Source organism: Hydrogenophaga sp. (genome assembly GCF_050182545.1).
In the GTDB taxonomy this organism is placed as follows: Bacteria; Pseudomonadota; Gammaproteobacteria; order Burkholderiales; family Burkholderiaceae_C; genus Hydrogenophaga.
In genome coordinates, this window is the sequence record NZ_JBFXCD010000004.1 from 223,661 (window position 1) to 280,414 (window position 56,754).

General features: G+C 69.1%; 49 protein-coding genes (1 of these 49 running past the window's edge). 16 read left to right on the forward strand and 33 right to left on the reverse strand.

The genetic code is table 11. The annotated features are described in order from the left end of the window. The first annotated feature begins 15 nt into the window (after positions 1–15). Positions 16–534 (forward strand): OmpA family protein, encoded by a 519-nt coding sequence (locus AB7P10_RS06520; protein ID WP_428293021.1) that lies wholly within the window; start codon positions 16–18, stop codon positions 532–534. Between the two features lie 181 nt (positions 535–715). After that, entirely contained in the window at positions 716–1,810 is a 1,095-nt protein-coding gene (locus AB7P10_RS06525) for a glutathione S-transferase (protein WP_428293022.1), read from the forward strand. A gap of 54 nt (positions 1,811–1,864) precedes the next feature. Here AB7P10_RS06525 and gloA read toward each other — a convergent pair whose 3' ends face one another. Beyond that, positions 1,865–2,266, reverse strand: a complete 402-nt coding sequence (gene gloA, locus AB7P10_RS06530) for a lactoylglutathione lyase (protein ID WP_428293023.1) — start codon at positions 2,264–2,266, stop codon at positions 1,865–1,867. Positions 2,267–2,271: 5 nt separating this feature from the next. Next, complete coding sequence (locus AB7P10_RS06535; RefSeq protein ID WP_428293024.1) at positions 2,272–2,814, reverse strand: PaaI family thioesterase; 543 nt, start codon at positions 2,812–2,814, stop codon at positions 2,272–2,274. Positions 2,815–2,866: 52 nt separating this feature from the next. Here AB7P10_RS06535 and AB7P10_RS06540 point away from each other — a divergent pair, with 52 nt between their 5' ends. Then, entirely contained in the window at positions 2,867–3,331 is a 465-nt protein-coding gene (locus AB7P10_RS06540; RefSeq protein ID WP_428293025.1) for a MarR family winged helix-turn-helix transcriptional regulator, read from the forward strand. Next, entirely contained in the window at positions 3,321–4,565 is a 1,245-nt protein-coding gene (locus AB7P10_RS06545; protein ID WP_428293026.1) for an MFS transporter, read from the forward strand. Before AB7P10_RS06540 ends, AB7P10_RS06545 begins: the two co-directional genes overlap by 11 nt. Here AB7P10_RS06545 and AB7P10_RS06550 read toward each other — a convergent pair. The 8 genes from AB7P10_RS06550 to AB7P10_RS06585 all read right to left on the reverse strand — a co-directional run bounded on the left by AB7P10_RS06550 (position 4,510) and on the right by AB7P10_RS06585 (position 14,632). After that, complete coding sequence (locus AB7P10_RS06550; protein WP_428293027.1) at positions 4,510–5,964, reverse strand: efflux transporter outer membrane subunit; 1,455 nt, start codon at positions 5,962–5,964, stop codon at positions 4,510–4,512. The genes AB7P10_RS06545 and AB7P10_RS06550 overlap by 56 nt on opposite strands. Next, complete coding sequence (locus tag AB7P10_RS06555; protein WP_428293028.1) at positions 5,961–9,080, reverse strand: efflux RND transporter permease subunit; 3,120 nt, start codon at positions 9,078–9,080, stop codon at positions 5,961–5,963. Before AB7P10_RS06555 ends, AB7P10_RS06550 begins: the two co-directional genes overlap by 4 nt. After that, positions 9,077–10,150 carry an efflux RND transporter periplasmic adaptor subunit gene (locus AB7P10_RS06560; protein WP_428293029.1) on the reverse strand — a complete coding sequence of 358 codons (1,074 nt, stop codon included), beginning with the start codon at positions 10,148–10,150 and terminating at the stop codon, positions 9,077–9,079. The genes AB7P10_RS06555 and AB7P10_RS06560 overlap by 4 nt, the downstream gene beginning before the upstream one ends. Positions 10,151–10,287: 137 nt before the next feature. Beyond that, a complete protein-coding gene (locus AB7P10_RS06565) occupies positions 10,288–11,082 on the reverse strand; it encodes an SDR family NAD(P)-dependent oxidoreductase (protein WP_428293030.1) in 795 nt (264 codons plus the stop codon). A gap of 22 nt (positions 11,083–11,104) precedes the next feature. Continuing rightward, entirely contained in the window at positions 11,105–12,112 is a 1,008-nt protein-coding gene (locus AB7P10_RS06570; RefSeq protein WP_428293031.1) for an ankyrin repeat domain-containing protein, read from the reverse strand. Continuing rightward, positions 12,109–12,684 (reverse strand): RNA polymerase sigma factor, encoded by a 576-nt coding sequence (locus tag AB7P10_RS06575; RefSeq protein ID WP_428293032.1) that lies wholly within the window; start codon positions 12,682–12,684, stop codon positions 12,109–12,111. Before AB7P10_RS06575 ends, AB7P10_RS06570 begins: the two co-directional genes overlap by 4 nt. A 45-nt stretch (positions 12,685–12,729) precedes the next feature. Next, a complete protein-coding gene (locus AB7P10_RS06580; RefSeq protein WP_428293033.1) occupies positions 12,730–13,608 on the reverse strand; it encodes a hypothetical protein in 879 nt (292 codons plus the stop codon). A 91-nt stretch (positions 13,609–13,699) separates the two neighbouring features. Beyond that, positions 13,700–14,632 carry a LysR family transcriptional regulator gene (locus AB7P10_RS06585; RefSeq protein ID WP_428293034.1) on the reverse strand — a complete coding sequence of 311 codons (933 nt, stop codon included), beginning with the start codon at positions 14,630–14,632 and terminating at the stop codon, positions 13,700–13,702. Positions 14,633–14,846: 214 nt separating this feature from the next. Here AB7P10_RS06585 and AB7P10_RS06590 point away from each other — a divergent pair, with 214 nt between their 5' ends. Together AB7P10_RS06590 and AB7P10_RS06595 are read left to right on the forward strand one after the other, a co-directional pair. Then, entirely contained in the window at positions 14,847–15,422 is a 576-nt protein-coding gene (locus tag AB7P10_RS06590; protein WP_428293035.1) for a DUF4148 domain-containing protein, read from the forward strand. 137 nt (positions 15,423–15,559) lie between these two features. Further along, positions 15,560–15,943 carry a hypothetical protein gene (locus tag AB7P10_RS06595; RefSeq protein WP_428293036.1) on the forward strand — a complete coding sequence of 128 codons (384 nt, stop codon included), beginning with the start codon at positions 15,560–15,562 and terminating at the stop codon, positions 15,941–15,943. 1,653 nt (positions 15,944–17,596) lie between these two features. Here AB7P10_RS06595 and AB7P10_RS06600 read toward each other — a convergent pair. The 3 genes from AB7P10_RS06600 to AB7P10_RS06610 form a co-directional block, all read right to left on the reverse strand. Further along, a complete protein-coding gene (locus AB7P10_RS06600; protein ID WP_428293037.1) occupies positions 17,597–17,968 on the reverse strand; it encodes a hypothetical protein in 372 nt (123 codons plus the stop codon). 143 nt (positions 17,969–18,111) lie between these two features. Further along, entirely contained in the window at positions 18,112–18,591 is a 480-nt protein-coding gene (locus AB7P10_RS06605; RefSeq protein ID WP_428293038.1) for a DUF1854 domain-containing protein, read from the reverse strand. Further along, a complete protein-coding gene (locus AB7P10_RS06610) occupies positions 18,588–20,873 on the reverse strand; it encodes an ABC transporter ATP-binding protein (protein ID WP_428293039.1) in 2,286 nt (761 codons plus the stop codon). Before AB7P10_RS06610 ends, AB7P10_RS06605 begins: the two co-directional genes overlap by 4 nt. Before the next feature lie 168 nt (positions 20,874–21,041). Here AB7P10_RS06610 and cphA (AB7P10_RS06615) point away from each other — a divergent pair, with 168 nt between their 5' ends. Further along, positions 21,042–23,258 (forward strand): cyanophycin synthetase, encoded by a 2,217-nt coding sequence (gene cphA, locus AB7P10_RS06615; RefSeq protein WP_428293040.1) that lies wholly within the window; start codon positions 21,042–21,044, stop codon positions 23,256–23,258. Positions 23,259–23,302: 44 nt separating this feature from the next. Continuing rightward, on the forward strand, positions 23,303–25,906 hold the full coding sequence (gene cphA / locus AB7P10_RS06620) for a cyanophycin synthetase (RefSeq protein ID WP_428293041.1): 2,604 nt from the start codon (positions 23,303–23,305) through the stop codon (positions 25,904–25,906). On the opposite strand, the gene AB7P10_RS06625 is transcribed toward cphA (AB7P10_RS06620), so the two are convergent. After that, positions 25,895–26,896 (reverse strand): endonuclease/exonuclease/phosphatase family protein, encoded by a 1,002-nt coding sequence (locus tag AB7P10_RS06625; protein ID WP_428293096.1) that lies wholly within the window; start codon positions 26,894–26,896, stop codon positions 25,895–25,897. The two genes, cphA (AB7P10_RS06620) and AB7P10_RS06625, sit on opposite strands and share 12 nt — an antisense overlap. 105 nt (positions 26,897–27,001) lie before the next feature. Further along, positions 27,002–28,753 carry a DEAD/DEAH box helicase gene (locus AB7P10_RS06630; protein WP_428293097.1) on the reverse strand — a complete coding sequence of 584 codons (1,752 nt, stop codon included), beginning with the start codon at positions 28,751–28,753 and terminating at the stop codon, positions 27,002–27,004. Positions 28,754–29,005: 252 nt separating this feature from the next. Here AB7P10_RS06630 and ettA point away from each other — a divergent pair, with 252 nt between their 5' ends. The 3 genes from ettA to AB7P10_RS06645 all read left to right on the forward strand — a co-directional run bounded on the left by ettA (position 29,006) and on the right by AB7P10_RS06645 (position 33,421). Beyond that, entirely contained in the window at positions 29,006–30,667 is a 1,662-nt protein-coding gene (ettA, locus tag AB7P10_RS06635) for an energy-dependent translational throttle protein EttA (protein ID WP_428293042.1), read from the forward strand. Then, complete coding sequence (locus AB7P10_RS06640; RefSeq protein ID WP_428293043.1) at positions 30,667–31,206, forward strand: DUF1415 domain-containing protein; 540 nt, start codon at positions 30,667–30,669, stop codon at positions 31,204–31,206. The genes ettA and AB7P10_RS06640 overlap by 1 nt, the downstream gene beginning before the upstream one ends. A gap of 115 nt (positions 31,207–31,321) precedes the next feature. Beyond that, on the forward strand, positions 31,322–33,421 hold the full coding sequence (locus AB7P10_RS06645; RefSeq protein WP_428293044.1) for a DUF1631 family protein: 2,100 nt from the start codon (positions 31,322–31,324) through the stop codon (positions 33,419–33,421). A gap of 39 nt (positions 33,422–33,460) precedes the next feature. Here the strand turns inward: AB7P10_RS06645 and AB7P10_RS06650 are convergent, their stop codons facing one another. The 8 genes from AB7P10_RS06650 to AB7P10_RS06685 all read right to left on the reverse strand — a co-directional run bounded on the left by AB7P10_RS06650 (position 33,461) and on the right by AB7P10_RS06685 (position 41,887). Continuing rightward, positions 33,461–34,786: a TAXI family TRAP transporter solute-binding subunit gene (locus tag AB7P10_RS06650; RefSeq protein WP_428293045.1), complete on the reverse strand. Its 1,326-nt coding sequence runs from the start codon at positions 34,784–34,786 to the stop codon at positions 33,461–33,463. Positions 34,787–34,841: 55 nt separating this feature from the next. After that, positions 34,842–36,440, reverse strand: coding sequence for a methyl-accepting chemotaxis protein (locus tag AB7P10_RS06655; protein WP_428293046.1), 1,599 nt, complete (start codon positions 36,438–36,440; stop codon positions 34,842–34,844). 124 nt (positions 36,441–36,564) lie between these two features. Then, positions 36,565–37,296 carry a copper-binding protein gene (locus AB7P10_RS06660; protein WP_428293047.1) on the reverse strand — a complete coding sequence of 244 codons (732 nt, stop codon included), beginning with the start codon at positions 37,294–37,296 and terminating at the stop codon, positions 36,565–36,567. A 19-nt stretch (positions 37,297–37,315) separates the two neighbouring features. Further along, the gene (locus AB7P10_RS06665) at positions 37,316–37,819 is read right to left on the reverse strand and encodes a cupredoxin domain-containing protein (RefSeq protein ID WP_428293048.1); all 504 of its coding nucleotides are present in this window, start codon (positions 37,817–37,819) and stop codon (positions 37,316–37,318) included. Between the two features lie 21 nt (positions 37,820–37,840). Further along, a complete protein-coding gene (locus AB7P10_RS06670) occupies positions 37,841–39,238 on the reverse strand; it encodes a multicopper oxidase family protein (protein ID WP_428293049.1) in 1,398 nt (465 codons plus the stop codon). A 1-nt stretch (position 39,239) separates the two neighbouring features. Then, positions 39,240–40,631: a hypothetical protein gene (locus AB7P10_RS06675; protein WP_428293050.1), complete on the reverse strand. Its 1,392-nt coding sequence runs from the start codon at positions 40,629–40,631 to the stop codon at positions 39,240–39,242. 80 nt (positions 40,632–40,711) lie between these two features. Continuing rightward, positions 40,712–41,104, reverse strand: a complete 393-nt coding sequence (locus AB7P10_RS06680; protein WP_428293051.1) for a hypothetical protein — start codon at positions 41,102–41,104, stop codon at positions 40,712–40,714. Between the two features lie 42 nt (positions 41,105–41,146). Further along, positions 41,147–41,887 carry a DUF1223 domain-containing protein gene (locus AB7P10_RS06685; RefSeq protein ID WP_428293052.1) on the reverse strand — a complete coding sequence of 247 codons (741 nt, stop codon included), beginning with the start codon at positions 41,885–41,887 and terminating at the stop codon, positions 41,147–41,149. A 163-nt stretch (positions 41,888–42,050) separates the two neighbouring features. Here AB7P10_RS06685 and AB7P10_RS06690 point away from each other — a divergent pair, with 163 nt between their 5' ends. Continuing rightward, positions 42,051–43,481: an alanine/glycine:cation symporter family protein gene (locus AB7P10_RS06690; RefSeq protein ID WP_428293053.1), complete on the forward strand. Its 1,431-nt coding sequence runs from the start codon at positions 42,051–42,053 to the stop codon at positions 43,479–43,481. 19 nt (positions 43,482–43,500) lie between these two features. Here AB7P10_RS06690 and AB7P10_RS06695 read toward each other — a convergent pair whose 3' ends face one another. From AB7P10_RS06695 to AB7P10_RS06715, 5 genes are all read right to left on the reverse strand, one after another. Beyond that, a complete protein-coding gene (locus AB7P10_RS06695; RefSeq protein WP_428293054.1) occupies positions 43,501–44,592 on the reverse strand; it encodes a glycerophosphodiester phosphodiesterase in 1,092 nt (363 codons plus the stop codon). 42 nt (positions 44,593–44,634) lie between these two features. Beyond that, positions 44,635–45,378, reverse strand: a complete 744-nt coding sequence (locus AB7P10_RS06700; protein WP_428293055.1) for an amino acid ABC transporter ATP-binding protein — start codon at positions 45,376–45,378, stop codon at positions 44,635–44,637. 9 nt (positions 45,379–45,387) lie between these two features. Then, the gene (locus AB7P10_RS06705; RefSeq protein WP_428293056.1) at positions 45,388–46,491 is read right to left on the reverse strand and encodes an amino acid ABC transporter permease; all 1,104 of its coding nucleotides are present in this window, start codon (positions 46,489–46,491) and stop codon (positions 45,388–45,390) included. 4 nt (positions 46,492–46,495) lie between these two features. Continuing rightward, entirely contained in the window at positions 46,496–47,674 is a 1,179-nt protein-coding gene (locus AB7P10_RS06710) for an amino acid ABC transporter permease (protein ID WP_428293057.1), read from the reverse strand. A gap of 95 nt (positions 47,675–47,769) precedes the next feature. Continuing rightward, complete coding sequence (locus tag AB7P10_RS06715; RefSeq protein WP_428293058.1) at positions 47,770–48,792, reverse strand: amino acid ABC transporter substrate-binding protein; 1,023 nt, start codon at positions 48,790–48,792, stop codon at positions 47,770–47,772. 322 nt (positions 48,793–49,114) lie between these two features. On the opposite strand from AB7P10_RS06715, the gene AB7P10_RS06720 reads away from it, so the two are divergent. The 3 genes from AB7P10_RS06720 to AB7P10_RS06730 are packed head-to-tail and all read left to right on the forward strand — an operon-like array spanning position 49,115 to position 52,113. After that, on the forward strand, positions 49,115–50,863 hold the full coding sequence (locus AB7P10_RS06720; protein ID WP_428293059.1) for a long-chain fatty acid--CoA ligase: 1,749 nt from the start codon (positions 49,115–49,117) through the stop codon (positions 50,861–50,863). 4 nt (positions 50,864–50,867) lie between these two features. After that, a complete protein-coding gene (locus tag AB7P10_RS06725) occupies positions 50,868–51,104 on the forward strand; it encodes a hypothetical protein (protein ID WP_428293060.1) in 237 nt (78 codons plus the stop codon). A 10-nt stretch (positions 51,105–51,114) separates the two neighbouring features. Beyond that, positions 51,115–52,113 (forward strand): MDR family oxidoreductase, encoded by a 999-nt coding sequence (locus AB7P10_RS06730; protein ID WP_428293061.1) that lies wholly within the window; start codon positions 51,115–51,117, stop codon positions 52,111–52,113. Positions 52,114–52,116: 3 nt separating this feature from the next. On the opposite strand, the gene AB7P10_RS06735 is transcribed toward AB7P10_RS06730, so the two are convergent. Together AB7P10_RS06735 and AB7P10_RS06740 are read right to left on the reverse strand one after the other, a co-directional pair. After that, a complete protein-coding gene (locus tag AB7P10_RS06735) occupies positions 52,117–52,887 on the reverse strand; it encodes a DUF2189 domain-containing protein (protein WP_428293062.1) in 771 nt (256 codons plus the stop codon). A 58-nt stretch (positions 52,888–52,945) separates the two neighbouring features. Beyond that, entirely contained in the window at positions 52,946–53,338 is a 393-nt protein-coding gene (locus tag AB7P10_RS06740; protein WP_428293063.1) for a bacteriohemerythrin, read from the reverse strand. Between the two features lie 145 nt (positions 53,339–53,483). On the opposite strand from AB7P10_RS06740, the gene AB7P10_RS06745 reads away from it, so the two are divergent. After that, positions 53,484–54,224 carry a 2OG-Fe dioxygenase family protein gene (locus AB7P10_RS06745; protein ID WP_428293064.1) on the forward strand — a complete coding sequence of 247 codons (741 nt, stop codon included), beginning with the start codon at positions 53,484–53,486 and terminating at the stop codon, positions 54,222–54,224. Positions 54,225–54,253: 29 nt separating this feature from the next. Here AB7P10_RS06745 and AB7P10_RS06750 read toward each other — a convergent pair whose 3' ends face one another. From AB7P10_RS06750 to bktB, 3 genes are all read right to left on the reverse strand, one after another. Beyond that, complete coding sequence (locus AB7P10_RS06750; RefSeq protein WP_428293065.1) at positions 54,254–54,838, reverse strand: dihydrofolate reductase family protein; 585 nt, start codon at positions 54,836–54,838, stop codon at positions 54,254–54,256. 106 nt (positions 54,839–54,944) lie between these two features. Beyond that, a complete protein-coding gene (locus tag AB7P10_RS06755) occupies positions 54,945–55,919 on the reverse strand; it encodes an RNA polymerase subunit sigma-70 (RefSeq protein ID WP_428293066.1) in 975 nt (324 codons plus the stop codon). A gap of 71 nt (positions 55,920–55,990) precedes the next feature. After that, positions 55,991–56,754, reverse strand: partial view of a beta-ketothiolase BktB gene (bktB, locus tag AB7P10_RS06760; protein WP_428293067.1) — the 3' portion only. The gene runs 427 nt beyond the window's last position; 764 of the gene's 1,191 nt are visible here — the last part of the coding sequence; its start codon lies beyond the right edge, outside the window — the gene reads right to left on this strand; it ends in the stop codon at positions 55,991–55,993.

Sequence of the window (56,754 nt, forward strand, 5' to 3'; positions counted from 1 at the left end):
CACGGAGTGTGACCCATGTCTTCTCAGGACGATGATCCCGAAATCCGCGTGATGGCTTTTGTGCTGATGGCGGCCGTGGTGCTGGCGGTGGGCCTGGCGGTGGGCATCGGCGTGCAGGCATCGCGCGGTGGTGCCGGCGCATCCGGCATGGCCATGCCCACCCCCACCACCGCCGCCCCGGCTGCCCTGCCGATGGGCGCGGACGACGCCAGCGTCGTGGTGGAAAACGGCGTGGTCAAGTTCTATTTCGCGTCCGGCAAGTCCGACCTGGCCTCGGGTGCGCTCGATGCGCTGGGTGAAGCCATCGACGCCGCCAAGGCGGGCAGGAAGCTGGTGATCTCCGGCTTTCACGACGCCACGGGCGACCCGGCCTTCAACGCCGAGCTGGCCAAGCAGCGCGCGATGGTGGTGCGCGACGCCCTGGCGGGTGCGGGCGTGGCCGAGAGCGCGATGGAACTGAAGAAGCCCGAGCAGACCACGGGCAGCGGCAACAACGCCGAGGCCCGCCGCGTGGAAGTGATGATCGCACCCTGACGCGGCGTGCACGCGCCTGACGAAAAAGCCGGCTTCGCGCCGGCTTTTTTGTTGGTAGCTCGCACCAGCGAGCCGAGCGGTGCACCCCCTCGGGTGAGCCTCTTTGACGCACAGGGGACGCGGGCAGACCGGCCCATGAGGCAGCATCGGCGGCGATGTCCCACCGGAATCCATCGCTCCCATGACCCGCTACACACTGTATGGCGCACCGATCAGCTTCTTCACGGGAAAGGTGCGCGCCTACCTGGACTGGAAGGGCATTCCCTACGAAGAGGTGTTGTCCACGGCCGAGATCTACCGCAACGTCGTGGTGCCGCGGGTCGGGTTTCCCGTGATACCCATCGTGGTGACCGACGCCGGCGAAACCCTGCAGGACAGCACGGACATCATCGACACCCTGGAGTTGCGCCACGGTGCGCCGTCGATCACGCCGCCCGGCGGGCTGCAGCGACTGTTTGCCGCGCTGATGGAGCTGTACGGCGACGAGTGGCTGGTCATTCCAGCGATGCACTACCGCTGGCACCACAACCGCGACTGGGCCATGCGAGCCTTCGGTGAACTCAGCCTGCCGGACGCGTCGCCGGACGAGCAGTGGGCCATCGGCGTGCGGCGGGCGGGCCCGTTCTCCCAGGCCGCGGTGTTGCTCGGCGCGGCCACACCCCAGATGCAGGCGGCTGTCGAGCGATCCTACGAGGCCTTGCTGGCCGAGCTCAATGCCCATTTTCAGGTCATGCCCTACACGCTGGGCACGAGGCCTTCCATGGCGGACATCGGTCTCTATGGGCCGCTCTACGCCCACCAGTACCGCGATCCAGCCAGCGGCGAACTGATGCGCCGCATCGCTCCGAATGTGGTGCGCTGGATCCAGAGGCTGGAGACCCAGGACGCGCCACGGGGCGGCGACTTTCTGGACGGCGATGAAGTCCCCGCCACGCTGGATCCCATCGTGCGCCGGCAGATGAGAGAACAGATGTCGGTGCTGGCCGACAGCGCCCAGCGGTTGTGTGAATGGTTGGCCGATCATCCGCAAACCGAGGTTCCGCGCATGATCGGCCAGCACGCTTTCGAGCTGGAGGGCGTACGCGGAGAAAGGGTCATTCGACCCTACAGCCTGTGGATGCTGCAGCGGGCGAGGGACGCGTACCGGGCGCTGGAAGGCACGGATCGGGAGCGGGCCGATGCCTGGCTCGATCGGGTAGGCGGCGGGAGCTTCCGCGACTTTCAGGATCCGCCACGGCTGGTTCGCCGGGGGCTGACCGTGGCGCCAGCCGGCTGAGGCGTTTTCGCCGGCCTGACCTGCAAGCCGGTGGCTTTGACGATCGCAGCGGCGTCAGACGCCATGCCTGCGCGAGTTCTCCTGGATCAATTCGATCTTGTAGCCGTCCGGGTCCGTCACGAAGGCAATGACCGTGGTGCCGCCCTTGACCGGGCCCGCCTCGCGCGTCACGTTGCCGCCGGCCGCCTTGATCTTTTCGCAGGCGGCGTAGGCGTCGGGCACGCCCAGGGCGATGTGGCCGTAGGCCGTGCCGAGTTCGTAGCTCTCGGTGCCCCAGTTGTAGGTGAGTTCGATCTCGGCCTGCGCCGGGTTGCCCTCGTAGCCCACAAAGGCCAGCGAGTACTTGTACTCGGGGTTTTCGGAGGTGCGCAGCAGTTGCATGCCCAGCACCTGGGTGTAGAAATCGATCGAGCGCTGGAGGTTGCCCACGCGCAGCATGGTGTGAAGAAGTCGCATGCGCGCTATTTTGACGGCACTTCAAAGACCAGGCAGGTGGTCGTGGCATGGGCATAGAGCTTGCCGTCGGGCCCGACGATGCGCGCCTCGGCCGTGGCCAGCTGGCGCCCGGCGTGCACGACGGTGCCGATGGCGCGCAGCGGCCCACTCTTGAACGAGGCCGCGCGCACGATGTTCACGCCCAGCTCGGCGGTGGTGTAGGCGCGGCCCACCGGCATGACGGTGTGCACCGCGCAGCCCAGCGCCGAGTCCAGCAGCGTGGCGTACCAGCCGCCGTGCACCGTGCCCAGCGGGTTGTAGTGCTTGAGCTGCGGCTGGCCCTGGAAGATGGCGCGGCCCTCGCCGATTTCCACCAGCGAGAAGTCCAGCGTGTCGGCGATGTGGGGGTAGGGCAGGCGGCCCTCGAGCATGGCCTGCATCTGCTGCATGCCGGACAGCCCGGCGAGGTCGGCCGGGTTGGCCAGGCCCACGCCGACGCCGGCCTTGAGGCGTTGCACGACGGCGTCGTACTGCTGGTTCCATTGCGCCAGGGTTTCTTCGGTGGTCATGTCGGTTCCTGTGGATATGTGCTGATGCAAATATTGTAGATACAATATTTGCATGAACGCCGACACCCACGTGACAGCGCCGACCCCGGTGGGCTGCACCAACTTCAAGCTGCGCCAGCTCACGCGCCGCGTGACCCAGCACTACGACCAGCACCTCGCGGGCGTAGGGCTGAAGATCACGCAGTATTCGCTGCTCTCGCACGTGGACCGGCTCGGGCCGCTGGCGCCCGGCGAGCTGGCGCGGCGCATGGACATGAGCGCATCCACCCTCACGCGCAACCTGCAACCCATGATCGCGGCGGGCTGGCTGTCGATGGGCGAGGGTGCCGACGCGCGCAGCCGCACGGTGCACATCACCGACACCGGGCGCGAGACGCGCCGCCAGGCGCAGCGCCGCTGGAAGTCCGCGCAGCTCGCGCTCAATCACAAGCTTGGCGCCGCCACGGTGGTGGCGCTGCACGACCTGCTGGACCAGGGGCTGGCGGCGTTTCACGAGGAGGATGCCCATGAAGACTGAAACAACGACCCCGGCACCCGCGCGCGTGCCCTATGTGTGGTGGCTGGTCTTGCTGGCCGCGGCCGGCACGTTTGCGCTCACCATGGGCACACGCCAGACCATGGGCTTCTTTCTGTCGCCGCTGAACACGGCCACCGGCCTGGGCGTGGGCAGCATCAGCCTGGCCTTTGCGTTCGGCCAGCTCTGGTGGGGCCTCACGCAGCCCTTCGCCGGTGCCGTGGCCGACCGCATTGGCGCCGGGCGGGTGCTGCTGGCGGGCGTGTTGCTGGTGGCGCTGGGCACCTACATCACGCCTCTCATGACGAGCACCTGGGGCCTGATCGTGGCCATTGGCGTGCTCTCAGCCGGGGGCGCCGGCATGGCCGGGCCGTCGGTGCTGATGGCCGCCACCGCGCGCCTGATCCCGGCCGAGCGCCGGGGCATGGCCACCGGCATCGTGAACGCGGGCGGCTCGTTCGGCCAGTTCCTCATGGCGCCCCTGGCCGCCGCGCTCACGCTGGGCCTGGGCTGGGCCGGTGCCATGCAGGCGCTGGCCCTGCTCGTGCTGCTGGCCCTGCCGGCGGCCTGGGTGCTGCGCGGGCCCGGCCCGGCGGCCACAGCCGGCGCGCCGCCGGCAGCCGTCGCGTTGCCGGCGGGCGAGGCGATCCGCGTTGCCCTGGGCAACCCGAGCTACCTGATGCTGTCGGCCGGCTTCTTCGTCTGCGGCTTTCACGTGGCGTTTCTGGCCACGCACCTGCCCGGCGTGGTCGCCGCGTGCGGCCTGCCCGCGCCGGTGGGTGCCTGGGCGCTGGGCGTGATCGGCCTGTTCAACATCGTCGGCAGCCTGGCCATGGGCTGGGCGGTGGGCCGCTGGCGCATGAAGTCGCTGCTCTCGCTCGTGTACGCGTCGCGCGCGCTGGCCGTGCTGGTGTTCCTGCTCGCGCCCAAGACCGAGGCGGTGATGCTCACCTTCGCCGCCGTGATGGGGCTGACCTTCCTCTCCACCGTGCCGCCCACGGTGGGGCTGGTGGCCAAGTTCTTTGGGACCGGCAACATGGCCATGCTGTTCGGCATCGTGATGCTGGCGCACCAGGTGGGCGGTTTTCTCGGTGCCTGGCTCGGTGGCCAGGTGTTCGAGGCCACGGGCAGTTACGACTGGGTCTGGTACATCGACATCGTGCTGGCGGTGGGCGCGGCGCTCATCCACCTGCCGATTCGCGAGGCGCCGGTGGCGCGGCGGCTGCAGCCGGCCTGAGGGGGGCCTCGCCTGGATCGATCAGGCCCAGGGCCTCGAAGGTGGCAATGGCCTGGCGCGTCGCGTCGGCCCGGGCGCGCAGCAGTGCGCGGCGCGTGTCCAGCGCGCTGCGCTGGGCCTCCAGCACGTCGAGGAAGCCGACCAGGCCGTTGGTGTAGAGCGTGCGGGCCTGATCCACGGCCGAGGCGGCGGCGGCGTTGGCGCGCTCCAGCGCCCGGATGCGTGTGGCCGTGCCTTGCGCCGCGACCAGGGTCGCCTCCGCCTGCTGCAGGGCCTGCAGCAGCGTCTGGCGGTAGATCTCGCCGGCCTCGGCCATGCGCGATCGCGCGGCGTCCACGCCGGCACGGCGCTCGCCACCGTCGAACAGCGCCACCTCCAGCACGGCGGACAGCGTGGCGCTCACGATGTCGAGCACGCCGCCGCCGAGCCCGCTGGAGGTAAGCATGATCGCCCCTGGCAGGCGCAGCCGCGGGTACAACTCGGCCTGCGCCACGCCCAGGTCGGCCGCGGCCACCGCCAGGCCGCGCTCGGCCGCGCGAAGGTCGGGGCGCCGGCGCAGCAGGTCGATCGGGCGCGCCGACGGGGCATCGCCCTGCAGCACCGGCAGCTGTGCCGATGGCGCGTCCATGGGCACTGGACGAACGCCCGCGAGCACCTGCAGCGCCGCGGCCGACTGGCGCACGCGCACACGGGCATCGGCCGCGTTGGCCTCCAGCGTGGCGGCTTCGCTCTGCGCTCGGTCCAGGTCCAGCCGGGGCGCGAGCCCCGCGCGCACCCGCACCTCCACCACGCGCAGCGCCTCGCGCTGCAGCGCCAGGCCGTCGGCGAGCAAGGCTTCGTCAAGCAGGGCCTCCTGCCAGGCCACGTGGGCCCGGGCCGTCAGGCCCGCGACGGACAGGCGCACCGCCTGGGCCCGATCCCCGGCCTGCAGCAAGGCGGCCGCGGCCGACCGTTCGGCCTGCCGCAGGCCGCCCCAGAGGTCCAGATCCCAGTCCAGCGTGAGGGCGGCGCTCGGGTCGAGCGCGCGCTCGCCGCTGGCGCGCCGGCTGCGGGCGTCCACTGCGGCCTGCGCACCGATGAGCGGCCCGCGCCGCGCGCTGGCACCCTGCAGCAGGGCCTGCGCCTGCACAACACGCTCGCGCGCGATCGCCGTGTCCGGGCTGTTGGCCAGGGCGCGCTCCACCCAGTGCGCCAGCGCAGGGTCGTTGAAGCGGCGCCACCAGCGCAGGTCGGCGTCGGTGGCCGCCGCCCCGCCGTCGGGCGCGGCGGCAAAGCGGTCGGCGGCGGTGATGCCGAGCGTGGGCGCCTCGGGCGGCTCCACCTGCGGCGCGATGGTCCCGCAACCGATCAGGCCCAGGGCCAGCGCCACCGCACCCAGGCCACGCAGCGGGGCGTTCATGAGAACTCCTCCGTCTGCTGCGCGGCGGCCTGCTTCATCTCGGTGGCCAGGCGCTCGCCCTGGCTGGCGCGCGGCCGGGCGAAGCGGGCCAGCCCGAGGTAGACCACGGGCGTGAGGAACAGGGTGAAGACCGCGGCCAGCGACAGCCCGCCGAAGATGACCCAGCCGATCGAGGCGCGCGACTCCGCGCCGGGCCCACTGCCGAGCACCAGCGGCAGGGCGCCCAGCACGGTTGAGGCCATGGTCATCAGGATCGGGCGCAGGCGGGTGGCCGCGGCCTCCTGCGCGGCTTCGGCCACGCTGCGCCCGGCGTCGCGCAACTGGTCGGCGAACTCCACCATCAGGATGCTGTTCTTGGCCATCACGCCCACCAGCAGCAACAGGCCGATCTGGCTGTAGATGTTGATCGACGTGCCGCTCAGGCCCATGGCAAAGACGGCCGCCGCCAGGCCGAACGGCACCGTGATGAGCACCACCGCCGCGCTGGTGACGCTCTCGAACTGCGCCACCAGCACCAGGAACACCACGACCAGCGCGATGGCGAAGGTGATGGCCACGTCGCGCCCGGTCTGCTCCAGCGTGGCGGCGTCGCCGCGGAACAGCAGGCCCATGCCCTCGGGCAGCTCGGCGCGCGCCAGCGCGCGCAGGTCGTCCACGGCGTTCTGCAGGGGCACGCCGGGGGCCGTGATCGCGCTGAGCTGCACCGCGCGGCGCTGGCCCAGGCGTTCGAGTTCGGACGGTATGGCCGTTTCCTCGAAGCGCACGAACTGCGACAGCGGCACCAGCCGCTCGCCCGCGGGCGTGGCGGCGCGCACGCTGTAGCCCAACAAGGCCTGCGGGTCGGTCGCGCCGCGCGCATTCGACTCCAGGATCACCGGCAGGTTGCGGTCGTTGACCGTGAGGTCCGTGACTTCGGTGCCATCGACGAGGGCGCGCAGCACCACGTCCAGCCCGTCGACGGCCACGCCCAGTTCGGCAGCCCGCTCGCGGTCGATGTGCATCGCGATCTGGGGCTGCGAGGCGCTGTAGTTCACCCGCACGTCGCGCAGGCCCGGCAGCGTGCGTTCGATGGCTGCGGCAAAGGCGTAGGCCGCGTCGGCGATGCGGTCGTAGTTGTCGCCCGTCACCGCCATCTGCACGCTGCCGTCGCCACCGCCCACGCCCAGGCTGTTGCCGCCGCGGATGCGCACGCGCGCGCCGGGCAGGTCGTCCAGCAGGCGCTGCACGCGGGCCGTGAGCTGCGCCTGGCTCGGTTCGCGCGCGTCCCAGTCCACCAGCGGCGCGATGATTTCGGCGCGGTGGGGATCGAAGCGGCCGGTGATGGTGAAGATGTTCTTCACCAGGCCCTCGTCCTGCAGCGGTGTCACGGCCGCCAGCGCGGTTTCGAGCTGGCGGTCGATGTAGGACAGGCCCACGCCGTCCGGCCCGTCCAGGCGGATGGAGAGCACCCCGCGGTCTTCCACCGGCGTGAGTTCCTGGTTCAGCTGCGTGTAGAGCCCCGCCGCCGCCGCGGCCAGCAGCACGCAGGTGCCGGCCACCCACCACGCCCGGCGCAGGGCAGCCGCCAGCCAGCGTTCGTAAATGGTGACCGCGCGCGTGCCCCAGCCCGAGAGCCGGCGCCACACCGGGCCGGGCGCGCGATCAACGGGCAGGCGCGAGGCGATCATCGGGCCCAGCGAGAGCGCGACGAACGAGGAGATGGCCACCGCGATGGCCATGACGAAGCCGAATTCGGCGAACAGGCGGCCCGCCGCCGAGGGCAGGAAGGAGATAGGCACGAACACCGCGATCAGCGTGGCGGTGGTGGCCACCACGGCAAAGAACACCTCGCGCGTGCCCAGCACCGCCGCCGCGCGCGGGCCCAGACCCTGACCGCGCCGGCGCTGGATGTTCTCCAGCACGACGATGGCGTCGTCCACCACCAGGCCGGTGGCCAGCAGCAGCGCCAGCAGCGTGAGCAGGTTGATCGAGAAGCCCAGCAGCCAGATGGCCGCGAGCGTGCCCACCAGCGCAATCGGGATCGCCACCACGGGCACCATGGTGGCACGCCACTGGCCCAGGAAAGCGCCCACCACCGCGACGACGATGGCCACGGCCAGCAGCAGGCTCAGCAGCACCTCGCGGATCGCGCCGCTGATGAAGGTGGCATCGTCCGACACCACCGCCACCTGCAGGTCGCCGCCATCGCGGTTGATGCGCTCCACCACGGCCCGCACGCCCTCGGAGATGTTCACGCTGTTCGACTGTGCCTGGCGCACGACGCCCAGGCTCACCACGGACGATCCGTCCAGGCGCACGTAGGAAGTGGCGTCGGCCGGGCTGTAGTACACGTCGGCCACCGTGCCCAGCGCGAGACCGGGGCGCACGCGCATCGCGCGCATCTGCTCCGGGGTGGCCACCGAGGCGTTGGCGCGCACCAGCACCTCCTGGTTGGCCGATTCCAGGCTGCCCGCCGGCACGTCGACGCGCGCGCTGCGCAGCAGCGTGGCGATGTCGCTCACCGACACGTTGTAGGCCGCGAGCCTGAGGGGGTCGATGCGCACGCGCATGACGCGCTCGCGGCTGCCGAAGACGGTGATGTCGGCCACGCCCTCGACCGAAATCAGCTCGGGCTCAATCCGCTCCTCCACCGCGCGCGAGAGTTCGTCCACGGCCAGCGTGCGGCTGGACACCGCCAGCTGCATCACCGGGACGGCATCGGCGTCGGCCTTGACGATGGTCAGGCCCTCCACGCCTTCGGGCAGCGTGCGCTCGACGCGGGCGACGGCATCGCGCACGTCGTTGGCCGCGCTCACCAGATCCACCCCGGGATTGAATTCGATGATGACGCGCAGGTTGCCCTCTTCGCTGGCCGAGCGCACCAGGTAGACACCGGGCACGCGGGAGGCCGCGCCTTCGAGCACGCGCGTGACCTCGGCGTCCAGCGTCTCGGGTGCGGCACCGGGCCAGTCGGCGCGCACCGCCACGATGGGCCGGTCGATGTTGGGCAGCTCGCGCACGTCCACGCCCAGCCAGGCACCGAAGCCGGCGATGACGATCAGCAGGTTGATCACGGTCACCAGCCAGGGCCGGCGGATCGCCAGCGCCGGCAGGTCGTTGGCGCGGTCTTCGGTCATGGACGGGTGCGCGCGGTGCCGCCGTTGCCGTTGCCGTTGCCGCTACCGTTGCCGATCACGCGCACCGCCAGGCCTTCGCGCAGGCGCTGCACCCCTTCCACCACCACCGTTTCACCGGCCCTGAGTTCGCCGTCGACCAGCACGCGCCCTTCGGTGCGGCGCAGCGGGCGCGCGGGAACGCGCACCGAACGGGCATCGCGCACCACCCACACGAAGGGGCCGTCGCGGTCCCATTGCAGGGCGAGCTCGAGCACGCTCACGCGCGCTGCTCCGGTGAGATCGAGCTGCACCTGGAACGACATGCCCGGGCGCAGCACGTCGTCGGTGTTGGGCACCGCGGCGCGCATGCGCACGTTGCGCGAGACGGGGTCGACGCGGCTGTCGATCTCGGCCACCTGGCCCTGGAACGCACGCCCTGGGTAGGCCGGGTTCGTGGCCGTGACGGCCTGGCCGATCTTCACGCGCGCCAGATGGGGTTCGGGGATCTCGAAGTCGATGAACAGCACGCGGCGGTCGTCCAGCGTGGTCAGTGCTGTCTCGGTGGTGACGCGGTCACCGCGCTCCACCGCGGCCAGGCCCACCACGCCGCCGAAGGGCGCGCGCACCACCCGGTCGGCCACGGCCTCGCGGGCCTGCGCGAGTTCGATCTCGGCGGTCCGCAAGGCCGCTCGGGCCTCGTCCACCACGCTCTCGGGCACGGCGCCGGTGCCGCGCGTGCCCTCGTGGCGCAAGGTCAGGGCGCGGGCCGCGTCGACCCGGGCGGAGGCCAGGTCGGCGGCCAGGCGCTGGGCACGGTCCTCCAGGCGCAGCAGCACCTGCCCGGCGCGCACCGACTGCCCCGGGCGAAAGCCCACCTCGGCGACCTCGCCCGGCACCGCGGGGTACAGCACCACGGACTGGCGCGCCGTGCCGCTGCCCGGCACCGCGAGCACGAAGTCGTCGCTGGCCTGCGCGCTCGTGGCCACGATCACGGGGGGTGGGGGAGGCGTCGCGACGGGTGCTTGCGCGAACACAGGGCCGCACGCGATCAGCAAGGTGGCCAGCGTCCTGGCGGAGAAGGGTTTCAGCAAGGTGTCGGCTTCACAAAAAAACAGCCGCATCGTGCGGACCGGGCGTCAGCAGGGCACACTGGCGCGCCCTGCTGCCTGTCTCAATGGAGGTGCTTCGCGCGCACAGAGTTCCCCCTGCGTGCGGCGCGCGCACGCATTCACAGGGGAACGGTGTAGTTCAGCGCCATGCGCCCGCCGTCGACGGTGACGATCTCGCCCGTGACGTAGCTGGCCGCGTCGCTGGCCAGCCAGGCGACCACGTCGGCGATCTCGTCGGGTTCGCCCAGGCGCTTCATGGGCGTGCGGCTGAGGATCTTGTTGCGCGCGTCCTCGCTGGTGAGCACGGCCTGCGCCGCCAGTTCGGTGGCGATGGTGCCCGGCGCGACCGCGTTGACGCGGATGCCATGGTCCGCCAGCGCCAGCGCCATCACGCGCGTGAGCTGATTGATGCCGCCCTTGCTGACGTTGTAGCTGGCGATGCTGGGGATGGCGAGCACGCCGTTGACCGAGCTCATGTTGACGATGCTGCCGTTGCGCATCGGCGCCATGGCGCGCGCCACGGCCTGGCCCATCAGGAACGAGCCCTTGAGGTTGACGCGCAGCACGGCGTCGAAGTCGTCCTCCGTGATGTCCAGGAAGTCCGAGGCCTTGAAGATGCCGGCGTTGTTGACCAGCACGTCGATGCGCCCATGCTCTTCGAGCGTGTGGGCCACGAGGGCGTCGACGTCGGTCTTGTCGCCCACGTCGCAATGCATGTAGCCCGCGCCGATGGCGCGGGCGAGTGCGAGGCCGGGCGCGTCGGCCACATCGGCGATGACGACCTTGGCGTCTTCCTGTGCGAAGCGCCGTGCGCAGGCTTCGCCGATGCCCTGGGCGCCGCCGGTGACGATGACGACGCGGCCCTGGTGGCCGAAATGCACGGAGGAGGGGGAAGGGGTTGCGGGTGTGTTCATGCGCGCATGGTAGCGGGCGGCCTCAACGCGCGCGGCCTTCTTCGAGCGATGGCAGCAGCGCCTCGTGGCCGGCCTGCCGTGCCAGGTCGGCCGCGCGCAGGCCGTCGCGGCCGGTGTGCTGCGGGTCGGCGCCCGCGTCGAGCAGCAGCCGCACCAGGGGTGCGTCGCCGCGTTGCGCGGCGATCATCAGCGCGGTGCGGCCCTGGGCATCGGCGCTGTTCACATCCGCGCCCCGGGCGATGGCCTCGCGCACACGCGCCACGTCGCCGCGTGCGGCGGCCGCGAGCAGGGTGGTGTCGGGGTGCCCGGCGGGCGTCGCCCCGCGCAAGGACAGGCCTGCCGGTGCTTCGCTGCGCTCCAGCGCGCGGGCCCGCGGCGCGGCGGCGCTGCCGGCCTCAGCGCGTGCCCGCGATTCGGTGTCCTGCGCCTGGGGCGCGGTGTCGGCGGTGCCTGGCGCAGTGGCCTCGGCCGCTGCCGGCGCTTCGGCCGCAGCGGGTGGTGTGGCGGGGGCCGGTGGCGGTGCGGGCGGAGGAGCGGCGCGGGCCGGTGCTGGTGCTGGTGCTGGTGCTGGTGCTGGTGCTGGTGCTGGTGCTGGTGCTGGTGCTGGTGCTGGTGCTGGTGCTGGTGGCGCTGTCTTGGCAGCAGGGGGGGATGCGTCGGGCTTCTCGGTGGAGCGCGGCGCGGCCTCGCGAGCCGCATCGGACCGGGCGGGCTCTGCCGGCGCGGCCTGCGGTGCAGGGGGCTGGCCCAGCGCGAGCTCGCGCTCATCCTGCGTGCCGCGATCGAACTGCAGCACCACCAGCGTGGCCAGGCCCAGCATTGCCAGGCCGCCGAAGGCGCGCCAGCGCCATGTGGCGTCGTTGGCGGCGGGCGGTCTGCTGCCGCCGGGTGCACGGGCCTCCTGCGCGGCGGTGCGGGCGCGCGCCAGCACCGCCTCGCGCAGGGCGGGTGCGGGTCGTGCGGGGTCGTGCGCGCTGGCCTCGCGGTAGCGCTGCAGCAGCAGGTCGTCGTCGGGGTGGTCGGGCTTCATGCGAAAGCCTCCAGCGATTGGCGCAAACGCTCGCGCGCATAGCGCAGGCGGCTCTTGGCGGTCTCGGCGCTCACGCCGGTGGCCTGCGCGATCTCGGCCACGCTCAGCCCGCCCTCGGCCTGCAACAGGAAAGCCTCGCGCTGCGGCAGCGGCAGCGCGGCGAGCGCATCCAGCAGGGCCTGCGCCTGCTCGCGCGACTGCAGTTGCCGCACCGGGCCAAAGCCCGAATCGGCGGCCAGTGTGTCGGCCAGGGCCGCGCCGTCCTCGCTGCCGGCGTCCAGGCTGGCGTGCGCCTTGTGGGTGCGCCAGTGGTCCACCAGGCGGTGGTGCGCCAGCGTGAACAGCCAGGTGCGGAAACGCGCCCGGGGTTCATAGCGGGGGGCGTGGTTCACCAGCGAGAACCACACGTCCTGCACCAGGTCGTCGGCCAGCGCGCTGTCGTGCACGCTGCGCTGCACGAAGCGCCACACCGGCAGGGCGTGGCGGTCGTACAGGGTCTCGAAGGCGCGTGCGTCGCCGGCGGCAAAGGCCTGCATCAGCGTTTCATCGGCGGGCACGGCCTCGTCGGTCATGCCCGCGATTATGGGCACCCCCCGCCGCGCCCCGCGGGTTGCACGTCATGAGGGATCGGGGGCGTAGCCCGGCCGCACCACGCCGGGGAACGGGTTCGGCCGTGGCGGCACGGCCTGCGTGGGGATGATGCCCATGGCGATGAGGTTCTCGCGGCTGTCGTAGCGGATGCGGACGATCTCGTCCGGGCGCTCGCGGCGGCGTTCGAAGGTGGTGTGCGTCACGGGGGCGTGTTCGCGCGCGCCGTGGCCGGTGCCCAGGCGCGGCGCGGGCAGTGGCGCGGCGGGTGCCATGCGGCGCGCGGCGAGCGATTCGGCCCGTTCGCGCGGGGCCTCGTCCTCGGCCTTCGCTTCGCTGCTGGCATCCGCCGCGCCCGAAGCGCCCGCGTCCGAACGGCTGTGCGGCGCGGCTTCCTCGCGTTGCGAGGACGGCCAGGGCAGCATGGCGGGCGGCGGCGGTGGCAGGGGTTTTTCGCGAAACACGGCCACGCCGATCACGCCCACGTGGGCAGGGCGGCCGGTGCGCTCGGCGTACGACGCGCCCGAGGCGGTGAAGTGAAAGGCCGCCACTTCGGCGTCGCTCTTGCGCCAGCCGGTGATGGCGTGCTGCTGCCAGGGCGCGAGCACGTAGCCGGTCTGTTGCCAGGCGGCTGTTTCGCCCGAGATCACGTTCACGCCGTCGACCGAGACCACACCCAGCACGCGCGCGGCCGTGTTGTTGCGCACCGACACGGCGTAGCGCGCACCGGGGCGCCCGGCCACCCAGTGTTCGCCACGGTGGCGGTACACGGTCAGTGTGTCACCGCTGTCGCGGTCGATCACCTGGATGTCGGCCAGGCCGCCCACGGCATGGGCGGGCGGGGCGGCCAGGGCTGCGAGCGCGGTGGCGCAGGTCAGGGCGAGGCGCAAGGAGGCAAGGGGTTTCATGTGGACTCCGGAACAGTGGATGGAGCCCGATGAAACGAACGAACTGCCCCGACGGGGTTGAAGCCGGCGCGCTTTTGTGTAACGAGCTGCGTCAGCAGCTGCTGCAGGTGGCCAGCGCGTTGTTCACACGGGTGCGGGTCTGCTGGATCAGGTAGTCCAGGAACACCTCGGTGCGGCGCGGCATGAACTTGCGGCTGGGCAGGGCCGCGTACATGGTGAGGCGGTCGGTGATCCAGGGGTTGAGCACGCGCACCAGGTCCCCGTTCTGGATCAGCGGAGCGGCCAGCTCGATGGTGGTGGCGGTGATGCCCGCGCCGTCGAGCGCGGCGTGCATCAGCGTGTCGGTGTGGTTGGCCCACAGCACCGGCTGCACCTCGATGTCGACGAAGCGCTCGGTTTCGTGCTCGTGCAACAGCCGCCATCCGCGCGTGCGGCCCCCTGCGGGCTTGAAGCGCAGGCAGTCGTGCTGCGCCAGGTCTTCCGGCCGCGCCGGTGTGCCCCTGCGCTGCAGGTAGTCGGGCGAGGCGAGCAGCACGGTGACGCTGGAGAGCACCTTGCGCGCGACCACGTTCGCGTCGAACGAGGCGTTGGCGCCCATGAGCGTGATGTCGTAATCCTGGATTGGCGGCTCGCGGTGCGACTCCACGTCGATGTCGAGCAGGATCTTCGGGTAGGCCTGCCGGAAGCCGCTCACCAGCGGCGCGAGCACGTGCGTGGCCAGCACCGGCGGCGCGAGCAGGCGCAGCACGCCAGCCAGGTCGCTGGTCTGCGAACTCACCAGCGCGTGGGCCTCGTCGAGGTCCTGCAGGATCACACGCACCCGGTCCAGGTAGCTTTCGCCGGCGTCGGTCAGCGAGACGCGCCGGGTGGTCCGGTGCAGCAGCCGCGTGCCCAGGTGGTCTTCCAGATCGGCCACCAGCCGCGTGATCACCGCGGGGGACATGTCCAGGGCCCGCGCGGCGGCGGCAAAGCCGCCTTCGTCAATGACTTTCTGGAAAGCGCGCATGGAGGCAAGACGGTCCATGGAGGGGTGCTCCTTCCGGGTTTACCCGGCGTGAAAAGTCTTGATTATTGCCGAATCAGAAACATAGTTGTCCTTGTGGCGCTGTTTTTCTTCTGAATCAGAAACTCTACAGTACACCCCATCGATGCACGCAAACCCTCCGCAGAGGCATCGAAGCCGGCAGACCGCACAACGGACCGACCGGCATGTTCAACCCTCTCCAAGGAAAACTGTCATGAAAACCCGTCTCTCTGTTGTCGCCATCGCCCTCTCTTCCCTCGTTGCCGGCCACGCCCTGGCAGCCGACACCGCTGCCGTGGGCAAAACCCGCGCCGAAGTGCGTGCCGAACTGGCCCAGGCCATCCGCAGCGGCGACCTGATCGCCGACGGCGCCACCGGCCAGCGCTTCAATGAAATCGCCCCCCACCTGTACGCCCAGCCTGCCGCCGTGGCGGGCAAGAGCCGCGCCGAGGTGAAGGCCGAACTGGCCGCCGCCATTCGCAACGGTGACCTGGTGGCCGACGGCGCCACCGGCCAGCGCTTCAACGAAGTGGCACCGGCGCAGTACGCCGCCGTGCGCACGGATGCACCGGTGGCCAACGTGGCCGCCGTGGGCAAGACCCGCGAGCAGGTCAAGGCCGAGCTGGCCGAAGCGATCCGCAACGGCGAACTGGTGGCCGACGGCGCCACGGGCCAGACCTACAACCAGCTCTACCCCAACCGCTACCCGCAGCCGGTGCTGGCGCAGGGCAAGACGCGCGAGGACGTGCGCGCCGAACTGGTCGAATCGCGCCGCGCCAACGGCGGCTGAACCACCGCATGAGCGGCCGGGCGCCACACGCCCGGACCGATCCAAGCCCCGGGGGGCTGCTGGCGAAAGCTGGCGGCCCCCTTGTGCTGGGGGCCTGGCAGGCGGTGTACAAACGGTGATCCAACCAGGAGCCGGCCTTGAACACTTTCCCCCAGGTGGTGCTGTACACCGACACCGACGGCCGCGCGAAATTTCGCGACGCCACCGTCCTATTGACCGAAGGCACGCCTGCGGCGCGCCTGTCGCCACTCATGCCATCGGGCGGCTTGCAGCTGCGCGAAAGCCCGGTCGGTTTTCGCAGCGAATTCCACTGCACCGGTGCGCCGCAGTGGCTGTTCGTGCTGAAGGGCTGCATGGAAATCGGCCTGCAGGACGGCAGCTGGCGCGCCTTCCACCCGGGCCAGCACTTCTACTCGGCCGACACCCTGCCCGAAGGCGCGGTGTTTGACCCAGCGCTGCACGGCCACCGCAGCCGGCAGGTGGGCGACGAGCCGCTGGTGACCTTGTTTGTGCGGGGGTGACGGTGGCTGGGTACCGGCTCGGCTAGGATGTCTCAGATCGGCCACAACCGGACCTTCCGCTCATGGTCGAAAACACGCACTGAGTCTTTCGCGAAGTTGCGCAGACTACATTGGAGCTGATATGGGTGTTGAGATGCCTACCACGGCACGCGTGTTTGGGTTGGCTGTTGCTACCGTACTTTTGTGCGTCGGCCTGGGATTACTGTGGGCAGCACCGTCGGCGGCCGCAGAACTTCGACGCGGCATCTTATGGGTGGGTGGTGGGTGCGCGGCTTGCGCATTGGTCGTCTTTGCCACGAAGAGCAGCGTGATTTCTAGTGGCGTCGCGTTGATCGGCGCAGCCATTTTGGGGGCCTTTGTCTTCTTTTTTGTCGTGCTATTGGGCGGAAGGTAGTTTGCGGTCCTCAAAGCCCTTCAACGCGGGACGCATGCACGGTCGGTCTTGATGCCTAAGGCATTGCTGGTGGGCGGGGAAAGTCGCCATGACCTTGGGTCAACTTTGGGCATTGATACGCCTGAGCTAGTAGGGTGGTCATCGGCCACAAGCAGACAATAGTGTCCCTCGTTTATGCCACTCTCTCCCCGCATGCGAAAGCTCGTCACGCCGGACGCTAAACGCATTTATTGGCCAGGCGTACTTTTTGTCTTCGGTGCAATCCTGCTGCCCTTTGTCGTCACTAGACTCTCATTCGGCGTTTGGCGAACAGCGACGGGATATGTCGCGCTCTTGTGCTGGCTCGCCCTTCCCATCGTCATCCCATTCTTTGCACTTAAGGCAGGCGTCGTTCGCACGAAAACCAGCATTTCGTTTCGAGCTCATGAAACGCTGAGATTTTGGGTTGGCCTCGTGGCGATCGAATGCCTCGCGATTTTCTTGGCTGGTTGGGCCTATATTTTCTTCAGATCTTTGGACTAATAGATGCAATGCCGGCTTGGCCGAAATCCTGTTCGAAACAGATGGCTTACGTGTCTGCAAAGGGCCCTGAACGGAAGTTCGGCGCACCGTACGTCTACCTGTCAACGCTGATGCTGAATCGTTGCAAACCTTGCGAACCTCTCTCGGGTCCGCCAGTACACCTCGTTTCCTGCGCATCCATAGGGAACCACGCTGTTCGCGGCGAAGTATGCGCGACTGCGCATAAGTTCAGTGCGACTCGTTGGCTCAACGAGTAGGAAAGTCACGCGCTTCACCCCAAGCCATATCGATTCGTTCTGCTGGTACTCGAAAAGCACTGGCCGCGATGCTCGTTCGCGCATAGCTTTCTCTGCCGTATTGAGCCACTGCTCCGACGAATCTCGCACGTCGGTAGATGCATCGCTCCTGCACAAATGTGCAGCGAAGGCTGCCCCAGTAGCGCGGTACGCATACGGGGAAACTACGCACAACAACCAGATGCTCAAGAACCATCGCCATACCCTTTGGCGAGCGACGGCGTCACTTGGGCGAAAAAGGCCGTACACCGTGAAGATTGGGACAGCAGGGATAGCCGCCCACAAAGCAAATTCCAAGAAGGGAAACATTTCGCCAATGCCCACGCCATCGACGGCATGAGATTCGTGAGCGATAAAGAAGCAAGAAAGCGCGAGAAGCCGGGAGCGCAACAACTATGTTCCCTCGAAGACTGACGACCGCTTGTGGCCGAAGGCGGGCTACTAACGCAACGCGCCGAAATCACGCCGCCAAGCGTATGCATCGTCTGCAGCAGCCTTCATCCAGGCTGCGAAGTTTTTGAATGAATATTGCCGGCCCGAGCCGTCAACTACCAACATCAATACGGCCGGGCTTCCAGATGTGTCATCGCCATCGAAGCAGGCAATGTCCTTCCTGTCGTCCTCAACAGATGCAAACGGAACAAGGTTTCTGCCATCGCTCGTTCTCACCTTCCAGGCCAACTGACCAACTGCGCTCTCCGGGTCGATGAAGACCCATGGATAGAGGTCATCTCCATCGGTGGCCACTGCCAATTCAGCCGGGTAGCGAAACTCCCTTGGAAGCACCTTTGTTTGGTATGGGCGGAAAGACATCGCGAGGAGTCCTCGTATCTGAAGGGAGGAATGACGAGCGTCTGCTTCTGGCCGATCTGAGACATCGTAGCTGACGAAACGATGGTCACGTCGGCCCGCGAGCAACACGCCTTTGCGGGCCGGCGCACCCGACCAGAGCGCATCTACAGAAACCGGTCCAGCAACCGCCGCGAGTGGTGGTCGAGTGCCAGCCGGTCGCGCACCGCGAAGCTCACGCCGTGGCTGGCCAGGATGAGCAGGGCCTGGCCTTCCAGGCGGCGGATGTCGTCTTCGCTGCGCAGCACGAAGCTCGTGGAGCCGCGGTCGGTGTCGACTTCCCAGGTGCTGGGGGTGGAGAAGGTCGACACCGCGCGAATGCGCTGAATCACCGGCGTGAACTCGCGTTGCGCGAGTTCTTCTTCCAGCAGCTGCCGCAGCGATGCCGGCAGCGCCGACAGGCGCTCCACCCAGGCCAGTTCGTGACCATCAGCGCCGAGCAGGGAGAGGCCTTCGTCGGGCGCGTCGATGGGGAAGGCGCGCACGGGGACCACACCCACGTGTTCCAGACCCTGCGCATCGGTGAACACGAGGCGGCCGAAGGCGTTGCGCTGCAGGTGCCAGCCGGGGGTGGCGGGTTCGTTCATGCGTCGTCGTCCTCGGGCGTGGCGTCGTTGTCGAGCAGGGCGGCGGCTTCCTGTTCCTTCCGCGCCTGGGCTTCGTACAGGCGCCAGTAGGCGCCGCGCAGGGCCATGAGTTCGTCGTGCGGGCCGATCTCGACCACCTCGCCGCGGTCCATCACCACCAGCCGGTCCGCCTTGCGCAGGGTGGACAGGCGGTGCGCGATGGCGATGGTGGTGCGCCCCTGCACCAGGTTGTCCAGTGCTTTCTGGATTTCCTTCTCGGTCTCGGTGTCGACCGACGACGTGGCTTCGTCCAGGATCAGGATGCGCGGGTCGATCAGCAGCGCGCGCGCGATGCTGATGCGCTGGCGTTCGCCGCCCGAGAGGCCCTGGCCGCGCTCGCCCACCAGCGAGTCGTAGCCCTGCGGCAGGCGCAGGATGAATTCGTGCGCGTGCGCCGCGCGCGCGGCGGCGACGATTTCGGTGCGCGTGGCGCCGGGTTTGCCGTAGGCGATGTTCTCGGCGATGGTGTCGAAGAACAGGAAGGGCTCCTGCAGCACCAGGCCAATGTGGCGCCGGAAGTCGGCCACGCCGACACGGCGGATGTCGATGCCGTCGACGCGGATCGCGCCCTCGCTCACGTCATAAAAGCGGCACAGCAGGTTGACCAGCGTGCTCTTGCCCGAGCCGCTGTGGCCGACCAGACCGATCATCTCGCCGGGGTGGATCTCCAGGTTCAGGTCGCGGATCACCGTGCGGCTGCCATAGCGGAAGCTCACGCCCTCCATGCGCAGGCCCCCTTCGACGCGCGGCAGCGGCACGGGCTGCGCGGGCTCGGGCACGTTGGAGACGTGGTCGAGGATGTCGAAGATGCGCTTGGCGCCCGAGGCCGCCTTCTGTGTGACCGAGACGATGCGGCTCATCGAGTCGAGCCGGCCATAAAAGCGCCCGATGTAGGCGATGAAGGCGGTGAGCACGCCCACCGTGATCTCGTTCTGGCTCACCAGCCAGATGCCGAAGGCCCACACCACCAGCAGGCCGAATTCGGTGAGCAGCGTGACCGTGGGCGTGAACAGCGACCAGGTCTTGTTCAGCCGGTCGTTGACGGCCAGGTTGTGTTCGTTGGCCTGGCGAAAGCGCCGTGCCTCGCGCCCTTCCTGCGCGAAGGCCTTGACCACGCGGATGCCGGGTATGGTGTCGGCCAGCACGTTGGTGACTTCGCCCCAGACGCGGTCGATCTTCTCGAAACCGGTGCGCAGCCGGTCGCGCACGAGGTGGATCAGCCAGCCGATGAAGGGCAGGGGCAGCAGCGTCACCAGCGCGAGCCAGGGGTTGATGGAGAAGAGGATCACCGCCGTCATGCCGATCATCAGCACGTCGGTGACGAAGTCCAGCGCGTGCAGCGACAGGAACACGCTGATGCGGTCGGTCTCGCTGCCGATGCGCGCGATCAGGTCGCCGGTGCGCTTGCTGCCGAAGTAGTCCAGCGAGAGCCGCAGCAGGTGGTCGAAGGTGGCGGTGCGCAGGTCCGAGCTGATGCGCTCGGAGACCAGCGCCAGCAGCCAGGTGCGTGCCCAGCCCAGGCCCCAGGCGAGCAGGGCCGAGCCGAGCAGGCCGCCCAGCAGCGCCAGCACCAGGCCGGTGTCGATGCGTTCGCCGTTCTGGAACGGGATCAGCACGCGGTCCATCAGCGGGATGGTGAGGTAGGGCGGCACCAGCGCGGCGGCGGTGGACGCCAGCGTGAGCGCGAAGCCCGCCAGCAGCGACCAGCGGTAGGGCCGCGCGAAACGCCAGAGCCGCAGCAGCACCCAGGTCGAAGGCGGGGGCTGCGCTGCTTCGGGCGCACAGGCCGGGCACGCGTCGCTGTCGGGTGGCAGTGGTGCGTGACATTGCGCACAGGTGCGCTCGGGCGTGTCGCCTGCGGGACCCTGGGTGCCGTCGAGCTGCGCCACGGTGCGCTGGAACGCCTCCACCAGCCGCACTGCCTGGTTCTGCGCGCCCAGCGTGAAGCGCCACACCGCCAGGCGGCCGTTCGCATCCAGCAGTTCCAGGGTGCCCACGCCGGCGTGGTCGCTCAGGCGCAGCGCCATCCCCGCAGCCAGCGGCCAGGCCTGTTCGCCCTCCACCAGGCTTTGGCGGGTCAGCAACAGCGTGCGTGGGCGGAAATGTAAATGGCTGTCCAGGTCCAGCGGCAAGGCGGCGACGGCGCTATCATCGCCCCCCAGCCGGGTTGACGCGGGACGCAAGGCGTCCCGTGCAGGGTCGGCTCCTGAGGCTGAGGATTCAGCTGGAAAGCGTGATGGCATGGTGAAGATGACAGCGTGGCGTCGACCGCGAGAACGGACCTGCTCCAGGCAGGGAGCCGTGCATTTTCACCGATGCCCGGTGGGCAAACGCTGAGGCATCGAAGTTCTTTTCTGTACCCAGGCCGGTGGTGCATCCGGTCGTCCCCCAACATGCGTCCGGCCGGAGACATGAGCCCGAAAAACGACATCACGCTGCTGCGCGTCAACTACCTGCGCGGTCCCAACATCTGGACCTACCGTCCGGTGCTCGAGGTCTGGCTGGACCTCGGCGACCTGGAAGACTTCCCTTCGAACAAGCTGCCGGGGCTGACCGATCGCCTGATTGCCTGGCTGCCGGCGCTGGAAGAGCACCACTGTGGCGTGGGCGAGCGCGGCGGCTTCATCGAGCGCCTGCGCGAAGGCACCTGGGCCGGGCACATCCTGGAACACGTGGTCATCGAATTGCTCAACCTCGCCGGCATGCCCACGGGCTTCGGCCAGACGCGCGAGACCAGCCGGCGCGGTATCTACCGCATGGTGTTCCGCGCGCGCGACGAGGCCGTGGCGCGCACCGCGCTGGCCGAGGCCCACGCCCTGCTGCGCGCGGCGATTGCCCAGCCCGAGGGCAACACGAACGCATTCGACGTGGCCGAGGCCGTGGCGCGCATCGTGCAGCAGATCGACCGCAGCTACCTGGGCCCGAGCACCGCGGCCATCGTCGCGGCGGCCACCGACCGGGGCATTCCGCACCTGCGGCTCAACGAGGGCAATCTCGTCCAGCTCGGGCACGGCCGGCGCCAGCGCCGCATCTGGACCGCCGAGACCGACCGCACCAGCGCCATTGCCGGAGGCATTGCGGGCGACAAAGACCTGACCAAGACGCTGCTGCAGGCCTGCGGCGTGCCGGTGCCCGAGGGCCAGGTGGTCGACAGCCCCGCAGCAGCCTGGGAGGCCGCGCAGGAGATCGGCCTGCCCGTGGTCGTCAAGCCATCCGACGCCAACCATGGCCGCGGCGTGAGCCTGGACCTGTCGGAGCGCGGGGACGTGGAGAAGGCGTTCGCCGTGGCCGACGCCGAGGGCAGCGAGGTCATGGTCGAGCGCCACGTGCGCGGCGATGAGCACCGGCTGCTGGTGGTGAAGGGGCGCGTGGTGGCGGCCGCGCGCGGCGAGAGCCTGAGTGTGGTGGGTGACGGGCGCGCCACCGTCGCCGAACTCATCGACAGCCAGCTCAACAGCGACCCCCGCCGTGGCGAGGCCGAGGAATTCCCGCTGGAGACGATCCGCCTGGAACGCGAGCCCGTCATGCGCCTGCTGCTGGAACGCCAGGGCTTGTCGGGCGGGGCCGTGCCGGCGGCCGGCCGTCACGTGCTGGTGCAGCGCAACGGCAATGTGGCGATCGACTGCACGGACGAGGTGCACCCCGAAGTGGCGTTTGCCGCTTCCCTGGCCGCGCGCGCCGTCGGCCTGGACGTGGCCGGCGTGGACCTGGTGGCGCAGGACATCCGCCGACCGCTCCAGGAGCAGGGTGGCGCGATCGTGGAAGTCAACGCCGGCCCCGGCCTGCTGATGCACCTCAAACCGGCCGCCGGCCACCCGCGCCCGGTGGGGCGCGCCATCATCGACCACCTGTTCGACGACGGCGGCAACGGTCGCGTGCCCGTGGTGGGTGTGGCCGGCTCGCGCCATGGCCATGCCGTCGCGCGCCTGGTGGCCTGGCTGCTGCACCTGAGCGGGCGCCGGGTGGGCCTGGCCTGCCAGGACGGGTTGTACCTGGGCAACCGGCGGGTCGATGCCCGGCCCAGCGCCCACTGGGAGGCGGGCCGGCGCCTGCTGATGAACCGCGAGGTGGACGCGGTCGTGCTGGAGAACGGCGCCGCCGCCATCCTGGACGACGGTCTGGCCTGCGACCGCTGCGCCGTGGGCGTGGTGACCGACCTGGACCTCCCTCCCGGCCTCGAACGCCACGACGTGCACAACGTCGACCAGCTCTACCGCGTGCTGCGCACCCAGGTCGACGTGGTGCTGCCCGACGGCGTGGCCGTGCTCAACGCCGACGAACCCCGCGTGGCGGAGATGGCCGGCCTGTGCGATGGCGAGGTGATCCTGTACGGCCTGAACGCGGAGTCGCCCGCGCTGGCGGGGCACCGCGCCGCCGGCGCCCGCACCGTCTCGGCCTCGGACGGCGCGCTGGTGCTGGCCGACGGCACACGCAAGTCGCACCGCGTGCGCCTGGACGCCCCCGTCACGCAGCAACTGCGGGCCACCTTTGGCGAGCACACGCTGATGGCCGCGGTGGCCGCTGCCTGGGCACTGGCCGTGTCGCCGGAGCTGATGGCCGCGGGCATCGAGACCTCGGGCCTCGATGCCGCCGTGGCCGTGCCGGTCGTGGCCGTCGCCGTTCGCTGAGTCCTCCACCCCCTCTTCTGTCCACCCCACACCCGGTCTTCGTCATGGACGTCTCCCGCATCCGGACCTTGCGCGGCCCCAACCTCTGGAGCCGCCACACCTGCATCGAGGCCATCGTCGCCTGCGAGCCGCACGAGCTGGACCTGCATGCGCTCGAAGGTTTCGAGAAACGCCTGCGCGAGCTCTTTCCGGCCGTGGGTGCGCTCAAACCCAGCAACCCGCCGCAGGAGCGGTTGTCGCTGGCGCACGTGCTGGAAGACACGGCGCTGGCCCTGCAGGCCCAGGCGGGCTGCCCCGTCACCTTCAGCCGCACCGCGGCCACGCTGGATCCCGGTGTGTTCCAGGTGGTGGCGCAGTACACCGAAGAGGTGGTGGGCCGGCTGGCCTTCAATCTCGCGCGCGAGCTGCTGGCGGTGGTGGCCGCGGGCGAGCCGCAGACCTTCGACGTGGACGCTGCCATTGCCCGCCTGCGCGCGCTCGACGAGGACGTGCGCCTGGGCCCGAGCACCGGCTGCATCGTCGACGCCGCCGTGGCGCGCAACATTCCCTACCGGCGCCTGACCTCGGGCAGTCTGGTGCAGCTGGGCTGGGGTTCGCGCCAGCGGCGCATCTGGGCCGCCGAGGTCGACACCACCAGCGCGGTGTCCGAGTCGATCGCGCAGGACAAGGACCTGACCAAGACCCTGCTGGCGGCCGCCGGCGTGCCGGTGCCCGAGGGCCGCCCGGTCCGCGACGCGGACGACGCCTGGGCCGTCGCGCTGGAGATCGGCCTGCCGGTGGTGGTCAAGCCGCAGGACGGCAACCAGGGCAAGGGCGTCACGGTGAACATCGTCTCGCGCGACCACCTGGACATCGCGTACCGCGCCGCGGCCGAGATCGGCGAGGTGATGGTCGAGAAATACCTGCCGGGCAGCGACTTTCGCCTGCTGGTGGTGGGCGACCGCGTGGTCGCCGCGGCGCGGCGCGACCCGCCGCACGTCATCGGTGACGGCGAGCACACCGTGAGCGAGCTGGTCGACCTCGTCAACGCCGACCCCTTGCGCGGCGAAGGGCATGCCACCTCACTCACGAAGATCCGCTTCGACGACATCGCCCGCGCGCGCCTGGGCGTGCAGGGGCTGACGCCCGAATCGGTGCCCGAGATGGGCCGGCGCGTGGTGCTGCGCAACAACGCCAACCTGAGCACCGGCGGCACCGCCACCGACGTGACCGACGACATGCACCCCGACGTGGCCGCGCGCGCGGTCGCCGCGGCGCAGACCGTGGGCCTGGACATCTGCGGCGTCGACGTGGTGTGCGAGAGCGTGCACGTGCCGCTGGAGCAGCAGCACGGCGGCGTGGTCGAGGTCAACGCCGCGCCTGGCCTGCGCATGCACCTCTCTCCCTCGTATGGAAAGGGCCGGCCGGTGGGGGACGCGGTGGTGGCGCACATGTTTGAACCGGGCGAAGACGGGCGCATTCCGCTGGTGGCTGTCACCGGCACCAACGGCAAGACCACCACCACCCGCCTGATCGCCCACCTCATGGCCACCAGTGGCCTGCGCGTGGGCATGACCAACACCGACGGTGTCTACGTCGATGGCCGCCAGATCGACAGCGGCGACTGCTCGGGCCCGAAGAGCGCGCGCAACGTGCTGCTGCACCCGGACGTGGACGCCGCCGTGCTCGAAACGGCGCGCGGCGGCATGCTGCGCGAAGGCCTGGGCTTCGACCAGTGCCTGGTGGCGGTGGTCACCAACGTGGGTGCGGGCGACCACCTCGGCCTGAACTACATCACCACGGTCGAAGACCTCGCGGTGCTCAAGCGCGTGATCGTCATGAACGTCGCGCCCACGGGCTACGCGGTGCTCAATGCCGCCGACCCCATCGTCGCGGCCATGGCGTCCAAATGCCCGGGCAGCGTGGTGTTCTTCGCCCAGGACCACGACCACCCGGTGCTGGCCGCGCACCGCGTGCAGGGCAAGCGCACGATCTGCGTCGAGGGCGACCGCATCCTCGTCACCGAAGGCAGCTGGCGCGTGCAGATCCCGCTGCAGGGCGTGCCGATCACGCGCGGCGGCACCATCGGCTTCCAGAAAGACAACGTCATGGCCGCGATCGGCGCGGCCTGGTGCGCGGGGCTGGACTGGGACACCATTGCCCGCGGCCTGGCGAGCTTCTCGAACGACGCCGACAACGCGCCCGGCCGCTTCAACGTGATGGACTACCGCGGCGCCACCGTGATCGCCGACTACGGCCACAACCCCGACGCCATGCGCGCCCTGGTCGACGCCGTCAACGCCATGCCGGCGCGCCGGCGCAGCGTGGTCATCAGTGGCGCGGGCGACCGCCGCGACGAGGACATCCGCGAGCAGACCGCTATCCTCGGCACCGCCTTCGACGACGTGCTGCTGTTCCAGGACGCCTGCCAGCGCGGGCGCGAGGACGGCGAGGTGCTGGCCCTGCTACGCCAGGGCCTGGCCGACGCGAGCCGCACGCGCGAGGTGCTGGAGATCCGCGGCGAGTTCGTCGCCATCGACGCCGCGCTGGCGCGCCTGCAGCCGGGCGACCTGTGCCTGGTGCTGGTCGACCAGGTGGAGGAAGCGCTGGCGCACCTGGCGCGGCGCATCCGCGAAGCCGGCGCGCCGGCAACCGGCTCAGTTCACTGACGGCGGCAGGTCGGGCAGGCGCAGGCGCAGCAGCGCGCGCACGAAACCGTGGTCGCTGCGGCTGCGGTCGCGGCCCTCGAACAGGTGGTCGTTGAACACCTCGACGCGCCGCACGTCGCCGATGGCTGCGCGGCTGGTGGCCACGAATTCCTCGCTCACCAGCACCTGGTCCAGCACCTCCGGGTAGCCCTGGTGGATGTGCGAATACGCCACGTCTCGGCGCAGCGCGGCTTCGCCCTGCACGTCCCAGGCGCTGAACAGCGCGTGGTCGCGGGCGCCCCTGTCGTAGGCCACCTGCGAGGTGGCGGCGATGAGCTGCGTGGTCACGCTGTGCGGGCTGTCGTTGAGGTCGCCCATCAGCACCAGCGGCAGCCGCGTGCGGTGCAGCAGCTCCACCACCTTCAGGCGCAGGGCCAGCGCCTCGCTGGCGCGCATGATCAGCGAGCGCAAGGTGCCCAGGGCCTGCACGGCGGGATCGTCCGTGTCTTCGTTGACCTTGCCGTTGGCGTCTTCGAGAAACTTCGGCCGCTTGCTCTTGAGGTGGGCCGTGATCACGCCCAGCGTCTGGCCATGCTTGAGGCGCAGGGTGGCGAACAGGGGCGGACGTTCGAAGCGGGTGTGCAGGCCCAGGCCTGGCACCTGCACCACGGCGGCGGACGGAAAGTCGGTCACCGACTCCACCGACTCGACCTTGAGGCGCGTCACGATGCCCACCCGCGGCGTGCCCTGGGCGCCGTGCTGGCCCACACCGTTCTCCGCCCCGGGCACCGCCACGAAACCGTACTGCAGGCCGCTGCGTGCCACCGCAGCGCGCAGGGCCAGTTCGTCCCAGACCTCCTGCACCGCGATCACGTCGGCATTGAGCGCCTTGAAGCGCTCGCCCAGCCAGGTCACCTTGCGCTCGAACTCGGCCTGGCTGTAGGGCTCCTGGCCGTTGTAGAAGTGCCGACCAGCCTGCGCCAGGTTGAGCACGTTGCAGGTGGCCAACATGAGCGTGGCCCAACGTGGCGACGCCCCGTTGCCGGGCAGGGCAGACGGGGCGTCGGTCGGGACGGTGCGGTCGGGTTGCATGACCGCACTGTAGTGGGAAACGGCTTAGCGGATTCGGCCGTAGTTGGTGCGCAGCGGATCGGCGCCGCCGCCCGCGTTGCCGCGCTGGCCTCCGCCCTTGCCCTTGCCGCCGCGGTTGCCGGTGCGCATGGCGTCGATGCTGGTGCGCAGCGGGTCGGGTTGGCCGCCCGGGTTGGCCGCGCGCGGACGCGGTTCCTTGATGCGCAGGCTGCCCAGGTGGGCATTGGGGCCGGGCTGGCGCTCGGCGCCCGGCTCGCGCGCCTCACGCGGACCACGGTCTTCGCGCGGACCGCGATCGTCGCGCGGCGGGCGGTGGCCCTGCGCGTTGCCATTGCGCTGGCCGCCGTGGCGGGGCTGGCCGTTGCCGCCCCCACCGTTGCCATGGGCGCGCTGGCCGCCTCCGTTGCCGCCCCGGCGGCCTTCGCCGCCCTCACCCGCCGGGCGCTGGCGCTGGCCACCGCCACCATTGCCACGGCCTTGCGGTTCGCTGGCCCGCTTCTCGCGCACGCGCTGCAGCATCTCGGTGCGCGCGGCCTTGGCGGCCGCGGCCATCACCTCGCGGCTGGGCGGCTTGCCCGCGCCACCCCAGATGGTCTGGCGACCCATGGCGATGGGCTCGGCCTTCTCACCGGGCTCGGGCATGAACTCCTGGAAGATCTGCACGGGGATCTGCTGCTTGGTGAAGCGCTCGATTTCCATCATGAAGCCTTCCTCGTCCAGGCTCACGAGGTTGATCGCTTCACCGCTGTTGCCCGCGCGGCCGGTGCGGCCGATGCGGTGCACGTAGTCCTCGCAGACGTTGGGGATCTCGTAGTTCACGACGTGCGGCAGTTCGTCGATGTCGATGCCGCGCGCGGCGATGTCGGTGGCCACCAGGGCGCGGATCTCGCCGCTTTTGAAGCCGGCCAGTGCCTGGGTGCGTGCGCCCTGGCTCTTGTTGCCGTGCAGCGCCATGGCCTGGATGCCGTTCTTCGTCAGGTACTCGGCGACGTTGTTGGCGCCGAACTTGGTGCGCGTGAACACCAGCACCTGGCTCCAGTTGTGCTGGTTGATGATGTGCACCAGCAGCGCCTTCTTCTTGCCGCGACCGACGGGGTGGATCACCTGCGTGATGCGCTGCACCGTGGTGTTGCGCGGGGTCACCTGGATATGCAGCGGGTCCTTGAGCAGGGCGCTGGCGAGGTCGCGGATCTCGTCGCTGAAGGTGGCCGAGAACAGCAGGCTCTGCTTTTCGCGGGGCACCAGCGCCAGGATCTTCTTCACGTCGTGGATGAAGCCCATGTCGAGCATGCGGTCGGCTTCGTCGAGCACCAGCATCTGTACCGTGGACAGGTCCAGGAAGCCTTGCTGCTGCAGGTCGAGCAGGCGGCCCGGGGTGGCGACGAGGATGTCCACGCCACGCTTCATGGCGTTGATCTGCGGGTTCATGCCCACGCCGCCGAAGACGACGGTGGAGGTCAGCGCGAGGTGCTTGCCGTAGACGCGCACCGATTCCTCAACCTGTGCGGCGAGTTCACGCGTGGGGGTGAGCACCAGGGCGCGGATGCCGACGCCGCCGAAACGGCTCTGGGCGCGTTCGGTGCTGGCGAGGCGCTGCAGCATGGGCAGGGTGAAGGCGGCGGTCTTGCCGGTGCCCGTCTGGGCGCCACCGAGCAGGTCGCGACCGGCCAGCACGGCGGGGATGGCTTCCACCTGGATGGGGGTGGGGGTTTCGTAACCGTGTTCGCGCACGGCTTGCACGATGGCCGGGGCCAGGTTCAGATCGTCAAAGGTCATGTAGATGAGGCGCCCGTCCAGGGCGCTGGGGGCATCGGCCACTCCGGGTGTCGCGGCTTCTTCGGCTGCGGCGCCCGGTCAGTCTGGGGCAGATGGATTCAGGAAGTCGGTGGCCGCAACGGGTTTGCGCACACCCCAGCCAAGCGCTGGTGCCGGACCAACTGAAGTGCCCGACAGGCCGTATTGTCGCATGCGCCGATAATTGACGGTTTCGCGGCCCTCCTGGCCGCAGATTTCTCAGGCAAAACTCCCATGGCTCAATACGTCTTTTCCATGAACCGGGTCGGCAAGATCGTGCCGCCCAAGCGCCAGATCCTCAAGGACATCTCGCTGTCGTTTTTCCCTGGCGCCAAGATCGGCGTGCTCGGCACCAACGGCTCGGGCAAGTCGACGCTGCTCAAGATCATGGCCGGCATCGACAAGGAGATCGAGGGCGAGGCGATCCCCATGCCGGGCATCCGCATCGGTTACCTGCCGCAGGAGCCGCAGCTCGACCCGGAGCAGAACGTGCGCGAGGCGGTGGAAGCCAGCCTGGGCGAGGTGCGCGCGGCGCAAAAGCGCCTGGACGAGGTCTACGCGGCCTACGCCGAGGAAGACGCCGACTTCGATGCCCTGGCCGCCGAACAGGCCCAGCTCGAAGCCATCATCGCCACCGCAGGCACCGACAGCGAACACCAGATCGAGATTGCCGCCGACGCGCTGCGCCTGCCGCCCTGGGACGCCAAGGTCGGCGTGCTCTCCGGCGGTGAAAAGCGCCGTGTGGCGCTGTGCTGCCTGCTGCTGTCCAAGCCCGACATGCTGTTGCTGGACGAACCCACCAACCACCTGGACGCCGAGTCGGTGGACTGGCTCGAGCAGTTCCTCCAGCGTTTCCCCGGCACCGTGGTCGCCATCACCCACGACCGCTACTTCCTGGACAACGCGGCCGAGTGGATTCTCGAACTCGACCGCGGCCATGGCATTCCCTACAAGGGCAACTACTCGACCTGGCTGGAGCAGAAGGAAGCGCGCCTGGAGCAGGAACAGCGCACTGAAGACGCACGCACCAAGGCCATGAAGAAGGAACTGGAGTGGGTGCGCCAGAACCCCAAGGGCCGCCAGGCCAAGAGCAAGGCGCGCCTGGCGCGTTTCGAGGAACTGAGCGACGTCGAATACCAGAAGCGCAACGAGACCAACGAGATCTTCATTCCCGTGGCCGAGCGCCTGGGCAACGAGGTGTTCGAGTTCAAGAACGTCAGCAAGAGTTTTGGCGATCGCCTGCTGATCGACAACCTGAGTTTCCAGATCCCGGCCGGCGCCATCGTCGGCATCATCGGCCCCAACGGCGCGGGCAAGTCCACGCTGTTCAAGCTGATCAGTGGCAAGGAGCGGCCCGACAGCGGAGAGGTCAAGATCGGCCAGACCGTGAAGATGGCCTTCGTCGACCAGAGCCGCGAAGGCCTGGACGGCGACAAGACCGTGTGGGAGGACATCTCCGGTGGTCTGGACATGATCACCGTGGGCAAGTTCCAGATGCCCAGCCGCGCCTACTGCGGCCGCTTCAACTTCTCCGGCGGCGACCAGCAGAAACGCGTGGGCAGCCTCTCGGGTGGTGAGCGCGGGCGCCTGCACCTGGCCAAGACCCTGGCCGAAGGTGGCAACGTCCTGCTGCTGGACGAACCCTCGAACGACCTCGACGTGGAAACCCTGCGCGCGCTGGAAGACGCCTTGCTTGAATTCGCCGGCTGCGCGCTGGTCATCAGCCACGACCGCTGGTTCCTCGACCGCATCGCCACCCACATCCTGGCCGCCGAGGGCGACAGCCAGTGGGTGTTCTTCAACGGCAACTACCAGGAGTACGAGGCCGACAAGAAGAAGCGACTGGGCGAAGAGGGCGCCAAGCCGAAACGGATGAGGTTCAAGGCGCTGAAGTGATGCCTGACGTCGAAGCAGCCACCCGCCGCTGGATCGAGAAGGCCGTCATCGGCCTGAACCTGTGCCCGTTCGCGCGCGCGGTGTACGTGAAGAACCAGGTGCGCATCGTGGTCAGCCAGGCGCGCCACCTCGATGCCTTCCTGGACGACCTGGACCGCGAACTCGACCTGCTGGTGAACACACCGGCCGACGAGATCGACACCACGCTGCTGGTGCACCCCACGCTGTTCCCTGACTTCGAGGTGTTCAACGACTTTCTCAACGTCGTGGACGACGTGGTGACCGAGCACGAGCTCGACGGTGTGGTGCAGGTGGCACCTTTTCACCCCTTGTTTCAATTCGAGGGCACCGAGGTGGACGACGTGACCAACGCCACCAACCGCTCGCCGTTTCCCACCCTGCACCTGTTGCGCGAGGACAGCGTCGAACGCGCGGTGGCTTCGGAGGGTGGTGATGCCGAGGCCATCGTTGAGCGCAATCTGCAGACCCTGCGCGAGCTGGGCGCTGCGGGCTGGCAGGCGCTGATGGCGAAGCCCTGAACTGCCGGCAATTCCGGGTTTCTTTTCCGCGTTAACGGCGTTACCCTGTTCGCCACAATGTCGGTTATTCGGCCGACATACCCATTTCCAACCGCACACAAAAGAGCACGTTTGCATGGACGCCAGCGACACCCAGGCCTTTGACGCCTGTCTGCGAGACGCACTGGTCCGTACCCGCGAGTGGGTGCCGCGCTGGCTGGACAAGCTGCATGCCGCCATCAAGGACCGCGAGTTCTCCGCCGGCCAGCTCAGCGACAAGCAGGTGCTGATGCAGGCCCGCACCACACTCGAATCGCATCGCGACCTGGTGGCCACGCGTTTCCTGGCGGCTTTCGCCGAGGCCATGGAGAACGCGCTGCCCCACACGGGCGCCGGTTCCCGCCGCTCACCCACGGTGAGCTTCGATGAGCTCGAGCTCATGGGGGACGACCAGGTCCAGGAGACCGTGGAGCTGGCACGCGTGCAGCAGGTGGTCAAGATGGCGGTCGACGAGGAACTGGTGACGCTGACCGCGTTGCTCAATGGCGCGCAAGGGTTGACGGTCGTCAGCCCGGATGCCAACCCGCTGCGCTCCGAGGTCGTGGTGGGCGCGCTGATGAAGGCGCTCAAGGGCCTGCATGTGGAGGCTGCGGTGCGCTCGCGCTGGCTGCAGGTGGGTGCGATGTCGCTGGGCGATGCGCTGCGCGACATGTATTCGCAGCTGTCCCGGCAGATGGAGCGCGCCGGGGTCAAGCCCGCCGGCTACGTGGTGACACAGACGGCCACCAGCCGCACGACACCTGGCCCCGCCGCGTCGGGCGCCGCCCGTGCGGACTCGGTGCCGGCCCATGAGATGCTGGGCAGCGACGCGCTGCTCACGCTGGACCATCTGCACCAGCTGCTGGTGGGCAACCTGGACCAGGGCGACGATGCCCCGAGTGACGGCGGCGCTTCCGGCTCGGGCAACGCCATGGTGCGAACGCTCGCCAGCGAGGTGGTCACGCTCATGCTCAAGCGCATCGCCGCCGACGAGCGCCTGCTCCCGCCCGTGCGCAACCTGGTGCAGGACATGAAGCCCGCGCTGCTGCAGCTCGCGCGCACCGACCCCCGCTTCTTTGCCGACAAGCAGAACCCCGCGCGCCGCCTGCTCGACGCCATCACCGCGCGCGGCCTGGCCTTCACCAGCGAGCAGGACCCGGGCTTCGCGGCCTTTTCCAACCAGACGCGCGGCGTCGTGCGCACCTTGCTCAAACCGGGTGGCGATCTGGCGGAGCGGTTTCCGGCCCAGCTCGAGGAGTTCCAGCGCTCGCAGGCCGCCGCGGTGGGGCCGGCACAGGTTCAGGCCCGCGGCCTGGCGGTGCAGACACTGGTGCGCGTGGAGCAACGCAACCTGCTGGCCGAGCGGGTGGCCACGGAGATGCGGGCCCGCAACGATTTCGACAAGGCGCCCGGCGTGGTGCGACGCTTCCTCACCGGCCCATGGTCGCAGGTGGTGGCGCAGGCGCGACTGGAAAGTGCGGATGCCGCGCCATCCTCCCCCGGCGAATCCGCGGCCATGCGCTACACCGACATGCTGCCGGACCTGCTGTGGTCCAGCCAGCTTGCACTGGCCAGCCTGAACCGGCCGCGCCTGGTCAAGGTGATACCGGGCGTGTTGCGCACGCTGCGCGAAGGCCTCGATTCCATCGACTACCCGCGCGAGCAGGCGGAAGCGTTCTTCCAGGCGCTCATGGGCCTGCACGAGGCCGCCTACAAGACCCAGCGCAACGAACCGGCGGTGGACGAGCAACCCAGCATCCAGCCCGAGATGGATGACGAGCCCTGGATGCAGCGCAACGAGGTGCGCGACACCTGCTTCATGGAAGACTCGTTGCCGGACGCGCCCCCCACGACGACGCAGCCGGCTTTTCTGGACACCCAGCCCATGCAGCGCGACTGGGCCGATCTCAAGGCCGAGATGGCGGTGCCACGCGCGGCCGAACTGCCAGTGGGCACCTGGGTCGACATCCTGCAGGACGGTCAGGCCATGCGCTGGCAGCTCACCTGGGCGAGCCCCCATGGCACCCTGTTCCTGTTCACGGGCAGCAGTGGCCGGTCCCTGTCCATGACCAAGCGCGGCCTTGAGCGCTTGCAGGAGCAGCGTCGCCTGCGCGTGGTGGCCGACCACGGTGTGGTGGACGAGGCGCTCGACGAGGTGGCGCGCCAGGCCTGGATCAACAGCGCAAAAGCGGAATAGCAGGGTGGCGGCGGCCCCGACGCCGCGCCCCTGCCTGCGTCAGGTCTTCCTGAGCAGTTTCTTGCGCACGAGGTGGATGTTGTTGCGCAGCGCATAGAGCTCGTCGGTGTACGACAGCGGCACCACAATCTTCTCCACCTTCGATTCCATGGTGTCGAGCTGCTCCAGCAGGTCTTGCACGTTGCTGTCGTCACCTTCCTGGTGTTGCTCGATCTCGCGCAGTTCGGCGTACCAGCGGAACACGCGTGAGCGGATGCGAAAGGCGTAGAGCGGCGGCACGATGCGCGAGAGCGGCAGGGCCAGCACAATGATCAGGCCCATGGCCAGCCACACGCGCTCGATCAGGTTGGCGAGCCAGAACGGCAGGTAGCGCTGCAGGAAGGGGGCGCCGTTCTTGATGGCGCGCTGCGCCTCGGACGAGACGGGCACCTCGCTGTGCTCCAGGCTGGGGTATTCGCGCGCCCGGCTGAACCAGCTCGCGCCGCTGTGCAGCTGGGTGGCGGTTTGCGCGAACAGCTGCAGGATGGCGGGATGGGTGTCGCTGTGCGCCAGCAGGCTGGTGGTCGATGCCACCAGGCGCACGTTGCGCGCCGGAATGTTCGCCGCCAGGTCCACCACGCCCTGTGGCATCACCACCGGCGTCAGGTAGCCAAAGCGACGCGAGTAGGCCTCGCTCTGGGCGAAGTCCAGCAGCTTCACGCCGGGTGTCTGCAACAGCATCTGCACCATCACCGATTCGGGCGCCGAGGCGAACACCACGGCATCGATATCGCCGTCGAGGAAGGCGACCGTGGCCGGCGTCTGTTCCAGCTTGCTCAGTGTGAGCTGCGAGGCGTCGACGCGGTTGACGTCGAGCAGGGTGGTGAACAGGCGCGGCACGCCGCTGCCGGGCGTGCCCACGTTGACGCGCCAGCCCTTGAGTTCGGCCAGCTTGTTCACCGTGGGGCTCTTCTGCAGGCGTTTGGCCGCGTCCTCCCGATAAAAGAGCCAGAGCGGCTCGACGAACAGGCTGCCCAGCGAAACGATGGATCCCTCGTCGTCATAACCGATGTCGGCGGTGCCCCCCTGCACGAAACCCAGGTCGGCCTGGCCGGTGCGCAGCAGCTCCAGGTTCGCGGATGACCCTTCGGATGGCAGCAGCTCGACCGTGATGCCATAGCGCGCCAGCGCCTCGGCGTAGCGTTTGCCGAACTCGTCGTAAGCACTTTGCGCCGGGCCGGTGGCCAGCACCACGCGCTTGGGCGGGGTGGGGTTGAGCCACCAGTAGGTCAGGGCCAGCAGGGCCACGGTGAGCAAGGCGAACGGGCCCGCCGAGAGCAGCATCTCGCGCAGCGAGAGCAGGGTGTAGCGCAGCGTCTTGGGCATGGCGCGACATTAGCACGCCACACCCGGGCGACCGGAGTGACTGAATGTTCGGACGTCAGGCCCGGGCGGCTGCGCGAGGCACCAGGCGGAACACCCGCACCGCGTCGTTCATGACCTGCGACTGCGCCTGCAGCGCGCCCGCGGCGGCGGCCAGTTCCTCGACCATGGCCGAGTTCTGCTGCGTCACCGAGTCGAGATGGCCGACGGCCTGGTTGATCTGCGACAGCCCCAAAGCCTGTTCCTGTGTGGCGCCATGGATGCCGGTGATCAGGGTCTGGACCTGTTCGACGGCGTTCACCACTTCGGCCATGGTCTTGCCGGTGGCATGCACCAGCTGGCTGCCCGCGGCGACCTTGTCGCTCGACGCGCCGATCAGCACCTTGATCTCCTTGGCCGCGTCCAGGGTGCGCTGGGCGAGGTTGCGCACCTCGCCCGCCACCACCGCGAAACCACGGCCCTGTTCGCCGGCGCGCGCGGCTTCCACCGCGGCGTTGAGCGCCAGGATGTTGGTCTGGAAGGCGATGCCGTCGATCACGCCGATGATTTCGCCGATGCGGCTCGACGACTGGCTGATGTCGTCCATGGTGTGGATCACGCGGGCCATGGCCTCGTTGCCCGCGCGCGCCACGCTGGCCGAATGTTGCGAGAGCTCGGTGGCCTCGCGCGAGGCGTTGGCGCTTTGCTGCACCGTGCTGCTGAGTTCCTCCATGGAGGCGGCGGTCTGCTCCAGGCTGCTGGCCTGCGACTCGGTGCGCGAAGATAGGTCCTTGTTGCCCGCGGCAATCTGGCCGGAGGCGACCTGCACGCCCTCGACTTCGCGGCGCACGTCGGACACCACGGCCTGCAGGTTCACGTTGAGCTGGTTGAGCGCCTTCGCGAGTTCGCCGAACTCGCCACCCGCGCGGCCCTGCCAGCTCGCCGACAGGTCGCCGGCTGCCATGAGGTTGGCGAAACCCACGGCCTGGTGCAAGGGCGCGAGCACCTGGCGGCGCAACAGGACCGCGGCCGCGGCGGTCAGCGCGAGCAGGGCCGCCACCGTGCCCAGCTGCACCGCGCCCGGGGAACTGGCGGTGAATGTGCCGGCCACCAGGCCGGCGGCGGCCACGCCGAGCAGGGACAGGGCGATGCGCTTGCCCAGGGTGGGGCGCACCAGTTCCCGCAGCCGCCCGGGCAGGCCGGTGTGCACCAGTTGTCCGCGGTGCAGGGCCAGCGTGGTGCGCCCGCTGTCGCGTTCGGCGCGCATGCGGGCGTACAGGGCCTCGGCATGCTGCACCTGTTCGCGGCTCGGCCGGGTGCGCACCGACATGTAGCCGACCGCGCGGCCGTTCTCCACCATGGGTGTGGCATTGGCCACCACCCAGTAATGGTCACCGTTCTTGCGCCGGTTCTTCACCAGGGCCGACCAGGGCGAACCCGCGGCCAGGGTGGCCCACATGTCGCGAAAGGCTTCGGCGGGCATGTCGGGGTGGCGCACGAGGTTGTGCGGCTGCCCCAGCAGCTCGTCGCGGTCGAAGCCGCTCACCGCCACGAAGGCCGGGTTGCAGTAGGTGATCCGGCTTTGCAGATCGGTGGTGGAGACGAGCGTGACCCCTTCGGGGATCACAAACTCGTTTCCTGTGATGGGCAGGTTCAGGCGCATGGATGCTGTCGGCAAGGCGAAAGTTGTGGGGTTTCCTTTCTTATCGGCGCGCACTCCCGCAAATGCAGCGTGATATGCACCCTGGCCGCTGGAAAAAACCGGGGTTTGATCCAGATCAAACCCCGGGCGTGTCGCCGGCTCAGCGGGCCGGTTCGATGCTCATGATGGTGTAGGCGCCTTTGACCTTGTCGGCGCTGAAGCGCACCTTGTCGCCGGCTTTCACGGTGGCGAGCAGGGCCGGGTCGGCCACCTGGAACACCATGGTCATCGGCGGCATGTCCAGGTTCGGGATTTCGCCGTGCTTGAGCGTGATCTTGCCGGCAGCCCGATCCACCTTGCGCACCTCGGCCTCGCTCAAGGCGCCGCCGCCCGCGGCTTCGCCCGCGGTGCGCTTGAACGCGTCCTGCGACACCCCGGCGGCATGCCGCTGGAACACGCGCGTGCTGCCGTCGCGCTGCACCAGCAGCACGTCGTAGGCGTCGCGGCGGCCACCGTAGATCGGGCCGTCCATGCCGGGGCTGCCCACCGGCATGCCCGGCACGGCCAGCCCCAGGGCATCCGGCTTTTCGGTCAGCAGGCGGCGGATTTCGCCTGGTGCCACATGGCCTTCCACCACATACCCACCGACCAGCGCGGTGTGGCACGAGCCGTATTTCGCGGGCAGGCCCAGGCGCTGGCGCACCGCGGTGTTGCCGCTGTCGTGCACCTGGACCTGGAAACCGTCGGCGCGCAGCAGCGCGACCCAGTCGTTGCAGCAGCCGCAGTTGGGGTCTTTCCAGACCTGCAGGGGCGGCGGCGCGGTTTGCGCGAACGCGCCCGAACCGATGAGGGAGAGGCCGATCGCGGCGCTGAGCAGGTGTCGTCTTTGCATGGGGTGCTCCTTGTGGGATTCAGTTTCGGGGGGTGACGCGCAGCGTGCCGCGCATGCCGGCGTCGAAGTGGCCGGCGATCAGGCAGGCGAACTCGAAGTCGCCCGGGCGATTGAAGGTCCAGATCACATCGCCCGTCTTGCCCGGCGGCACGTGTGCCATGTAGGGCTCTTCGTGTTCCATGCCCGGGTGCTTCTTCATCATCTCGGCATGCGACTGCAGCTCGGCAGCGGTGCCGATCACGATCTCGTGCATCAGCCTGCCCTTGTTGACGGCGCGCAGACGCAGGGTTTCGCCTTCGCGCACTTCGAGGCGATTGGGCGTGAGCTTCATGTCGTCGGTCATGCGGATCTCCACCGTGCGCGTGACCGCACCGGGCTCGCCCGCGATGCCCCAGGGTTTCTGCTCCTTCACCACCGGCGCGGCGGTGGCGTGTGTCTTCTCGCCGTGGGCGAAGGCCCCGGGCAGCGCAAGGGCCAGCGGTACCGCGACCAGCTGACGGCGGTTGAGGTGGGTTGTTCTCATGGGTTCTCCAGGGGAAGTGGGTCAGTGGGCATGGGGGCCGGCCGGCTTGCGGGCGCTGGCGGCGGCGGGTTCGGCGGGCACGGGCGGGCGGCTGGCCGCCGGCGCCTGCCCGGTGTCGACCAAGCGGGCCTGCGTGCCGGGTGGCATGGCGTAGTCGCCCGGGTCGCTGTAGTCGCCGGTCTTCTGGTCGGCGCGCACCTTGAGCGTGGTGAACATGCCGCCCATCTCGATCGGGCCGTAGGGACCGGTGCCGGTCATCATGGGGAAGGTGTTGGCGGGCAGCTCCATCTGCATCTCGCCCATGTCGGCCATGCCGCGCTCGCCCATGACCATGTAGTCGGGCACGGCGCGCTGCAAGGGTTTCACCAGGCCGCGGTGGTCCACGCCGATCATGGTGGGCACGCCGTGGCCCATGGCGCCCATGGTGTGGTGACTCTTGTGGCAGTGCATGGCCCAGTCGCCCGGCTCGTCGGCGATGAACTCGATCTGCCGCATCTGGCCCACGGCCACGTCGGTCGTCACCTCGGGCCAGCGCGACCCCCGGGGTGTGGGGCCGCCGTCGGTGCCGGTGACCTCGAACTCGATGCCGTGGATGTGGATCGGGTGGTTGGTCATGGTGAGGTTGCCCACGCGCACGCGCACGCGCTCGCCCAGGCGTGCCACCAGCGGCGTGATGCCGGGGAAGACGCGGCTGTTCCAGGCCCAGATGTTCTGTTCCAGCATGGTGTTGACCTGCGGCGTCATGCTGCCGGGCTCGACGTCGAAGGCGTTGAGCAGGAAGCAGTAGTCGCGCTGCACGTCATCGATCAGCGCGTGTTTCTGCTTCGGGTGCGTGACCCAGAAACCCATCATGCCCATGGCCATCTGCACCATTTCGTCGGCGTGCGGGTGGTACATGAAGGTGCCAGGCCGGCGCGCGGTGAACTCGTAGACGAAGGTCTTGCCCACGGGAATCTGCGGCTGGTTCAGCCCGCCCACGCCGTCCATGCCGTTGGGCAGGCGCTGGCCGTGCCAGTGGATGGTGGTGTGTTCGGGCAGGCGGTTGGTGACGTACAGGCGCACGCGGTCGCCTTCCACCACCTCGATGGTCGGGCCCGGGCTCTGGCCGTTGTAGCCCCACATGTTGACCAGGAAGCCGGGCGCGACCTCGCGCACCACGGGTTCGGCCACCAGGTGGAATTCCTTCACACCATTGTTCATGCGCCAGGGCAGGGTCCAGCCGTTGAGCGTGACCACCGGGTGGTAGGGCCGGCCCGCGCCGGTCACGCCCGGGGGCGTCCAGGGCGGTGCAGTGTCGGCCGAGGTCTGCTGCACGGCTTCGGGCAGGGCGGCGAGCGCGGCGCGGTTCACGCTGGTGGCGGCGACGGCGGTGGCCGCCGCGCCAGCGAAAAAGAGTCTTCGGTTGAGGGAGGGGGTCATGTCAGTGTCCTGCTGGCGCGACCGTGGTGGCGCTCGAAGAAGTGGAGGTATCGGGGCCTGCGTAGTCGGCACCCGCGAGCACGGCTTGCCAGTCGGCCTGCGCGTGCCAGAAGTCGCGCCGGGCCAGCAGTGCCGCGTCGAGAGAGGCCAGGCGTTCGCGCGCGCTGGCCAGCAGCTCCCAGCTGCTCTGCAGCATGCCGTTGTAGCGCAGCAGGGTCTCCTGTTCCAGCGACGTTTGCAACCGTGCCACCACGTCCTGGGCATGCAGGGCGGTGGCGTGGCGCAGTTGCAGCGCGGCCCAGGCCTGGCGTGCCATCGAGCGGCGCTCGCTGGCCTGGCGCAGCAGCGCGGCTTCGGCGCTCGCCGCGCGCTGCACGGCGTGGTCGCGCAGCAGGTTCAGATCGGCGATGTGGGGAGGCGTTGCGGTCGGGCCTGGTTCGGGCATGGCATCCAGTGCGGCGGTCACGGCATCGCGCCAGGCCTGCTGGCGCGATGGCACGGGAACGGCCAGTTCGCGTTGGGCCAGCAGGCGCTCGTTCGCGAGCGTGGGGTGGCGGCTCAGCGCGGTGGCCTCCAGCATGGCTGGGCTGAGGCCTTCCCCAGGTTCTGGCTGTGCTGGCGGTGTGGGCAAGCCCGGCGGCAGTTGCTCACCAAGGCGGGAGACAGTCTGCGCCTCCCACAACCCGAGCTTTTGCGCCAGACGCTCCTGCGCGGCGATGGCCGCGCCGCGCGCGCTCACGCTGGCCTGCCAGGCGCTGGCCTCGATCAGTTGCTCACGCATCTGCCGAGCCTGGCTCCAGTTGCCTGCGGTCACCATGCGGCGGCCCAGCTCACTGCCGCTGCGGGTGGCGTCCAACACGTCACCGAGCAGGCGCTCGCGCTGGCGCGTGGCGATGGCGTCGATCCATGCACGGCGCAGTTCGCGCACATGTCCGGCGTAGGCCACGCGCACCTGGGCGCGTGCCAGGGCGTTCATGTCGGCGTGGGTGAAGAGCTCGGGCCGGTGCCGCAGAGACAGCCTCAAGGCCTGGGCGAAATCCAGCCCGGGGGCCGCCTGCGCGCCGCTTGTGGTGGTGGCGGTGTCGTCCGGCTGCCGGGACTCCCAGCGCAACAGGTCGATGTGGCCGCGCGGGAATTCGGCCACGCGCTGGTTCGCGCGTTGCCAGATGGCGCGGGCCTGGGCGATGTTGTCCGGTGGCGCCGGGGTGTCGGCGCTTACGGTGGTGGGTAACACCAGGGGCGGCGGCGGGGTGCCTGGATGAACGGGGTCGGCCGCGTCAAGCGCGCCCATGGGCTGCGCCTGGGCGCTGGCCAGCGCCACGGCCAGGCCGATGAAAAACCCGGCCCGCGCGCGCGAGGGCCAGGGGGGCGAAGTTTGCCGGGAAGAGGGCATGAAAATCTCCTGAAGACACAAACCAGCGACTGCGGCACGCCCTGGTCGGGCGGCGGCGGACGCACCTCGGGTGTGTGATCTCAGGAAATGGGTGGCTTGATGCCGCGCTGCGGCTCCGAGCTCGCGAAGCGCTCGGCTGGCGGGGTGAGCAGGCCATGGGCCGGTGCCGCCGCGAGCGGCCCGGGAGCCGGGGCCGCCATGGCCGGCCCATTGCAGACGTCGCAACTCTTGTGAGCATGGTGCTCATCGGCGGTGGTGCCGTCCATCACCATGTCGCCGTGCTGCGCGCTCGCCTCCAGGGGGGTGATGCCCTGGGAGGGCACGGCATGGTCAGGGCATGGCGCGGGGCCGGCCTGCGCCGAGTGCTCCATGGCATGGGCCGGTGCCGCCAGCATCGCCACCGCCATGGCGTCGCCCATCCAGCCGCGAATGGGCAGCAGGGCGATCATGAGGGCAAGGACGATGTGGCGCATGGCGTGGGAATGATACGGGTACCGTTCAATTGGTTCCGCGCGTCACGAGGTGCACTGCAGCACCAGCGCCTGCACCGGCCGCGTCAGGCTGGGGTCGGTCACCACGAAGGCCACGCGCGGGTTGCCGCCCGCCGGCAGCGTGAGGCGCGTGCGGCGGGTTTCGCCCGCCGGCCAGGGTTCGACCGGTTGATAGTGGCTGACCACGTGGTCGTGCCGCAGGCTCTCGCCCGCGTTCTCGCCGCGCGTGACCCTGCTCACCAGGCCGTCCTGCAGCACGGCCCAGTAGCCTGCCAGTGCGGTGTGCGCGGGGCTGGCCGCCAACTCTGCCGTGACCTGGTTGCCTTCGCGCACCAGGCGCAGACCGGGCGCACTCGCGGCGGGCAGGGGTGCGAGGTCGCGCGCGCCCTGGCCGCCCCAGCTGCGGTGGTCGCGGCCATTGAGCACGACTTGCGGCGTGTAGACGTACTTGCCGCCCAGCGCCTCCTTCAGGCGGTACTGGCGCGCCGTGGTCTCCGGCGTGGCGAAGGGGTCGCGCCAGCCCAGGTGGTTCCAGTAGTTGACGTGGAAGGACAGGGCCAGCACACCGTCTTGCGTCTTCAGCGTGGAGAGCCAGCGGTCGGCCGGAGGGCAGGAGCTGCATCCCTCGGAGGTGTAGAGCTCGACCACGGCCAACGGCTTCGGGCCGGAGCGGGCCTCGCAGTCCTGTGCCGAGGCGTTGGTGCCGAGCAGCGCGCCGACGGCGAACAGGGGCAGCAGCAGCGCGTGCTGTGGGAGTCGGTTCATGGCGGTCTCCGGTGGTGGTGCGTGCAGGTGGGTCGGCCCCGCGCCGGCGGGCTTACAGCCACCAGACGGATGGTCGCCTTTCGTCGGCTGGCCCGTTATCTGCTCTGGTCTTGCGGGCGCCATCGCCGCTAGTATGAATTTCTACTTTTCAGGAGGAACCGACATGTCGTTCGTGACACAGCTGTTTTCCACGCTCGAGAACCTCACCTGGGGGTGGGCACTGATCCCCATTCTGGTGGTGTTCGGGATCTTCATGACGGCGCTCACGGGCTTCGTCCAGTTCCGCTACTTCTTCCGCATGTTCCGCGTGCTCGCGCCCAAGAACGAGCACGCCGACCCGAACCAGATCAGTGCGCGCCAGGCGCTGTTCGTCTCGCTGGGCGGGCGCGTGGGCGGCGGCAACATCGCCGGCGTGGCGGTGGCCATCACCCTGGGCGGCCCGGGCGCGGTGTTCTGGATGTGGGCGATCGCGCTGATCGGCATGGCCACCAGCCTGGTCGAATGCACGCTGGCGCAGGTGTACAAGCGCAGCACCGCGGACGGCACCTACCGGGGTGGCCCCGCGAGCTACATCCGGCACGGCCTCGGGCCGCACTACCGCTGGCTGGGCGTGTTGTACGCCGTCTGCCTCATGGCCTCGTTCGCCTTTGGTTTCAACGCCTTCCAGAGCAACACGTTTGCGGGCGCCGTGAACAACAGCCTGGGGGTTGATCGCATCTGGTCGGGCGTGTTCCTGGCGGTGGTGACGGGCTTCATCGTCTATGGCGGCATCCGCCGCATCGCCAAGGTGTCCGACATCCTGATCCCGATCATGGCGCTGAGCTACATGGCCATGGCGCTGCTGGCGATGGTGATCAACGTCGCGGAGATCCCGCGCGTGCTGGCCATGATCGTCAGCAATGCCTTCGGTATCGAGGAGGCCGTGGGTGGCGGCATGGGCGCGGCGATTGCGCAGGGCCTGCGCCGCGGGCTGTTCTCCAACGAAGCGGGGTTGGGCTCCGCGCCCAATGTCGCGGCCACGGCCTACGTGAAGCACCCGATCAGCCAGGGCATCACGCAGTCGCTCTCGGTGTTCCTGGACACCATCGTGATCTGCTCGTGCACCGCCTTCGTCATCCTGCTCAGCCCGGCCTATGTGCCCGGCGCCACCGATGTCGACGGCATCGTGCTCACGCAGCAGGCGTTGACGTCGCACTTTGGTGCGTGGTCGCAGTACTACCTGACCTTCGCGATCCTGCTGTTTGCCTTCAGCTCCATCATCTACAACTACTACCTGGGCGAGGCGGCATTGACCGAGCTGACCGGCAAGCCCATGGCCCTGCATGCGCTGCGCGTGGCCATCGTGGTGGTGGTGTTCCTGGGCGCCAGCGCGCCGGGCGCGACTTCGGTGTTCTTCTTCTCGGATCCGTTGATGGGCCTGCTCGCGCTGGTGAACCTGATGGCCATCCTGATGCTGTTCCCGGTGGCCATGCGCCTGCTGCAGGATTACCGCGCGCAGCTCGCGGCCGGCATCGAGCGCCCGGTGCTGGACACGCGCCAGTACGCCGATCTGGATCTGGACACCAGCGCGTGGGACGCACCGCCCACGAAATGAACGCTGGGCCGCGGACGGCTCAGCGCACGTCGGGCGCCACCCCGAAGGGCACGGGCTCCGGTGCCGGTGCCGCCACAGGAGCGCTGGTGCTGGCCTGCAACCGCGGCGCGACGACGGTGGGCGGCAGTGCCATGCCGCGCTGTGCCATGACGTCGCGCAGGCGGTCCGGGTAATCGGTGATCAGGCCATCCACGCCCCAGTCGATCAGGCGCGCCATGTCCTGCGGGTCGTTCACGGTCCAGGGAATCACCCGCAGTTCCAGCGCCCGGGCGCGCTGCAGCACCTGCTGGCTCAGGTCACCGAAATGGGGCGACCACAGCTTGCCACCGGCGGCGGCCACCATGGCTGGCGCATCCTCATGCTCCGCCAGCCGAAGGCCGGCCGTCCATTCGCCGTCGCGCAAGGTGTTGAAGCGCGGCAGTTGCGCCGAGAGGTAGGCCAGCGGCATGCCAGGTGCGAGGCGGCGCGCCACCTGCTGGATGCGCCAGTCAAAGCTTTGCAGCCCGACGCGCGAGGACATGCCCTGCGCGGCCACCACCTTGAGGACGGCCCGCACGAAGGGCTCCGGCAACGGTGACTCGTCCGGGCGACCCGGGTGCAGCTTGAGTTCGATGTTGAAACGCACATGGTGGGCGCCGAGCTGGCGCACCCGCTCGAACAGGGCCGCCAGCGTGGGGATGCGCTGCCCGTCCACGGGTGCCTGCTGCGCGAAGTCGCGCGCGTAGCGGCTGGCCGGGTTGATGCGGCCCACGTCCCAGGCCGCGATTTCGGCCAGCGTGAGACGGTGGAAGGGCTGGCCCCTCGCCCGCAGCCATTGCCCGCTGGCCTCGCGCGTGAGGTCCGGGCTGGGCGCGGTGTCGTGCGAGATCACCGGCACGCCGTCGGCGCTGAGCACCACGTCGAGTTCCAGGGTGGTCACGCCCACAGCGAGCGCGCGCTCGAAGCCGGCCAGCGTGTTCTCGGGCGCCAGGCCGCGCGCGCCGCGATGGCCCTGCAGGTCGAAGGCCAGCGCCGCGCTGGCGCACCACAGCGAAAGGCCCAGGGCGGTGGTGCCGCTCCAGCGCAGCCAGGTCAGCCGCTGCACGTTGCAGGGCGTGTGCTTGTCGGTCATGGGGCGCAGTGTGACAGCGCCCCATGACCGATGCAAGACAGCTCAATGCCCGAGAATTTTGGAGAGGAAATCGCGGCTGCGTTCGTTCTTCGGGTGGTTGAAGAATTCCTCCGGCGTGTTCTGCTCGACGATCTGACCCTGGTCCATGAAGATCACCCGGTCGGCCACCGCCTTGGCGAAACCCATCTCGTGCGTCACGCAGATCATGGTGATGCCCTGGTTGGCCAGCTCGATCATCACGTCCAGCACTTCCTTGATCATCTCCGGGTCGAGCGCCGAGGTGGGCTCGTCGAACAGCATGATCTTGGGCGTGAGGCACAGCGCGCGGGCGATGGCCACGCGCTGCTGCTGACCGCCCGAGAGCTGCAGCGGGTACTTGGCGGCCTGCTCGGCGATGCGCACGCGCTCGAGCTGCGCCATGGCGCGTTCCTCGGCCTCCTTCTTGGGCATCTTGCCGACCCACATGGGCGAGAGCGTGAGGTTCTCCAGCACGGTCAGGTGCGGGAACAGGTTGAACTGCTGGAACACCATGCCGACCTGCTTGCGCACCTGGTCGATGGCCTTGATGTCGTCCGTGAGTTCGATGCCGTCCACCGTCAGGTGCCCCTGCTGGTGCTCTTCAAGGCGGTTGATGCAGCGGATCAGCGTGGACTTGCCCGAGCCCGAGGGGCCGCAGATGACGATGCGCTCGCCACGGGCGACGTCGAGGTCGATGTCGCGCAGCACGTGGAAGTCGTTGCCGTACCACTTGTTGACCTTGTCGAAGCGGATGATGGATTCAGTCATGTTGTTCTTTCAGCGCGCCTTGCTGGTGGAGAGCTGCTTCTCGACCCACAGGCTGTAGCGGGACATGGCGAAACAGAAGATGAAGTAGACGACGGTGATGAACAGGTAGGCCTCGATCTTGAAGGGGCGCCAGTTCACGTCGGAGTTCAGTGCCAGCGACAGCGCGCCGGTGAGCTCGTACATCGAAACGATGGTCACCAGCGAGGTGTCCTTGAAGATCGAGATGAAGTTGTTCATCACGCTGGGCACCACCATGGCCAGCGCCTGCGGCAGCACGATCTTTCGCTGCGTCTGCCAGTAGCTCAGGCCCAGCGTGTCGGCGGCTTCGAGCTGCCCCTTCGGAATCGCCTGCAGCCCGCCCCGGATGATCTCGGCCATGTAGGCCGCCGCGAACAGGGTGATGCCCACCACCACGCGCACCAGCACGTCGATGGTGACGCCCTGCGGCATGAACAGCGGGAACATGAACGAGGCCATGAACAGCACCGAGATCAGTGGCACGCCGCGGATGAGTTCGATGTAGATGATGCAGGCCGACCGGATGGCCGGCAGGTTGCTGCGCCGCCCCAGCGCCACCGCGATGGACAGCGGAAAGGCCAGGAAGATGGACACCGTGGCCAGCAGCACCGTGAGCGGCAGACCGCCCCAGAGGTCGGTGCGCACCGGCGTGAGGCCGAGCACGCCGCCCCCCATGAGGACGAAGAAGACAACCATGATGGCGACCCACATCGCGGCCAGCCAGGGCTTCCAGAACACGCGGATGCAGCTGACGATCAGCCCGGCCACCATGAGGCTGGTGGCCAGCACCGGGCGCCAGTGCTCCTCGAACGGATAGCGCCCGAGCAGGATGAGGCGGTACTTTTCCGTCACCACGCCCCAGCAGGCGCCAGCGCCGCGCACGCTCTGGCAGGCCTCGGCGCTGGCGCTGAAGACCGCGTTGCCCAGGCCCCAGCTGTAGAGCCGCGGCAGCAGGTAGGCCGCCAGCGCGATCAGAAAGACCGAGGTGATGCTACTGCGCAGGTCACCGAACATGTTGGTGCGGATCCAGGGCACGAAGCCACTGGTGCGCACCGGCGAGGGGCGCGGGGCGATGGGCACGAAGGTATCCGGCATGGGGCTACCTTTCCTTGATGGCCATGCGCTGGTTGTACCAGTTCATGAACGCTGAGGTGGACAGGGAGGTGGTGAGGTACACCAGCATGATGATGGCGATGCACTCCACCGCGCGCCCCGACTGGTTGAGGGTGGTGTTGGCGATCGAGACCACGTCGGGGTAGCCCACGGCCACCGCCAGCGAGGAATTCTTGGTCAGGTTGAGGTACTGGTTGGTCAGCGGCGGAATGATCACGCGCATGGCCTGGGGCAGCACCACCAGGTTCATGGTCTGCCGGGGCGCCAGGCCCAGCGCCGCCGACGCCTCTTTCTGGCCCAGGCTGACCGACTGGATGCCCCCGCGCACCACCTCGGCCACGAAGGCGGCGGTGTAGATGGTCAGGCTGATGAGCACGGCCATGAACTCGGGCGAGACACTGCCGCCGCCCTCGATCATGAAGCGCCCCGCCTCGGGCACGGCCCACTGCGTGGGCATGCCGCCGGCCAGCCAGCCGAGCAGGGTGCCACCGAGCACGATGCCCAGCGTGGGCCAGCCCGGCTTGCGCAGGCGGCCGGTTTTCTCGAACTCGCGCAGCGCCCAGCGGCGCCACACCCAGGCCAGCAGAACGCCGGCCACCAGGCCCGCCAGCATCACCAGGTAGCCCGTGCCCTGCAGAGGCCGGGGAAAGGCGAAGCCGTCCTTGCTCAGGTAGAACAGGTTGGCAACGTTCCACGCCTCGCCGGGCACCGGCAGCACCTCGACGAAGAACAGGTACCACATGAGCATCTGCAGCAGGACCGGGACATTGCGGAAGATTTCGACGTAGCCGTAGCAGATGCCGCGCACCAGGCCGTTGCGCGAGAACCGCCCCACGCCCAGCAGCACACCCAGGATGGTCGTGAGAATGATGCCGATGACGGCCACGCGCAGTGTGTTGAGCACGCCCACCCAGATGGCCTTGCCGTAGGTCTGGCTCGGGCTGTACTCGATCATGGTCTCGCCAATGTCGAATCCGGCGGCATCACCGAGAAAGCCAAAGCCGCTCTGGATGCCCCGGATGCGCATGTTTTCCTGGGTGTTGTGCGCCAGGAACCAGACACCCAGCCCGATGAGAATCAGGGCGACAGCCTGGTAGATCAGGCCGCGCGCGGCGCGGCTGCGCCACGACCAGGCGGGCCGTGGAGGTTTGGTGGCGGCGTTCAATGTGGTCTCCTGTGGGAGGTCGGGTGCTCACTGGCCCCAGATGCGACAACGCCGGCAGGAATTCCAAGCCGGCGTTGTCAGCCCGTGTCGCGCGATCAGCGGATGGGCATCGGGTACATCAGGCCGCCTTTGTTCCACAGGGCATTGACGCCGCGCGGCAGGCCGATCGGGGTGATGTTGCGCTCGTAGCTCTCGCCGTAGTTGCCCACGGCCTTGATGGCGCGCACGGCCCAGTCCTTGTCCAGGCCCAGCAGCTTGCCCGTGTCCTCGGTGCCGCCGCCCAGCAGGCGCATCACGCTCGGGTTCTTGCTGTCCTTCTTCATGGCGTCCACGTTGGCGGCCGTGATGCCCAGTTCCTCGGCCTCCAGCAGCGCGTAGCCGATCCACTTCACGATGGCGAAGAACTCATCGTCGCCACGGCGCACCGCCGGGCCCAGGGGCTCCTTGGAGATCAGCTCGGGCAGGATCATGTGGTCGTCGGGCTTGGCCGCTTCCTTCGAGCGGATCGAGGCCAGGCCCGAGGCGTCCGTGGTGTAGGCCTGGCAGCGGCCCGCGAAGTAGGCCGCGTTGGTGGCCGCCAGCTCGGCGAACACGATCGGGCGCAGGTTGAGGTTGTTGGCGCGCGAGTAATCGCTCATGTTCAGTTCGGTGGTGGTGCCGGCCTGCACGCACACCGTGGCGCCCTTGAGGTCCTTGGCGCTCTTGACGTTCAGGCTCTTGGGCACCATGAAGCCCTGGCCGTCGTAGAAATTCACACCCGTGAAGTGCAGGCCCAGCGAGGCATCGCGCGTGAGCGTCCAGGTGGTGTTGCGTGGCAGCAGGTCGACCTCGCCGGACTGCAGGGCGGTGAAACGCTGCGCGGCATTCAGGGGCACGTAGCGCACCTTGGTGGAGTCGTTGAGCACGGCCGCGGCCACGGAGCGGCACACGTCCACGTCCAGACCGCTCCATTTGCCCTGGCTGTCGGCGGCGGAGAAGCCGGCCAGACCGGTGCTGACGCCACAGATCAGTTCACCCCGCTTCTTGATCGCATCGAGGTCCTTGCCGGCGTGCGCGGGCAGGCTGACGAGGGTGGCGACCGCGCTCAGGGCCACGGCGGTGAATGTCTTGGAACTCATCTTCATCGGGTCTCTCCGTTCGTGTAGTGGAAGTGCATCAGCCCGGCAGGGGCGCGCACCTGTTGGGTGCGTGCCTGGGGCGCAACCAATGTATCCCTGCCCTTTTGGAGGGGGGATCGGGGTTTACGTGGGAAAGGCATGCAAATATTTCATGTCACGATCCCGCTGGACCCCCGTGTGGACACCGGCCTGTGCGGTGTCGCAGGTTCCGTGCCACCGCCGCCGGCGTCGATCGTCCCGGGCGCGACAAGTGCGATGTGCGTTCTCGGACGCGGCCCGTATGCTTGGTTTCGCCGGACCTCAAGAACATCGGAGACAAGCGATGAGCACCACCACCGCCGACCGTGCGCCCGCCAGCACGGCGCCCCTGCCCGACCCATGGGCACACCACCGTTTCTGGCCCACGCGCCTGCCGCATCGCATCCATCCGCCGGCCACCTCGCTGTGGCACAACCTGGCGGTGAGCGCGCTGCGCTACCCCGACAAGCCCGCGCTGGTGTTCTTCGACCGCGTGTTCACCTACCGCGAGCTGCACGACCAGGCCGAACGCCTCGCGGCGCACCTGCGGCAGCAGGGCGTGCAGGACGGCGACCGCGTGATCCTGCTGATGCAGAACTGCCCGCAATGGGTGGTGGCGCACTTCGCCATCCTGCGCGCCAACGCGGTGGTGGTGCCGGTCAACCCGATGAACCGGGCCGAGGAGCTCAAGCACTACGTCACAGACCCCGACGCGCGCGTGGCCATTGCCGCGGCCGACCTTGCGGGTGAGCTGCTCAAGGCCAACAGCGAGGTGCCCGAAGGCGAGCGCCTGCGCCACCTCGTGGTCTCGCACTACAGCGACGCCATCGGCCCGCAGGCGGAGATTCCACCGGCCTGGGCCGACTGGTTGGGCGCGCGCCACGCCATACCCGCGCTGCCCGGTGGCAGCGTGAGCGACTGGGCCGAAGCCCTGGCCTGCACCGCCAGCGCGCCCGCGCACAACCGCGGGCCGGACGACCTCGCCGTGCTGCCCTACACCAGCGGCACCACCGGCCTGCCCAAGGGCTGCATGCACCCGCACCGCAGCGTGATGCACAACGCCGTGGCCGTGGGCCAGTGGACCGGCAGCACCTCGGAAAATGTCGGCCTGCTGGTGGTACCGATGTTCCACATCACCGGCATGGTGGCCGGCATGCACGCGGCGGTGTACATCGGCGCGACCATGGTCATGATGCCGCGCTGGGACCGCGACCTCGCGGGCCAGCTCATCTCGCGCTGGCGCGTCACACACTGGACCAACATCCCGACGATGATCATCGACCTGCTGGCCAGCCCGCGCTTCGACCAGTACGACCTCTCCAGCCTGGTGCTGGTCGGCGGTGGCGGTGCGGCCATGCCGCAGGCGGTGGCGCAGCGCCTGCTGGAGCAGTACGGCCTGCGCTACTCGGAAGGCTATGGCCTGACCGAGACCGCCGCGCCCTCGCACAACAACCCGCCCGACCACCCCAAGCAGCAATGCCTCGGCATTCCCTTCCTGAGCACCGAGGCGCGCGTGGTGGACCCGATCACCCTGCAGGAGATGCCGCAGGGCGAATCGGGCGAGATCATCATCCACGGCCCCGAGGTGTTCGACGGCTACTGGAAGCGCCCCGAGGCCACCGAAGCCGCCTTCATCACGTTCGAAGGCAAGCGCTTCTTCCGTTCGGGCGACCTGGGCCGTGTCGACGAGGACGGCTACTTCTTCATCACCGACCGCCTCAAGCGCATGATCAATGCCAGCGGCTTCAAGGTCTGGCCCGCCGAGGTGGAGGCGCTGATGTTCCGCCACCCCGCCATTGCCGAGGCCTGCGTGATCGCCACGCAGGACGCCTACCGCGGCGAAAGCGTGAAGGCCGTGGTGGTGCTGCGCGAAGCCGCGCGCGGCAGCACCAGCGAGCAGGACGTGATCAACTGGTGCCGCGAGAACATGGCCGCCTACAAGTGCCCGCGCACGGTCGAGTTCGTCGCCGCCCTGCCCAAGAGCGGCAGCGGCAAGGTGATGTGGCGCCTGCTGCAGGAGCAGGAAGCTAGCAAGGCCGAAGGGGCACAATGAGCGCATGCCTTCCATCGCAGAAGCCTTTCGCCGCCTCTGGCAGCCGCGCCGCGGTCTGTTCTGGCTCATGCTGGTTCTGCAGCTGCTGTCCTCGGGCATCGTGCTGTTCCTTCAGATCGCCGATCCGCCCGATGGCTTGCGGCTGGTCCTGAGCCTGATGGCGTTCATCGACGCCTTGCTGGCATGGTGGTTCACGCTGCGCCTGTGGCGCGACGGGGCGCCCGTCACGACAACCTCCTAGGAGCCTTTCCATGTTCAACGCCCTCCTGATCACCAAACCCGAATCGGGCTACCGCTGCGACCTCGCGCAGCTTGACGAAGCGCAACTGCCCGCCAGCGGCGACGTGACGGTGCGCATCGACCATTCGACCGTGAACTACAAGGACGGCCTGGCCATCACGGGCAAGGCGCCCGTGGTGCGCAGTTTTCCGATGGTGCCCGGCATCGACTTCGCAGGCTCCGTGACGCAGAGCGACCACCCCCGGTGGAAGGTGGGTGACCGCGTGCTGCTCAATGGCTTCGGTGTCGGGGAAGGGCACTGGGGCGGCCTGGCGCAGATGGCGCGTGTCAAGGGCGACTGGCTCGTGGCCTTGCCCGAGACCCTCAGCGAGCGCGACGCGATGTCGCTGGGCACCGCGGGTTACACGGCCATGCTGTGCGTGATGGCATTGCAGAAGCACTGGACCGAGGCCGGTGTGGCCAGCGGCAGTGGCGAGGTGCTGGTCACGGGCGCGGGTGGCGGCGTGGGCAGCGTGGCGATCGCGCTGCTCGCGGGCCTGGGCCACACGGTGGTGGCGTCCACCGGCCGGCCGCAGGAGGCCGACTACCTCAAGTCGCTGGGCGCGGCGGCGGTGATCGATCGCGGCGAGCTGGGCGCCCCCGGCAAGCCGCTGCAGAAGGAGCGCTGGATCGGCGTGGTCGATTCGGTGGGCAGCCACACACTGGCCAATGCCTGCGCCAGCACGCGCTACGGCGGTGCGGTCGCGGCCTGCGGCCTGGCCCAGGGCATGGACCTGCCCGCGAGCGTGGCTCCCTTCATCCTGCGCGGCATCACCCTGTATGGCATCGACAGCGTGATGGCGCCGATGGCCCGGCGCGAAGCCGCATGGGATGCATTGGCGAAGAAGCTGGACCGCGCGCAACTCAAGGCGATGACAACCGAAATCGGCCTGAGCGATGCCATCGCCGCCGGCGCCGACATCCTCGCCGGCCGCGTGCGCGGGCGGCTGGTGGTGAACGTCAACGCCTGAGGCTCAGGCCGGCGCCGGCACGATCTGCCGGTACGCGTGCCAGGTGGCGTGGCCCAGCAGCGGGCCGACCACGAACAGGCCCAGGAACCAGGGCAGCATGGCGAGCACCACCAGGCCGGTGATCAGCGCGCCCCACCCGAGCATCACGCCCGGGTTCTGCAGGCAGGCGCGGATGCTGGTCAGGCCCGCCGAAATGGCGTCCACCTCGCGGTCCAGGATCATCGGGATGGCGATGGCGCTGGTCACGAAGATCAGGCCGGCGAAGATGCCACCCACCAGCGTGTAGGTGATCAGGAAGCCCAGGTTCTCGGGGGCGAGCAGTTGGGCCAGCAGGGAGCTGCTGCCGGGCAGGTTGTTGAAGCTCACCGCGAACACCACCAGCGAGGCGCGGCCCCACAGCATCTCCAGCACCAGCAACACGCCCGCGAAGATCGCCATGGTGCCCTTGGTGGGCAGCCAGGCCAGCAGCGAGGCGCGCAGCGACGGCGCGCGCCCGGCCTGCAGCGCGCGGCTGGCGTCGTACAGGCCCAGGCAGAGGAACGGGCCCATCAGCAGAAAACCCGCGGAGAGCGCGAGCACGTAAGCCGGCGCGGCCTGGAACACCGCCAGCAGCGCATGGCCCATGAGAAAGAAGCACAGGCCATAGAACAGGCCGATGCGCGGGCAGCGCACGAAGTCGGCCCAGCCCAGGCGCAGCCAGCGCAGCGGGTCACCCGCGCGCAGCGAGGCCAGGGGCAGGTCGAACACCGAAGGCGGTGGCGGATCGTCGTTCATGGTGGCGTCTCCTCGGGGGATGGCGCGCCACCTCGTGGGTGGGTGGCTTGCGCCGGCATCAGGCGGGCGTGTGGCTGCGCAGGTGCAGGGCCAGGGCGGCATCGAAGGACTGTGTGTGCCGCAAGAACCAGGCACCCAGCTCGCGCGCCATCTGCCGCGCGGGTGCCAGCTGCCCGTTGCGCGCCTGCGCCAGACCCTCGCGCAGCAGGTTCAGCACCACCCGGTGTTCGAGCGCGTGTGCCTCCGACTGGCCGTGGCCCGTGGTGCGCATCCAGCGGTCCTCCTGCCCGAAATGGGTGGTGACGTGCGCCACCAGCTCGCCCCAGGCCAGCAGCAGGTCGTCATTGCCGGCGCGCTGCGCGCGGGCCAGGTCTTCGATCAGTTTGCGGTTGAGCGCATCCAGCGGATCGAAGTCCAGTCTGAGCGCGTCCGACCATTCTGCGATGTCCATCGTCTTCCCCTTGCGCCTGTTCCGGCAGGCATGGATGAAGCTTGGCAGCACTCTGGCCCTGGCGCGTTGATCCAGCGCAAACGCGCGCCACACCAAGGCCCCGGGGCCATGGGCTTGATGGTGCGCCGCTACACTGGCCAGCCTCATGACCAGCGAATTCCAGCCCCCTTACGTGCCGCTGTCCGACCTGCACGGCGCCCTGAACACCAACGGTTTTGCGCTGCTGAGCGCAGCCACCGTGACCGATTGGTTGCCCGCCACGACTGCCGAGCTCGCCGCGCTGCACGCGGGTTGGGACCACCTCCCGGCCGACGCCTACCTCAAGGACGGCGGGCGCTACCGCAGCCGGCGTCACAGCTGCTTCGTGGTGGAAGGCGAGCGAGTCGAACAGTCACCGCACCGCGCGCACTGGCAGCCGCTGGAATACAACGCGCTGCACGGTGGCATGCAGCGCTGGTTCGACCCCATGGAACCCGAGGTGGTGGCGCAGCCGGTGTGGCGCCGCCTGCTGGTGCGACTGGGCGAAACGGCCAGCGCCTTGCGCGGCGCGCAGCCCTGGTTCGTGGAGGCGCACCCCTTCCGCATCGACACCACCGACGGCATCGGCCGCCCCACGCCCGAGGGCGCTCACCGGGACGGCGTGGACCTGGTGGCCGTGTTCATGGTGGCGCGCCACGCCATCAAGGGCGGCGAGAGCCGCGTGTTCGAGGCCAACGGTCCGGGTGGACAGCGCTTCACGCTGCGCGAGCCCTGGTCCCTGCTGCTGCTGGATGATGCGCGCGTGATACACGAGAGCACGCCGATCCAGCCGCTGCAGGACGACGCCCTGGGCTGGCGCGACACGCTCGTGGTGACCTGTCGCGCGGGCGGATTCCAGGGCGGCTGAGCCACCCATGCACCGACCCGGTGGCGCGTTTACCGCGGTCGACAGTCGTAGTGCAATGCCACGGTGTCCGAGTCCGGCAGGCGGCGCTGGCTTCGCAAGGCCCAGTGCTGCACCTGACCGAGCTCGAAAGTGGGCACGCCCCCGCCCAGCAGTACGTTGCCCACCAGCAGGTGCAACTCGTCCACCAGGCCGTGCGCCAGCAGGCTGCTGTAGAGCAGGTGGCTGCCGTAGATCAGCAGATCGGGGCCGGGCGCGTCCTTCAGCTGGCCGATGCGCGTCGGGGCCTGGGCACGGGAAATCACGTCGATATCGGCCCACGGAGAGTCGGGGCGCACGGCCAGGTGGTCGCTGACCAGCAGCTTGCGCGCTGCCGCCACGCGTTCGGCGATCTCGCGCTGCACCGGGTCGCTGCCGGGCCCGCGGTCGACCTTGGGCCAATAGGCCTCGAACATCGGGAAGGTGGTGGCGCCAAAGAGCAATGTGCCCGCGTGGCGCAAGAGGTCCAGATTGTGAACGTCGAAGGCGGCGCCCATCGGCAGGTCGGCGAGTGTGCCGCCAGGGCCGGCGCAGTAGCCGTCGAGTGAGCTGAGGATGCTGACGATGAGTCTGGACATGACGAAAGTCTCCTGGGGTTGATCCACGCGGCCGGGCCATCCGGTGCGTGTCATCTCTTTGGAGACAGGGCGCGGGGCCAACTCATCGGTCGTGGCAGTGGTTTCCTCAGACAAGTTCGTCGGACATGCCGAAACGCCGGCAGATGTCCGGATCGATGAAGCTGTCAATGGACGCGATCAGCCCATCGCGCAGGCGCAGCAGCACCACGCCGCCCGGCCGGAAGCGGTCGTCGCCGGTCTGTTTCATGTAGCAGGCAAAGCCCGGTTGGCCATTGCCGCTCAGGGGTTGCAAGCGCCACGGCGTCTGGAACACGCGTTCATCGAAGAACCTCAAGGTGAAGCGGCGGCCGCTGAACCAGGCTGGCAGCGGCGGCATGGTGAATCGGGCGTCCTCGGCCAGCAGGCTGGCCATGGCGTCGATGTCGCGGCGCTCCCAGGCACTCATGAAGCGCTGGAGCAGGGCGTCGAGGCGCTGTTCACCGGGGGGCTGCAAGCTGGCCACCGGCACGCGCTCCCTGACCGATTTCTGCGCGCGCTGCAGCGCACTGTTCACCGACGCGACCGAGGTGTCGAGCATGGCGGCCGTTTCGGCCGCCGAATACCCCAGCACTTCGCGCAGCAGCAGAACCGCGCGCTGCGTACCCGGCAGATGCTGCAGCGCGGCCACGAAGGCAAGCGCCACGTATTCGCGGCGTTGCAGCGTGGTGACCGGATCTTCATGGCCGCCGATCCCATCGTCATCGGGCAAGGGTTCCAGCCACATCGGTCCGGTCACCGGCTCCCCCAGCTCGGCCGTGGCCTGCAGCGGCGCGCCATGGTCCGGCGAGGTGATGCGCCGCGGGCGCTGCGAAATCAGCCGCAGGCACACATGGGTGGCGATGCGGTGGAGCCAGGTGCCCAGCGCGCTGCGCGACTCGAAGCCGGCCAGCCCGCGCCAGGCGGCAAACAGCGTCTCCTGGAGCGCGTCGTCGGCATCGAAGGGCGAGCCCAGCATGCGGTAGCAATGGGCGTGCAACTGGCGGCGACGGGGAGCCACCAGCCGGTCGAAGGCGGCGGTGTCACCGGCGCGCGCGCCAGCCACTCGGCTTCCTCGGCAGGATCGAGTGACTGGGGCATGGCTCCTTCTGACGCAACGCGCGAGGTGGCGTTCTTTCATACCCGCTCGAAGATCGCGGCGATGCCCTGCCCGCCGCCGATGCACATCGTCACCAGTGCGTAGCGGCCCCGCACGCGCTGCAGCTCGTGGATCGCCTTCACCGTGATCAGCGCGCCGGTGGCGCCGATGGGGTGGCCCAGCGAGATGCCCGAGCCGTTGGGGTTGACCTTGGCCGGGTCGAGGCCCAGGTCGCGCGTGACGGCGCAGGCCTGGGCGGCGAAGGCTTCGTTGGCCTCGATCACGTCCAGGTCCTTCACCGTCAGGCCGGCCTTCTTCAGCACCGCCTGCGTGGCCGGCACCGGGCCGATGCCCATGTATTTCGGGTCCACGCCGGCGTGCGCATAGGCCACCAGGCGGGCCAGTGGCTTGGCGCCGCGCGCCTTGGCCGCGCCGGCCTCCATCAGCACCACGGCGGCGGCCGCGTCGTTGATGCCTGAGGCATTGCCGGCGGTCACGGTGCCGTTCTCCTTCAGGAACACCGGCTTGAGTTTGGCCATGTCGTCCAGCGTGGCGTTGGCGCGGAAGTGTTCGTCGGTGGCCCAGGCCTGCTCGCCCTTCCTGCTCTTGAGGGTGACGGGGACGATCTGGTCCTTGAAGTAGCCGGCCTCGGTGGCGCGCTGCGCGCGGTTGTGGCTTTCCACGGCCAGCTTGTCCTGGTCCTCGCGGCTGATGCCCCATTTGGCGGCGATGTTCTCGGCGGTCACGCCCATGTGGATGGTGTGGAAGGGGTCGTGCAGCGCGCCGACCATCATGTCCACCA

Bases quoted from the DNA above. Each gene is read 5' to 3' on its own strand.
- AB7P10_RS06520 (WP_428293021.1), top strand. From the start codon at position 16: ATGTCTTCTCAGGACGATGATCCCGAAATCCGCGTGATGGCTTTTGTG.
- AB7P10_RS06525 (WP_428293022.1), top strand. From the start codon at position 716: ATGACCCGCTACACACTGTATGGCGCACCGATCAGCTTCTTCACGGGA.
- gloA (WP_428293023.1), bottom strand. From the start codon at position 2,266: ATGCGACTTCTTCACACCATGCTGCGCGTGGGCAACCTCCAGCGCTCG.
- AB7P10_RS06535 (WP_428293024.1), bottom strand. From the start codon at position 2,814: ATGACCACCGAAGAAACCCTGGCGCAATGGAACCAGCAGTACGACGCC.
- AB7P10_RS06540 (WP_428293025.1), top strand. From the start codon at position 2,867: ATGAACGCCGACACCCACGTGACAGCGCCGACCCCGGTGGGCTGCACC.
- AB7P10_RS06545 (WP_428293026.1), top strand. From the start codon at position 3,321: ATGAAGACTGAAACAACGACCCCGGCACCCGCGCGCGTGCCCTATGTG.
- AB7P10_RS06550 (WP_428293027.1), bottom strand. From the start codon at position 5,964: ATGAACGCCCCGCTGCGTGGCCTGGGTGCGGTGGCGCTGGCCCTGGGC.
- AB7P10_RS06555 (WP_428293028.1), bottom strand. From the start codon at position 9,080: ATGACCGAAGACCGCGCCAACGACCTGCCGGCGCTGGCGATCCGCCGG.
- AB7P10_RS06565 (WP_428293030.1), bottom strand. From the start codon at position 11,082: ATGAACACACCCGCAACCCCTTCCCCCTCCTCCGTGCATTTCGGCCAC.
- AB7P10_RS06570 (WP_428293031.1), bottom strand. From the start codon at position 12,112: ATGAAGCCCGACCACCCCGACGACGACCTGCTGCTGCAGCGCTACCGC.
- AB7P10_RS06575 (WP_428293032.1), bottom strand. From the start codon at position 12,684: ATGACCGACGAGGCCGTGCCCGCCGATGAAACGCTGATGCAGGCCTTT.
- AB7P10_RS06580 (WP_428293033.1), bottom strand. From the start codon at position 13,608: ATGAAACCCCTTGCCTCCTTGCGCCTCGCCCTGACCTGCGCCACCGCG.
- AB7P10_RS06585 (WP_428293034.1), bottom strand. From the start codon at position 14,632: ATGGACCGTCTTGCCTCCATGCGCGCTTTCCAGAAAGTCATTGACGAA.
- AB7P10_RS06590 (WP_428293035.1), top strand. From the start codon at position 14,847: ATGAAAACCCGTCTCTCTGTTGTCGCCATCGCCCTCTCTTCCCTCGTT.
- AB7P10_RS06600 (WP_428293037.1), bottom strand. From the start codon at position 17,968: ATGTCTTTCCGCCCATACCAAACAAAGGTGCTTCCAAGGGAGTTTCGC.
- AB7P10_RS06605 (WP_428293038.1), bottom strand. From the start codon at position 18,591: ATGAACGAACCCGCCACCCCCGGCTGGCACCTGCAGCGCAACGCCTTC.
- AB7P10_RS06610 (WP_428293039.1), bottom strand. From the start codon at position 20,873: ATGCCATCACGCTTTCCAGCTGAATCCTCAGCCTCAGGAGCCGACCCT.
- cphA (WP_428293040.1), top strand. From the start codon at position 21,042: ATGAGCCCGAAAAACGACATCACGCTGCTGCGCGTCAACTACCTGCGC.
- cphA (WP_428293041.1), top strand. From the start codon at position 23,303: ATGGACGTCTCCCGCATCCGGACCTTGCGCGGCCCCAACCTCTGGAGC.
- AB7P10_RS06625 (WP_428293096.1), bottom strand. From the start codon at position 26,896: ATGTTGGCCACCTGCAACGTGCTCAACCTGGCGCAGGCTGGTCGGCAC.
- AB7P10_RS06630 (WP_428293097.1), bottom strand. From the start codon at position 28,753: ATGACCTTTGACGATCTGAACCTGGCCCCGGCCATCGTGCAAGCCGTG.
- ettA (WP_428293042.1), top strand. From the start codon at position 29,006: ATGGCTCAATACGTCTTTTCCATGAACCGGGTCGGCAAGATCGTGCCG.
- AB7P10_RS06640 (WP_428293043.1), top strand. From the start codon at position 30,667: ATGCCTGACGTCGAAGCAGCCACCCGCCGCTGGATCGAGAAGGCCGTC.
- AB7P10_RS06645 (WP_428293044.1), top strand. From the start codon at position 31,322: ATGGACGCCAGCGACACCCAGGCCTTTGACGCCTGTCTGCGAGACGCA.
- AB7P10_RS06650 (WP_428293045.1), bottom strand. From the start codon at position 34,786: ATGCCCAAGACGCTGCGCTACACCCTGCTCTCGCTGCGCGAGATGCTG.
- AB7P10_RS06660 (WP_428293047.1), bottom strand. From the start codon at position 37,296: ATGCAAAGACGACACCTGCTCAGCGCCGCGATCGGCCTCTCCCTCATC.
- AB7P10_RS06665 (WP_428293048.1), bottom strand. From the start codon at position 37,819: ATGAGAACAACCCACCTCAACCGCCGTCAGCTGGTCGCGGTACCGCTG.
- AB7P10_RS06670 (WP_428293049.1), bottom strand. From the start codon at position 39,238: ATGACCCCCTCCCTCAACCGAAGACTCTTTTTCGCTGGCGCGGCGGCC.
- AB7P10_RS06675 (WP_428293050.1), bottom strand. From the start codon at position 40,631: ATGCCCTCTTCCCGGCAAACTTCGCCCCCCTGGCCCTCGCGCGCGCGG.
- AB7P10_RS06680 (WP_428293051.1), bottom strand. From the start codon at position 41,104: ATGCGCCACATCGTCCTTGCCCTCATGATCGCCCTGCTGCCCATTCGC.
- AB7P10_RS06685 (WP_428293052.1), bottom strand. From the start codon at position 41,887: ATGAACCGACTCCCACAGCACGCGCTGCTGCTGCCCCTGTTCGCCGTC.
- AB7P10_RS06690 (WP_428293053.1), top strand. From the start codon at position 42,051: ATGTCGTTCGTGACACAGCTGTTTTCCACGCTCGAGAACCTCACCTGG.
- AB7P10_RS06695 (WP_428293054.1), bottom strand. From the start codon at position 44,592: ATGACCGACAAGCACACGCCCTGCAACGTGCAGCGGCTGACCTGGCTG.
- AB7P10_RS06700 (WP_428293055.1), bottom strand. From the start codon at position 45,378: ATGACTGAATCCATCATCCGCTTCGACAAGGTCAACAAGTGGTACGGC.
- AB7P10_RS06705 (WP_428293056.1), bottom strand. From the start codon at position 46,491: ATGCCGGATACCTTCGTGCCCATCGCCCCGCGCCCCTCGCCGGTGCGC.
- AB7P10_RS06715 (WP_428293058.1), bottom strand. From the start codon at position 48,792: ATGAGTTCCAAGACATTCACCGCCGTGGCCCTGAGCGCGGTCGCCACC.
- AB7P10_RS06720 (WP_428293059.1), top strand. From the start codon at position 49,115: ATGAGCACCACCACCGCCGACCGTGCGCCCGCCAGCACGGCGCCCCTG.
- AB7P10_RS06725 (WP_428293060.1), top strand. From the start codon at position 50,868: ATGCCTTCCATCGCAGAAGCCTTTCGCCGCCTCTGGCAGCCGCGCCGC.
- AB7P10_RS06730 (WP_428293061.1), top strand. From the start codon at position 51,115: ATGTTCAACGCCCTCCTGATCACCAAACCCGAATCGGGCTACCGCTGC.
- AB7P10_RS06735 (WP_428293062.1), bottom strand. From the start codon at position 52,887: ATGAACGACGATCCGCCACCGCCTTCGGTGTTCGACCTGCCCCTGGCC.
- AB7P10_RS06740 (WP_428293063.1), bottom strand. From the start codon at position 53,338: ATGGACATCGCAGAATGGTCGGACGCGCTCAGACTGGACTTCGATCCG.
- AB7P10_RS06745 (WP_428293064.1), top strand. From the start codon at position 53,484: ATGACCAGCGAATTCCAGCCCCCTTACGTGCCGCTGTCCGACCTGCAC.
- AB7P10_RS06750 (WP_428293065.1), bottom strand. From the start codon at position 54,838: ATGTCCAGACTCATCGTCAGCATCCTCAGCTCACTCGACGGCTACTGC.